Origin of the sequence: Pseudomonas sp. SWI36 (assembly GCF_002948105.1) — a bacterium.
Classification (GTDB): domain Bacteria; phylum Pseudomonadota; class Gammaproteobacteria; order Pseudomonadales; family Pseudomonadaceae; genus Aquipseudomonas; species Aquipseudomonas alloputida.
The window spans coordinates 5,879,580-5,935,687 of record NZ_CP026675.1; the positions used below are offsets into that span (position 1 = coordinate 5,879,580).

The 56,108-nt window shown below is 63.3% G+C and carries 49 protein-coding genes, 1 pseudogene and 1 riboswitch; of the genes and pseudogenes, 28 read left to right on the forward strand and 22 right to left on the reverse strand.

Translation table 11 applies throughout. From position 1 onward, the window contains the following. Nucleotide 1: 1 nt before the first annotated feature. Nucleotides 2-694 carry a tRNA (adenine(22)-N(1))-methyltransferase TrmK gene (locus C4Q27_RS27920; protein WP_104887735.1) on the reverse strand — a complete coding sequence of 231 codons (693 nt, stop codon included), beginning with the start codon at nucleotides 692-694 and terminating at the stop codon, nucleotides 2-4. Nucleotides 695-830: 136 nt separating this feature from the next. Here C4Q27_RS27920 and C4Q27_RS27925 point away from each other — a divergent pair, with 136 nt between their 5' ends. Both C4Q27_RS27925 and C4Q27_RS27930 read left to right on the forward strand, forming a co-directional pair. Further along, a complete protein-coding gene (locus C4Q27_RS27925) occupies nucleotides 831-1,211 on the forward strand; it encodes a RidA family protein (RefSeq protein ID WP_004577524.1) in 381 nt (126 codons plus the stop codon). Between the two features lie 214 nt (nucleotides 1,212-1,425). Beyond that, a complete protein-coding gene (locus C4Q27_RS27930; protein WP_003247926.1) occupies nucleotides 1,426-3,426 on the forward strand; it encodes a U32 family peptidase in 2,001 nt (666 codons plus the stop codon). A 290-nt stretch (nucleotides 3,427-3,716) separates the two neighbouring features. Here C4Q27_RS27930 and C4Q27_RS27935 read toward each other — a convergent pair whose 3' ends face one another. Further along, on the reverse strand, nucleotides 3,717-5,042 hold the full coding sequence (locus C4Q27_RS27935) for a sigma-54 dependent transcriptional regulator (protein ID WP_020193587.1): 1,326 nt from the start codon (nucleotides 5,040-5,042) through the stop codon (nucleotides 3,717-3,719). 341 nt (nucleotides 5,043-5,383) lie between these two features. Between C4Q27_RS27935 and C4Q27_RS27940 the strand changes: the two genes are divergently transcribed. After that, on the forward strand, nucleotides 5,384-5,650 hold the full coding sequence (locus tag C4Q27_RS27940; RefSeq protein WP_003247923.1) for a hypothetical protein: 267 nt from the start codon (nucleotides 5,384-5,386) through the stop codon (nucleotides 5,648-5,650). 106 nt (nucleotides 5,651-5,756) lie between these two features. On the opposite strand, the gene C4Q27_RS27945 is transcribed toward C4Q27_RS27940, so the two are convergent. The 4 genes from C4Q27_RS27945 to cobW form a co-directional block, all read right to left on the reverse strand. Beyond that, complete coding sequence (locus C4Q27_RS27945; RefSeq protein WP_010954364.1) at nucleotides 5,757-6,347, reverse strand: VWA domain-containing protein; 591 nt, start codon at nucleotides 6,345-6,347, stop codon at nucleotides 5,757-5,759. Between the two features lie 77 nt (nucleotides 6,348-6,424). After that, nucleotides 6,425-7,438, reverse strand: coding sequence for an ATP-binding protein (locus C4Q27_RS27950; RefSeq protein WP_104887736.1), 1,014 nt, complete (start codon nucleotides 7,436-7,438; stop codon nucleotides 6,425-6,427). A gap of 1 nt (nucleotide 7,439) precedes the next feature. Continuing rightward, nucleotides 7,440-11,201, reverse strand: a complete 3,762-nt coding sequence (gene cobN, locus C4Q27_RS27955; RefSeq protein WP_104887737.1) for a cobaltochelatase subunit CobN — start codon at nucleotides 11,199-11,201, stop codon at nucleotides 7,440-7,442. A 3-nt stretch (nucleotides 11,202-11,204) separates the two neighbouring features. Next, a complete protein-coding gene (cobW, locus tag C4Q27_RS27960; protein ID WP_003247913.1) occupies nucleotides 11,205-12,272 on the reverse strand; it encodes a cobalamin biosynthesis protein CobW in 1,068 nt (355 codons plus the stop codon). Between the two features lie 99 nt (nucleotides 12,273-12,371). Further along, nucleotides 12,372-12,589, reverse strand: a riboswitch (cobalamin riboswitch). Nucleotides 12,590-12,689: 100 nt separating this feature from the next. Between cobW and C4Q27_RS27965 the strand changes: the two genes are divergently transcribed. The 4 genes and pseudogenes from C4Q27_RS27965 to C4Q27_RS27980 all read left to right on the forward strand — a co-directional run bounded on the left by C4Q27_RS27965 (nucleotide 12,690) and on the right by C4Q27_RS27980 (nucleotide 16,331). Then, entirely contained in the window at nucleotides 12,690-13,067 is a 378-nt protein-coding gene (locus tag C4Q27_RS27965; protein WP_010954367.1) for a glyoxalase superfamily protein, read from the forward strand. Further along, nucleotides 13,064-13,426 (forward strand): hypothetical protein, encoded by a 363-nt coding sequence (locus C4Q27_RS27970; protein WP_104887738.1) that lies wholly within the window; start codon nucleotides 13,064-13,066, stop codon nucleotides 13,424-13,426. Before C4Q27_RS27965 ends, C4Q27_RS27970 begins: the two co-directional genes overlap by 4 nt. 171 nt (nucleotides 13,427-13,597) lie before the next feature. Then, nucleotides 13,598-15,175, forward strand: a pseudogene (locus C4Q27_RS27975) (ATP-binding cassette domain-containing protein). A gap of 136 nt (nucleotides 15,176-15,311) precedes the next feature. Beyond that, nucleotides 15,312-16,331 (forward strand): branched-chain amino acid aminotransferase, encoded by a 1,020-nt coding sequence (locus tag C4Q27_RS27980; protein ID WP_003247906.1) that lies wholly within the window; start codon nucleotides 15,312-15,314, stop codon nucleotides 16,329-16,331. A gap of 537 nt (nucleotides 16,332-16,868) precedes the next feature. Here C4Q27_RS27980 and C4Q27_RS27995 read toward each other — a convergent pair. Further along, on the reverse strand, nucleotides 16,869-17,297 hold the full coding sequence (locus tag C4Q27_RS27995; protein WP_064493384.1) for a multidrug/biocide efflux PACE transporter: 429 nt from the start codon (nucleotides 17,295-17,297) through the stop codon (nucleotides 16,869-16,871). Nucleotides 17,298-17,389: 92 nt separating this feature from the next. Between C4Q27_RS27995 and C4Q27_RS28000 the strand changes: the two genes are divergently transcribed. The 4 genes from C4Q27_RS28000 to C4Q27_RS28015 all read left to right on the forward strand — a co-directional run bounded on the left by C4Q27_RS28000 (nucleotide 17,390) and on the right by C4Q27_RS28015 (nucleotide 23,347). Next, nucleotides 17,390-18,244 (forward strand): LysR family transcriptional regulator, encoded by an 855-nt coding sequence (locus tag C4Q27_RS28000; protein ID WP_104887739.1) that lies wholly within the window; start codon nucleotides 17,390-17,392, stop codon nucleotides 18,242-18,244. Between the two features lie 220 nt (nucleotides 18,245-18,464). Then, entirely contained in the window at nucleotides 18,465-20,144 is a 1,680-nt protein-coding gene (locus C4Q27_RS28005) for a hydantoinase B/oxoprolinase family protein (RefSeq protein ID WP_014860992.1), read from the forward strand. 13 nt (nucleotides 20,145-20,157) lie between these two features. Further along, nucleotides 20,158-22,242: a hydantoinase/oxoprolinase family protein gene (locus tag C4Q27_RS28010; RefSeq protein ID WP_104887740.1), complete on the forward strand. Its 2,085-nt coding sequence runs from the start codon at nucleotides 20,158-20,160 to the stop codon at nucleotides 22,240-22,242. A gap of 148 nt (nucleotides 22,243-22,390) precedes the next feature. Beyond that, nucleotides 22,391-23,347 carry a helix-turn-helix domain-containing protein gene (locus C4Q27_RS28015; RefSeq protein WP_003247896.1) on the forward strand — a complete coding sequence of 319 codons (957 nt, stop codon included), beginning with the start codon at nucleotides 22,391-22,393 and terminating at the stop codon, nucleotides 23,345-23,347. Between the two features lie 59 nt (nucleotides 23,348-23,406). On the opposite strand, the gene C4Q27_RS28020 is transcribed toward C4Q27_RS28015, so the two are convergent. Both C4Q27_RS28020 and C4Q27_RS28025 read right to left on the reverse strand, forming a co-directional pair. Next, nucleotides 23,407-24,300, reverse strand: a complete 894-nt coding sequence (locus C4Q27_RS28020; RefSeq protein ID WP_104887741.1) for a DUF2950 domain-containing protein — start codon at nucleotides 24,298-24,300, stop codon at nucleotides 23,407-23,409. After that, nucleotides 24,297-25,757 carry a DUF3300 domain-containing protein gene (locus tag C4Q27_RS28025; protein ID WP_104887742.1) on the reverse strand — a complete coding sequence of 487 codons (1,461 nt, stop codon included), beginning with the start codon at nucleotides 25,755-25,757 and terminating at the stop codon, nucleotides 24,297-24,299. The genes C4Q27_RS28020 and C4Q27_RS28025 overlap by 4 nt, the downstream gene beginning before the upstream one ends. Before the next feature lie 245 nt (nucleotides 25,758-26,002). On the opposite strand from C4Q27_RS28025, the gene C4Q27_RS28030 reads away from it, so the two are divergent. Both C4Q27_RS28030 and C4Q27_RS28035 read left to right on the forward strand, forming a co-directional pair. Beyond that, nucleotides 26,003-26,254, forward strand: a complete 252-nt coding sequence (locus tag C4Q27_RS28030) for a hypothetical protein (RefSeq protein WP_104887743.1) — start codon at nucleotides 26,003-26,005, stop codon at nucleotides 26,252-26,254. An 81-nt stretch (nucleotides 26,255-26,335) separates the two neighbouring features. Continuing rightward, entirely contained in the window at nucleotides 26,336-27,055 is a 720-nt protein-coding gene (locus tag C4Q27_RS28035) for a TorF family putative porin (RefSeq protein ID WP_003247889.1), read from the forward strand. Here C4Q27_RS28035 and C4Q27_RS28040 read toward each other — a convergent pair. From C4Q27_RS28040 to C4Q27_RS28050, 3 genes are all read right to left on the reverse strand, one after another. Beyond that, nucleotides 27,052-27,924, reverse strand: a complete 873-nt coding sequence (locus C4Q27_RS28040) for a DMT family transporter (RefSeq protein WP_064493376.1) — start codon at nucleotides 27,922-27,924, stop codon at nucleotides 27,052-27,054. The genes C4Q27_RS28035 and C4Q27_RS28040 overlap by 4 nt on opposite strands. Nucleotides 27,925-28,258: 334 nt before the next feature. Further along, nucleotides 28,259-29,293 carry an RHS repeat-associated core domain-containing protein gene (locus tag C4Q27_RS28045; protein ID WP_104887744.1) on the reverse strand — a complete coding sequence of 345 codons (1,035 nt, stop codon included), beginning with the start codon at nucleotides 29,291-29,293 and terminating at the stop codon, nucleotides 28,259-28,261. Nucleotides 29,294-29,437: 144 nt separating this feature from the next. Further along, a complete protein-coding gene (locus C4Q27_RS28050; protein ID WP_064493375.1) occupies nucleotides 29,438-29,860 on the reverse strand; it encodes a RidA family protein in 423 nt (140 codons plus the stop codon). Between the two features lie 506 nt (nucleotides 29,861-30,366). Here C4Q27_RS28050 and C4Q27_RS28055 point away from each other — a divergent pair. Then, entirely contained in the window at nucleotides 30,367-30,693 is a 327-nt protein-coding gene (locus C4Q27_RS28055) for a hypothetical protein (protein WP_003247879.1), read from the forward strand. Between the two features lie 44 nt (nucleotides 30,694-30,737). Here the strand turns inward: C4Q27_RS28055 and C4Q27_RS28060 are convergent, their stop codons facing one another. Both C4Q27_RS28060 and C4Q27_RS28065 read right to left on the reverse strand, forming a co-directional pair. After that, complete coding sequence (locus C4Q27_RS28060) at nucleotides 30,738-30,950, reverse strand: PLDc N-terminal domain-containing protein (protein ID WP_003247877.1); 213 nt, start codon at nucleotides 30,948-30,950, stop codon at nucleotides 30,738-30,740. 103 nt (nucleotides 30,951-31,053) lie between these two features. Next, nucleotides 31,054-31,524 carry a hypothetical protein gene (locus C4Q27_RS28065; RefSeq protein WP_004577024.1) on the reverse strand — a complete coding sequence of 157 codons (471 nt, stop codon included), beginning with the start codon at nucleotides 31,522-31,524 and terminating at the stop codon, nucleotides 31,054-31,056. Between the two features lie 161 nt (nucleotides 31,525-31,685). Here C4Q27_RS28065 and C4Q27_RS28070 point away from each other — a divergent pair, with 161 nt between their 5' ends. Continuing rightward, nucleotides 31,686-32,693, forward strand: a complete 1,008-nt coding sequence (locus tag C4Q27_RS28070) for a GlxA family transcriptional regulator (RefSeq protein ID WP_003247873.1) — start codon at nucleotides 31,686-31,688, stop codon at nucleotides 32,691-32,693. 38 nt (nucleotides 32,694-32,731) lie between these two features. Here the strand turns inward: C4Q27_RS28070 and C4Q27_RS28075 are convergent, their stop codons facing one another. Together C4Q27_RS28075 and C4Q27_RS28080 are read right to left on the reverse strand one after the other, a co-directional pair. Continuing rightward, complete coding sequence (locus C4Q27_RS28075; protein WP_004577026.1) at nucleotides 32,732-33,415, reverse strand: TetR/AcrR family transcriptional regulator; 684 nt, start codon at nucleotides 33,413-33,415, stop codon at nucleotides 32,732-32,734. A 148-nt stretch (nucleotides 33,416-33,563) separates the two neighbouring features. Further along, a complete protein-coding gene (locus tag C4Q27_RS28080) occupies nucleotides 33,564-34,448 on the reverse strand; it encodes a hypothetical protein (RefSeq protein WP_104887745.1) in 885 nt (294 codons plus the stop codon). Nucleotides 34,449-34,708: 260 nt separating this feature from the next. On the opposite strand from C4Q27_RS28080, the gene C4Q27_RS28085 reads away from it, so the two are divergent. From C4Q27_RS28085 to C4Q27_RS28100, 4 genes are all read left to right on the forward strand, one after another. Continuing rightward, a complete protein-coding gene (locus tag C4Q27_RS28085; protein WP_003247868.1) occupies nucleotides 34,709-35,689 on the forward strand; it encodes an aliphatic sulfonate ABC transporter substrate-binding protein in 981 nt (326 codons plus the stop codon). A 16-nt stretch (nucleotides 35,690-35,705) separates the two neighbouring features. Next, complete coding sequence (locus tag C4Q27_RS28090; protein ID WP_003247867.1) at nucleotides 35,706-37,097, forward strand: LLM class flavin-dependent oxidoreductase; 1,392 nt, start codon at nucleotides 35,706-35,708, stop codon at nucleotides 37,095-37,097. A gap of 106 nt (nucleotides 37,098-37,203) precedes the next feature. Next, nucleotides 37,204-38,040, forward strand: coding sequence for a bifunctional allantoicase/(S)-ureidoglycine aminohydrolase (locus C4Q27_RS28095; protein ID WP_003247865.1), 837 nt, complete (start codon nucleotides 37,204-37,206; stop codon nucleotides 38,038-38,040). Nucleotides 38,041-38,129: 89 nt separating this feature from the next. Next, the gene (locus C4Q27_RS28100) at nucleotides 38,130-38,729 is read left to right on the forward strand and encodes an START domain-containing protein (RefSeq protein WP_060538468.1); all 600 of its coding nucleotides are present in this window, start codon (nucleotides 38,130-38,132) and stop codon (nucleotides 38,727-38,729) included. A 74-nt stretch (nucleotides 38,730-38,803) separates the two neighbouring features. Here the strand turns inward: C4Q27_RS28100 and C4Q27_RS28105 are convergent, their stop codons facing one another. Next, nucleotides 38,804-39,226, reverse strand: coding sequence for an Lrp/AsnC family transcriptional regulator (locus C4Q27_RS28105; protein WP_003247861.1), 423 nt, complete (start codon nucleotides 39,224-39,226; stop codon nucleotides 38,804-38,806). 187 nt (nucleotides 39,227-39,413) lie between these two features. Here C4Q27_RS28105 and C4Q27_RS28110 point away from each other — a divergent pair, with 187 nt between their 5' ends. Beyond that, nucleotides 39,414-40,466, forward strand: a complete 1,053-nt coding sequence (locus tag C4Q27_RS28110) for an ornithine cyclodeaminase (RefSeq protein WP_104887746.1) — start codon at nucleotides 39,414-39,416, stop codon at nucleotides 40,464-40,466. Between the two features lie 69 nt (nucleotides 40,467-40,535). Here C4Q27_RS28110 and C4Q27_RS28115 read toward each other — a convergent pair whose 3' ends face one another. From C4Q27_RS28115 to pobA, 3 genes are all read right to left on the reverse strand, one after another. Next, entirely contained in the window at nucleotides 40,536-41,417 is an 882-nt protein-coding gene (locus tag C4Q27_RS28115) for a LysR substrate-binding domain-containing protein (protein WP_003247855.1), read from the reverse strand. A gap of 44 nt (nucleotides 41,418-41,461) precedes the next feature. Beyond that, nucleotides 41,462-43,252, reverse strand: a complete 1,791-nt coding sequence (gene ggt / locus C4Q27_RS28120; protein WP_104887747.1) for a gamma-glutamyltransferase — start codon at nucleotides 43,250-43,252, stop codon at nucleotides 41,462-41,464. 150 nt (nucleotides 43,253-43,402) lie between these two features. Next, a complete protein-coding gene (pobA, locus tag C4Q27_RS28125; RefSeq protein WP_064493370.1) occupies nucleotides 43,403-44,590 on the reverse strand; it encodes a 4-hydroxybenzoate 3-monooxygenase in 1,188 nt (395 codons plus the stop codon). A gap of 172 nt (nucleotides 44,591-44,762) precedes the next feature. On the opposite strand from pobA, the gene C4Q27_RS28130 reads away from it, so the two are divergent. The 3 genes from C4Q27_RS28130 (at nucleotide 44,763) to C4Q27_RS28140 (ending at nucleotide 47,034) form a co-directional block, all read left to right on the forward strand. Next, nucleotides 44,763-45,641 carry a helix-turn-helix domain-containing protein gene (locus C4Q27_RS28130; protein WP_020191381.1) on the forward strand — a complete coding sequence of 293 codons (879 nt, stop codon included), beginning with the start codon at nucleotides 44,763-44,765 and terminating at the stop codon, nucleotides 45,639-45,641. A gap of 75 nt (nucleotides 45,642-45,716) precedes the next feature. Continuing rightward, entirely contained in the window at nucleotides 45,717-46,115 is a 399-nt protein-coding gene (locus C4Q27_RS28135) for a MerR family DNA-binding transcriptional regulator (protein WP_003247847.1), read from the forward strand. 19 nt (nucleotides 46,116-46,134) lie between these two features. Then, the gene (locus C4Q27_RS28140; protein WP_104887748.1) at nucleotides 46,135-47,034 is read left to right on the forward strand and encodes a hydroxymethylglutaryl-CoA lyase; all 900 of its coding nucleotides are present in this window, start codon (nucleotides 46,135-46,137) and stop codon (nucleotides 47,032-47,034) included. A 532-nt stretch (nucleotides 47,035-47,566) separates the two neighbouring features. Here the strand turns inward: C4Q27_RS28140 and C4Q27_RS28145 are convergent. Continuing rightward, a complete protein-coding gene (locus C4Q27_RS28145) occupies nucleotides 47,567-48,085 on the reverse strand; it encodes an MgtC/SapB family protein (RefSeq protein ID WP_012052114.1) in 519 nt (172 codons plus the stop codon). A 169-nt stretch (nucleotides 48,086-48,254) separates the two neighbouring features. On the opposite strand from C4Q27_RS28145, the gene C4Q27_RS28150 reads away from it, so the two are divergent. The 5 genes from C4Q27_RS28150 to C4Q27_RS28170 all read left to right on the forward strand — a co-directional run bounded on the left by C4Q27_RS28150 (nucleotide 48,255) and on the right by C4Q27_RS28170 (nucleotide 55,327). Continuing rightward, entirely contained in the window at nucleotides 48,255-48,494 is a 240-nt protein-coding gene (locus tag C4Q27_RS28150) for a DUF3203 family protein (protein ID WP_003247835.1), read from the forward strand. 121 nt (nucleotides 48,495-48,615) lie between these two features. After that, on the forward strand, nucleotides 48,616-50,019 hold the full coding sequence (gene ccoG, locus C4Q27_RS28155) for a cytochrome c oxidase accessory protein CcoG (protein WP_104887749.1): 1,404 nt from the start codon (nucleotides 48,616-48,618) through the stop codon (nucleotides 50,017-50,019). Between the two features lie 50 nt (nucleotides 50,020-50,069). Further along, nucleotides 50,070-51,479: a GntR family transcriptional regulator MpaR gene (gene mapR / locus C4Q27_RS28160; RefSeq protein WP_003247831.1), complete on the forward strand. Its 1,410-nt coding sequence runs from the start codon at nucleotides 50,070-50,072 to the stop codon at nucleotides 51,477-51,479. 57 nt (nucleotides 51,480-51,536) lie between these two features. Next, a complete protein-coding gene (locus C4Q27_RS28165; protein ID WP_104887750.1) occupies nucleotides 51,537-53,198 on the forward strand; it encodes a PAS domain-containing sensor histidine kinase in 1,662 nt (553 codons plus the stop codon). Nucleotides 53,199-53,260: 62 nt separating this feature from the next. Then, nucleotides 53,261-55,327 carry a PAS domain-containing protein gene (locus tag C4Q27_RS28170; protein ID WP_104887751.1) on the forward strand — a complete coding sequence of 689 codons (2,067 nt, stop codon included), beginning with the start codon at nucleotides 53,261-53,263 and terminating at the stop codon, nucleotides 55,325-55,327. A gap of 7 nt (nucleotides 55,328-55,334) precedes the next feature. Here the strand turns inward: C4Q27_RS28170 and C4Q27_RS28175 are convergent, their stop codons facing one another. Further along, a complete protein-coding gene (locus C4Q27_RS28175; RefSeq protein ID WP_104887752.1) occupies nucleotides 55,335-56,081 on the reverse strand; it encodes an SDR family oxidoreductase in 747 nt (248 codons plus the stop codon). Nucleotides 56,082-56,108: the final 27 nt, after the last annotated feature.

Here is a 56,108-nt window from a genome sequence, read left to right on the forward strand (position 1 = left end):
GTCAGGCCAGCACCTGGGTGATCCAGCCCACCTGCTGATTGAAATCGTCGATCTTCGCCTGAGGCACCGCATCGCGGGCCCGCTGGAAATTGGCCAGGGTCTGCTGCTTCTGCCGCAGCATGCGCCGCCACTTGACCACAAACGCCTCGCTTTTCTCCTGCATCAACACGGGGCCGAAGTACAGCTGTTCAGCGCTATACACCCCCCTGCCCGGCTCGGCGACGATGATCTCGTAATCGAAGCGGTTTTCCCGCAGCAGCTCCTCGCTGACGATCTGGTAACCATTGCCCGCCAGCCACTGGCGCAGTTCGCGCTCACCGCCATTGGGTTGCAGTACCAGGCGCGTGACGCCGCCAAGGCGATGCTTGCCGGCCTCGAGGATCTCGCACATGGTGTCGCCGCCCATCCCGCAGATGCTCACCACCGAGATACGGTCTTGCGGCTCGACCGCTGCCAGCCCATCGGCCAGGCGCACGGTTACCTGCTCTTGCAGGCCGTTTCTGCGCACATTGCGCTGGGCCGAGGCGAACGGCGTCTGCGCCACTTCACCCGCTACAGCGGCCTCGAGCACGCCACGCAGCATCAAGGCGACCGGCAGGTAGCCGTGGTCCGAGCCAATGTCGGCCAGGCGCGCCCCCTGCGGTACATGGGCGGCCACGCGCTCCAGGCGTCTGGACAAAGTCTGTTCGTTCAACGTAAACCTCTGGTTTTGCAATCGCCTGCGATTCTGACGGCGAACGCCGCGCATTTCAAACGCCGAGGCACCCTCGACCGGGCTGGTGCGCTCGCGTAGGCTTGCCGTTTTCCTTCCGTTGCAAGGCAGACACACCATGGCACATGCAGACATCATCTACACCCCGGACCCGGACGCCGAGTCGATTTCCTCGGACGTTGCTGAGTACAACGGCGTGCTGGTCACCACGCAAATCCCGACCCACGCCGACGGCAGCCTGGAGCTGGGCGGCATCGTCGAGCAGAGCGAATGCACCCTGCAGGCGCTGAAAGTGGCCCTGGAAAAGGCCGGTAGCGGTATGGACCGCGTGCTGCACCTGACCATCTACCTGACCGACATGGCCGACCGCGCGGCGTTCAACGAGGTGTACCAGCGCTTCTTCAGCAAGCCCTGGCCGGTGCGTGCGGCGGTGGGTGTGGCTTCACTGGCCTTTGAAGGCATGCGCGTGGAAGTGACGGCGATGGCTGCCAAGCGCTGAGCTGCGCTTGTCGGGGTGCGCAGCGCCCCCGACATCGTTGATTGGCCGCAAAATCGCCGGGGCCGCTCTGCGGCCCTTTCGCGACGCAAGGCCGCTCCCACAGTTGCGCGTACCCGCAGCCAATCCCGCACCTCTCGGCACCCCAATGATGCCGCCAGCCCGTTTCACCGCTACAATGCCCGCCTAAACCGTGACAGCCCGAAAATATAACGACATGTCCCTTCCAAAGAATCACCTGGAACTGCTCAGCCCTGCCCGTGACGTGGCCATCGCCCGTGAAGCGATCCTGCACGGCGCTGACGCCATCTATATCGGCGGCCCGAGCTTCGGCGCGCGCCATAACGCCTGCAACGAAGTCAGCGATATCGCCGAGCTGGTCGAGTTCGCCCATCGCTACCATGCACGCGTGTTCACCACCATCAACACCATCCTGCACGACAACGAGCTGGAACCGGCGCGCAAGCTGATTCACCAGCTGTACGATGCCGGCGTTGACGCGCTGATCGTGCAGGACCTTGGGGTGATGGAGCTGGACATCCCGCCGATCGAGCTGCATGCCAGCACCCAGACCGACATCCGCACCCTGGAACGGGCCAAGTTCCTCGACCAGGCTGGCTTCTCGCAACTGGTACTGGCGCGCGAGCTGAACCTGCAGCAAATCCGCGCCATCGCCGCCGAAACCGATGCCGCCATCGAGTTCTTCATCCACGGCGCGCTGTGCGTGGCGTTCTCTGGCCAATGCAACATTTCCCATGCGCAGACCGGCCGCAGCGCCAACCGTGGTGATTGCTCGCAAGCCTGCCGCCTGCCCTACACGCTGAAAGATGACCAGGGCCGCGTGGTTGCGTTCGAGAAACACCTGCTGTCGATGAAGGACAACAACCAGACCGCCAACCTGGCTGACCTGGTCGATGCCGGCGTGCGCTCGTTCAAGATCGAGGGCCGCTACAAGGACATGGGCTATGTGAAGAACATCACCGCCCATTACCGCAAAGAGCTCGATGCCATCCTTGAAGACCGCCCTCAGTACGCCCGCGCGTCCAGCGGCCGTACCGAACACTTCTTCCTGCCCGACCCGGATAAAACCTTCCACCGCGGCAGCACCGACTACTTCGTGACCGACCGCAAGGTCGATATCGGCGCCTTCGACTCGCCAACCTTCACCGGCCTGCCGGTGGGCGTAGTCGAAAAGGTCGGCAAGCGTGACATGCAAGTGGTCACCGACGTACCGCTGACCAACGGCGACGGCCTCAATGTGCTGGTCAAGCGCGAAGTGGTGGGCTTCCGCGCCAACATCGCCGAACCGCGTGGCGAGTTCGAAGAAGACGGCCAGAAGCGCTACCGCTATCGCGTCGAGCCCAACGAAATGCCCGAAGGCCTGCACAAGCTGCGGCCAAACCACCCGCTGTCGCGCAACCTCGACCACAACTGGCAACAGGCCCTGCAACGCACCTCCTCCGAACGCCGGGTCGGCGTGGAGTGGCACGCGGTTCTGCGCGAGCAGCGCTTGATGCTTACCCTGAGCAGTGAAGAAGGCGTGAGCGTGCAGGTGGCCCTGGACGGCCCATTCGGCGTAGCCAACAAGCCGCAGCAGGCACTGGAGCAGTTGCACGACCTGCTCGGCCAGCTGGGCACCACCCTGTACCACGCCGACCGCATCGAACTGGATGCCCCGCAGGCGTACTTCATTCCCAACTCGCAGCTCAAGGCCCTGCGCCGCGAAGCCATCGAGGCACTGACTGCAGCACGCGTGCAGGCGCATCCGCGTGGCGGGCGCAAGGCCGAGACCACGCCACCGCCGGTGTACCCCGAGTCGCACCTGTCGTTCCTGGCCAACGTATACAACCAGAAGGCCCGCGACTTCTACCACCGCCACGGTGTGCAACTGATCGATGCGGCCTATGAAGCCCATGAAGAACACGGCGAAGTGCCGGTGATGATCACCAAGCACTGCCTGCGCTTCTCCTTCAACCTGTGCCCCAAGCAGGCCAAGGGCGTGACCGGTGTGCGTACCAAGGTGGCACCGATGCAGCTGATTCAGGGTGACGAAGTGCTGACCCTGAAGTTCGACTGCAAGCCGTGCGAGATGCATGTGATCGGCAAGATGAAGAGCCACATCATCGACCTGCCGACTCCGGGCAGCGCGGTGGCCCAGGTGGTGGGGCATATCAGCCCGGAAGACTTGCTCAAGACCATCCCGCGCGGACCGCACTGAGTTCGCCTGGCAGGGCCTCTTCGCCGCTAAACCGATGTGTGTCCACCCCCGGTGTAGGAGCGGGTTTACCCGCGAATACGGTAGCCGCGACAACGGTGAACGGCGGGTGGTAATTGGCCAGCAGGCCCGGTCCTTTCGCGGGTGAACCCGCGAATACGGTAGCTGCGACAATGGTGAACGGCGGGTGGAAATTGGCCAGCAGGCCCGGCCCTTTCGCGGGTAAACCCGCTCCTACACGGGCTTGTGTAGGAGCGGCTTCAAAGAACGGCGCAAGCGTACCCCAGCGCCGCTCAACGTATCTGGTGCTTGTGCAACAACCGATAGAACGTCGGCCGTGAAATGCCCAGCACCTTGGCCGCCACGCTCAGGTTGTCGCTGTGCCGGTTGAGCACATCGCACAGCGCCTGGCGCTCGGCGCGCTGTTTGTATTCTTCCAGCGTGCCCAGCGGCTGTTGTTCCGGGTCGAGCAGCTGCAACCCCAGGTCCTGCGCCTCGATCTGCCGCCCTTCAGCCAACACCAACCCGCGGCGCACGCGGTTGGCCAGCTCGCGCACATTGCCCGGCCAGTCATGCCGCCCCATCGCCGCCAGGGCATGGTCGCTGAACGACCGTGGCCGACGCCCGGTCTCCACGCTGTAGAAATGGGCAAAATGGTTGGCCAGCATCGACAGGTCACCATGCCGGTCGCGCAACGGCGCGGTCACCACCTGCAAGACGTTCAGGCGGTAATACAGGTCTTCGCGGAAACGCCCTTGCTCAATGGCCCGCTCGAGGTCAACATGGGTGGCCGCCAACACCCGTACATCCACCGGTATGGGCTGGCTGCCCCCCACCCGCTCGATGTGCTTCTCCTGCAAAAAACGCAGCAAGTTGGCCTGCAACTCCAACGGCAAGTCGCCGATTTCATCGAGGAACAACGTGCCGCCGTCGGCCGCTTCGATACGCCCGGCCTTGCGCTGGTGAGCCCCGGTAAAGGCGCCCTTCTCATGGCCGAACAGTTCGGACTGGATCAAGTGCTCGGGGATCGCCCCGCAGTTGATCGCGATGAACGGCTGCTCGCTGCGTTGCGACTGGCGGTGCAGGGTGCGCGCCACCAGTTCTTTGCCGGTGCCGCTCTCACCGCGGATCAGCACCGGCGATTCAGTGGGTGCCAGTTTACCCAGCAACTTGCGCAACTCGCGGATAGGCCGGCTTTCGCCGAGCAACTCATGGGTCGTCTCATCGACCTTGACGGCCCCCTTGCCGCGCAGGCGCGCCATGCCGAACGCCCGGCCCAGGGTTACCTGCACGCGGGAGACGTCGAACGGCAGGGTATGGAAGTCGAAGAACCACTCACACACAAAATCACCGAACGCTGGCATGCGCAGCTGGTCGGCGCTGAGCACGGCAATCCATTCGGTGTTGCTGCGCTTGATCATGTCCTTGACCGCGTCCGGGTGCCTCAGGTGCGAAGCCTGCAAACGCAATAACCCGACATCGCACGTGTGGTCCAACGCGGCCCCGAGCATACAGCTGTCCACATCCCATCCTGCGTTGCGCAGGCCAGGTAGCAAGCGGTGACAATCGTCGCAGGGGTCGACGATAAGCAAACGGCGTTGAGCGGCAGGCTGCTGCATGACCGATCCTTGGCGCCAGTTTTTGGTTTTTTGAAGTAAAACAGCAAGTTGTGGCGCCCGTTTAACAGTAGCAACGAAGTTGACGGTTCCCAGTACCGTCTGTCTGCCGAATCATTTTTTTACAAACCGCCACGGGAATTTTCGCACTTTATCGACATCACATGGCGGCGCAGGCAAGAACAGCGTCGACCCTGAAAAAAAATTTACAGCCAATGTGTGACTTACCCACGAACAACGAGCATCAGTAGACATAACCCCGCGCTGCACTTCGCGATCAATGAGGCGACTTTGAAGCAACGCGGACTTCACTTCGATGTTTGGGACCATAGAGAGACCGAACCATGAATGCCCCGCTCCGTGTCAACGAAGCACTGCTGATTGCCGACCACGCCTTCGAACCTTTCCAGTGCGTAGCCTGGGATGCACCCAACGGTACTGGTGAACTGAGCCTGGCAGTGATCGACCGGACCAGCACCCGCATCGGCGCCAAGCAAGTGTCGTCGCGCATCTACTCCGACCCGGCCCAGTGGGCCAGCCTGATCGAAGAAGTGCGCGCCGAATTGTGTGAAAAGGGCTACGACCTGCAACCGTGGTCGATGCCGAAGTAATATTGGCCAGCACAACAAGTGCGTGCATGGTCACGCACTTGTACAACTTCTCTGTTGCTGTTGTGGCAACTTTCCCAATTGCGACAAAGTGTCGCAACCTGCCAGTTCAATCCATCACCCTGAATTGTTGCAAGTGCTGGTAATCAGCCTGTAATTGTTCTGCCAGACGCTGCGCGCGTCCCAGGCGCACGGGCGCCAGTTCCATATCGACCAACAACGTGGCGCATGGCATCGGCTGCACGGTATTGCTGTGCTGCAGGCGACCGTCGGTGAACACCAGGCAACGCAAGGCCTCTTGCGGGTGGGCTCGCTGCCGCGCCTGCAGCCAGTGCCGCGCCTGTTCCAGGGCGGCGATCAGCGGCGTGCCCCCACCTGCTCCCAAGGCCTGCAGCCAGGGTTGCAAGGCAGCGGATGCCTTCAGCCCGTGGCGCTGCCACTGTGGTGTGCGCCCGCTGGCAGTCAGCAGGGCCAGGCGGGCGCGCTGGCGGTAGGCCTGGTCGAACAATGCCGCCAGCAGCCCTTTGGTCTGTGCCAGCGCCTGATGGCGCCGGGTTGAAGCCGAGGCATCGACGATCACCAGCCACAATTCTGCCGGCCTGCCTTGGCGCTGCTGCCAGCACAGGTCCTGTCGCTGGCGTGGCCGCCCTTTGAGCAAGGTCGGCAGCCAGGCTACCCGGCCGGCCGCCGCATTTCGCACGAGGCCACGGCGGGTACCGTTCTGCTTGCCTATGCCCGTTCTGGCATCCGCCCCGTTGGCTGGTGGCTGGGGGATGCTCAGGGCTTTTTTGCCCAGTTCGGCACCTCGCGGCGGGCGCCGCTGGCTACCGGCTGTGCCGGTAATGCCCCCCAGTCGCCCTGGCCACCCTGTTCGCCCGGGTTGCCGGCGCCAGACTGCTGGTCAGGCGGCTGTGGCGCCGACGGCGGGCTGGCCTGGGGCGTCATACGGCGGCGATGGCGCAAGGCGAATTCGGCCACCGCCTCGACATCCACTTCTTCGATAGCTGCAGCCCCCCGCCAGGCACAGTGGGCGCGCGCAGCGCGCAGCCACACCAGGTCGGCGCGCAGGCCGTCCACGCCGGCGGCGTAGCAGCGCTCGGTAATCCAGGCCAGCGCCTGGTCATCCAGGGCAATGTCGGCCAGGGCCTGGCGCGCCGCCTGGCAGCGCTCGCGCAGTTGCGCCTGGGCCTGGGCCCAGTGTGCGCAGAACGCCTGAGGGTCACTGTCGAAGGCCAGGCGGCGGCGAATGATCTGCTGCCGGGCCTCGGGCTCCGGCAAGCCCTCCAGCGCCACGTTCAGGCCAAACCGGTCGAGCAACTGCGGGCGCAGTTCGCCCTCTTCCGGGTTCATGGTGCCGATCAGTACGAAGCGGGCGCTGTGTCGGTGCGAGATACCGTCACGCTCGACGCGGTTTGTGCCGCTGGCAGCCACGTCAAGCAACAGATCGACCAAGGTGTCGGGCAGCAGGTTGACCTCATCGACATACAGCACACCGCCGTCGGCCTGGGCCAGCACGCCCGGGGAAAACTGCGCCTTGCCCTGCCCCAGCGCGGCATCCAGGTCGAGGGTGCCGACCAGCCGCTCTTCACTGGCGCCCAATGGCAAAGTGACGAACGGGCCTTCGCCAAGCAGGTCGGCCAGGCCACGGGCCAGGGTGCTCTTGGCCATGCCACGCGGCCCTTCGATCAACACACCACCGATCCTGGGGTCGATGGCGGTCAGGCACAGCGCCAGCTTGAGGTCGTCTGCACCGACCACGGCCGCCAGCGGAAATTGTACGGGTTCACTCATTTCAAGCCTGTTCCTCGCCATCGAGCAGTTGTTCCTCAAGGGCTTCGCGGTAGTCGCCCGGCGCCTGCCACAAGCCGCGCTGCTGGGCCTCCAGCAGGCGCTCGGTGAGGTCGCGAAGGGCCTCGGGGTTGTGCTCGCGCATGAAATCGCGGGTCGCCGGGTCGAGCACATAGGCATCGGCCAGCCCCTGGTAATGATGGTCGTCGATCAGGTGCGTGGTGGCGTCGAAGGCGAACAGGTTGTCGACTGTCGCGGCCATCTCGAAGGCACCCTTGTAGCCGTGACGCTTGACCCCGTCGATCCACTTGGGGTTGAGCGCACGGGCACGGATCACCCGGTTCAGCTCTTCCTTGAGGGTACGGATGCGCGGTCGGTCGGCCTGGCTGTGGTCGCCATGGTAGCTGGCCACCACCGCCCCGGACAGGGTTTCCGAGGCCGCCAGCATGCCGCCCTGGAACTGGTAGTAATCGTTGGAATCGAGCAGGTCGTGCTCGTGGTTGTCCTGGTTCTGCAGCACCGCCTGCACCTTGGCCAGGCGCTGGGCGAACTGGGTGCGGGCCGGGGTGCCGTCGTCGCTGCCGCCGTAGGCATAGCCGCCGTGGTTGAGGTAGACCTCTGCCAGGTCGTCGCGGCTGTGCCACAAACGCCCGTCGATGGCGTTCTGCACCCCGGCACCGTAAGCGCCGGGTTTGGCACCGAACACCCGCCAGCCAGCCTGACGTGCAGCCTGCTCGGCATCAACGCCTTGAGCCTGCAGCGCGGCCCGCTCGCTGCGCACACGGGCGGCCAGGGGGTTGAGGTCTTCCGGCTCGTCCAGCGCGGCCACGGCCTGCACGGCGGCGTCGAACAGGCGGATCAGGTTACCGAAGGCATCGCGGAAGAAGCCGGAAACGCGCAAGGTCACATCCACCCGGGGGCGGTCGAGCAGGCTCAACGGCAAGATTTCGAAGTCGTCGACGCGCTGGCTGCCGGTGGCCCAGACAGGCCGCACGCCCATCAGCGCCATGGCCTGCGCGATGTCGTCGCCGCCGGTGCGCATGGTCGCCGTGCCCCACACCGACAGGCCGAGCTGACGCAAGTGATCGCCGTGGTCCTGCAGATGGCGCTCGAGGATCAGGCTGGCCGAGGCGAAGCCCAGGCGCCAGGCTGTGGTGGTGGGCAGGTTGCGCACGTCCACGGTATAGAAGTTGCGGCCGGTGGGCAGCACATCGAGGCGCCCTCGGCTAGGCGCACCACTGGGGCCGGCGGGCACGAAGCGCCCGGCCAGTGCCGCCAGCAGGCCATGCATTTCCGCCGTGCCGCAGGCGTCCAGGCTGGGTGCGACCGCTTCACGCAGGGCCTGCACTACAGCGTGCACCGGTTGCCACTCACTCAGGTCGGGTAACTGTGCTGTGCCTTCCAGCGCCTGCCCGATCACCTGCAGTGCCAGCAGCTCAAGGCGCTCGCGGGTGTCGCCACAGGTGCGCCAAGGTTCATTGCTCATGGCCTGCAGCTGTTCAGGGCGTATGCCCTGCCACGGCTGCCCAAGGTCGCAATCGAGCGGATCCCAGCCCGGTATCAGTGCCTTGGCCAAAGCTCGCAGCAAGCTGGCATTGCCGCCACGGCCGTCGCCACGCTCGACCCGCAACAACGCCAGCAGCGTATCCAGGCGTAGCCGCCCTTCAGGTGACTGACCAAACACGTGCAGGCCATCGCGAATTTGCGACTCCTTCAGGTCGCACAGGTAGGTATCCAGGCGCGGCAGCCATAGCGCCGCATCGTCCAGTTGCCCTTCCAGTTGCAACTCACGGTCGATGTGGTTGGCCTTGACCAGCTCGAGGATGTCACGCTGCAACTCGCGGGCACGCCGTGGGTCGAGCAACTGCGCTTCATAGAACTCGTCGGCCAGTTGTTCCAGGTGGCGTAGCGGGCCATAGGTTTCGGCACGGGTCAGCGGCGGCATCAGGTGGTCAATGATCACCGCCTGGGTGCGGCGCTTGGCCTGGGCACCCTCGCCCGGGTCATTGACGATAAACGGGTAGATGTTCGGCAGCGGACCCAGCAGCGCGTCCGGCCAGCACTGCGCCGACAGCCCGACGCCTTTGCCGGGCAGCCATTCGAGGTTGCCATGCTTGCCAACGTGGATCACCGCATCGGCGGCAAATGCGTGACGCAGCCAGAAATGAAATGCCAGGTAGCCATGCGGTGGCACCAGGTCAGGGTCGTGATACACCGCGCTAGGGTCGACCTGGTAGCCCCGCGCCGGCTGGATACCGACGAAGGTCAAGCCAAAGCGCAGGCCGGCAACCATCAGCCGGCCGCTGCGGAACATCGGGTCCTGTTCGGGTGGCCCCCAGCGTTCCAGTACTGCCTGGCGGTTGGCCTGCGGCAGGCGCTCGAAGGCCACCTGGTAATCGGCCAGGCTCAGGCTCTGGGCACAGGGACGCTGGTCGAGATGGTCGAGGTCGTTGGTCACGCCACCGAGCAGCTGGTGGATCAGTTGCGTACCGCTGCCCGGCAACTCGGCCAGCGGATAGCCTTCGGCCTGCAGCGCCTTGAGGATGTTGAGTGCGGCGGCGGGCGTGTCCAGGCCGACGCCATTACCAATGCGGCCATCCCGGGTCGGGTAGTTGGCCAGCACCAATGCCACACGCTTCTGGGCATTGGGCAGGCGGGCCAGCTCGACCCAGCGGCGGGCCAGCTCGGCGACAAAGTCCATGCGCTCGGGGTGGGCGCGGTAGCAGACAACGTCGGACTGGCTGCGCTCGCTGCGCCAGGCCATGTCCTTGAAGCTGACCGGGCGCGTGATGATGCGCCCGTCCAGCTCCGGCAATGCAATGTGCATGGCCAGGTCGCGCGCGCCCAGGCCCTGCTCGCTGGCTTCCCAGCCTGGCTGGTTGTCCTGCGCGCAGATTGCCTGAAGCACCGGGATGTCGCGGCGAAACGGGCGCAGGTTGGGGCGCTCGGGGCTGGACAAGGCGAAACCGGTGGTATTGACCAGCACTTCGGCGCCGACCTCGTCCAGCCAGGCTTCGACCTGTTCCAGGCAGGCGCTTTCCTTGAGGCTGGCCACGGCGATCGGCAACGGGTTCAGGCCGGCAGCCTGCAGGCGCTGGCAGAACACGTCGATGAACGCGGTATTGGCCGCTTGCAGGTGCGAACGGTAGAACAGCAGCGGCGCCACTGGCTGCTCGGGGTGCCAGTGCGGGTACCAGTCTTCGAGTGTCGCGCTGCCCTTGGCGGGGTGATAGACCGCCGTGCGCGGCAAAGGCTGCGGCTCGTCCCAGGCATAGTCGCGGCCCAGCCATTGGCTGGCCAGGCAGTTGAACAGGTTGATGGCGTTGGCCTTGCCGCCCTGGCGCAGGTAATGCCAAAGCCGCTCGGCCTGCTCACCGCGGACGTTGCCCAGGCTGGTCAGCTCCGGGTCCGGGCGGTCATCGCCCGGCACCAGAATCAGCTGGACGCCACGGGCGGCCAGCTCGACCAGTTGTTCGACGCCGTAGCGCCAGTAGCCAACGCCACCGTGCAGCGACACCAGGATGACCTTGGCGTGGCGCAGCACCTGGTCGACATACAGGTCGACCGAGGCATGGTTCTGCACCTGCATCGGGTTGGCCAGGCGCAGGCTGGGAAAGTCTTCGGGCAATTGCTCGGCGGTGTCGGCGAGCAATGCCAGGTGTGAATCGCCGCTGCAGAGAATCACCAGCTCGGCGGGTGTCTGGCCGAGGTCGGCAATGCTGTCATCCGGTACGAAACCACCGGGCTGGGTCCGCAGCAGGTGCATGGGTCAGGCGCCCAGCGCCTGGCGCAGGCGCGCTTCCAGCTGGGCAGCATCGAGGTCCTGGCCGATCAGCACCAGGCGGGTGATGCGCGGCTCGTCGGCGCGCCAGGCGCGGTCGAAGTGCTTGTCGAAACGGGTGCCCACGCCTTGTACCAGCAGGCGCATCGGCTTGCCCGGGATGGCGGCGAAGCCTTTGGCGCGCAGGATACCGAACTCCACCACCAACTGGGTCAATGCATCGAGCAGCAGGCTTTCGTCGGCTTCAGGCAGGTCGATGGAGATGGAGTCGAAGGCGTCGTGGTCATGATCGTCATGATCGTCGCCATCGTGGTGCGAATCGTGGTGGGTTCGGCGGCCATCGATATGCGCCTCGGACTCGGCACCCACGCCCAGCAGCACCTCCAGTGGCAGCTTGCCGCTGCTGGCCTCGATCACTTTCACCGCCGGCGGCAGTTCTTCGGCCACCTCGGCACGCACCTTGGCCAGGCCTTCGGCGTCGATCAGGTCGGCCTTGTTCAACACCACCAGGTCGGCGCTGGCCAGTTGGTCAGCGAACAGCTCGTGCAGGGGCGATTCATGGTCCAGGTTAGGGTCGAGCTTGCGCTGGGCATCGACCTGGTCCGGGTAGGCGGCAAAGGTACCAGCGGCCACGGCCGGGCTGTCGACCACGGTGATGACCGCATCGACGGTGCAGGCGTTGCGGATTTCCGGCCACTGGAACGCTTGTACCAATGGCTTGGGCAGGGCCAGCCCGCTGGTTTCGATGAGGATGTGGTCGAGGTCGCCACGGCGGGCTACCAGCTCGCGCATCACCGGGAAGAATTCTTCCTGCACGGTGCAGCACAGGCAGCCGTTGGCCAGCTCGTAGACGCGGCCGCTGGCTTCTTCCTCGGTGCAACCGATGCTGCACTGCTTGAGGATTTCACCATCGATGCCCAGTTCGCCGAATTCGTTGACGATGACCGCAATGCGGCGCCCCTGGGCGTTGTCGAGCATGTGGCGCAGCAAGGTGGTCTTGCCCGATCCGAGGAAGCCGGTGACGATGGTGACGGGGAGCTTGGCCAGTGTTTTCATGTCGCATTGCCCTTGGCAGTGTGGCGCGGGCATGCAGGACGACAGCCGCAGGCCAGGCCGGCCGGGCTTGTTCGCCACCGGATCACCCCGCCCGGTTGAAAGTCGAAAACGTGACGAGGCAGGTCTCCTGGCTTGCACCGTTCCATGTCCCCGTTCAGTCGAACAGCGGGCTGGCGGGATGACGCCTTCCCGCGCGCTGGCGCAGTGGCTGTGTCGATCCGTTGTCGGTGCTTACAGTTGCGGGGGCAGCCGCGGCTTGTACCGCGTTCCCGTCTTAGCTTCGGCAAGGCCGAAGAACCTCGAAGTGGCAAGGCTACGCAGTGGCTGGCGGGTGGTCAACCATTGCTGCGGGGCCGGTCGACAACGCTGGGCGCAAGTGCGCTACAGTGGCGCCTTATCCACGGTCAAGGACGCACCATGCCCCTCGCCCCCGCCATACCTGTACTGCGCATATTCTCGATCGACAAGGCCAAGGAGTTCTACCTCGATTTCCTGGGTTTCAGCCTGGACTGGGAGCACCGCTTCAGCCCGGACTTGCCGTTGTACATGCAGATCCACCGTGATGGCCTGATCCTGCACCTTTCAGAGCACCATGGCGATGCCTGCCCTGGCTCGACCGTGTTCGCCCGCCTCGACGACCTGCACGCGCTGGAGCGTGAATTGCAGGGTAAACAGTACGGTTTCGCCCGGCCCGAGGCCGAGCGCCTGGATTGGGGCCTGCAGATGCAGGTGTGGGACCCGTTCGGCAACCGCCTGCGCTTTTGCCAGCAGATCGATGACGAGGCCAACCCGTGAAGGCATTGGGCAAACGCGAAATGGGTCGCCTGGAGCGGGAGTTGGTCGCGTGCCTGACCGATGCCTGCGAAACCGCCAAGGCGGAGATTGTCGGCTTCAGTTGGCTTACCCATCGCCTCGACCCCGAGGACTTTCCGGGCAGCCTGCGTATTACCTGGGTATTCGAGCAAGAGGCTGACAAGGCAGCCGCCGTGGTCGGTGATACGAAGGCGCGCATGCTGGCACTTACCGCTCTGGCGCTGGAGCAAGCCGGCATTGAGCTGGACCATCCGGCCTGGCATGTACGATTCGACAGTGAAGAAGCCTGCGCGCACGGCCACGGCGGAGACTGGGCCAAGCGCTTGCAGACGCAGCGCTGAGCCCCAACCGGCAGCCGGTGCTTTACCCGGCCCCAGACGGTCCGTTAGGCTACGCATTCTCTAAATGACGAGGTGTTCGTCCAATGCGCCATTGATGCCGCCGTCCGTTCGACGGCCAGTCTTCAGCCTCCGGTTCGTTCCGGAGATGTCGCGGCATTTGTGGAGTTGTGCATGACGAACACGTCGATTCTGACGCTGGACAGCGTCTCCTTGGCCTTGCCTGATGGCAGGCCGCTGTTTAGCAACCTCAACGAAACCTTCGACCAACGCCGCACCGGCCTGGTCGGGCGCAATGGCGTGGGCAAAAGCCTGCTAGGGCAGATTCTTGCCGGCCGGCGTGAACCGAGCAGCGGCCATTGTCGGCGCCTCGGGCCTGTCCATTTGCTGGACCAGCAAGTCATCGCGCGCAGCGCCACGCTGGCCGACCTGGCCCAAGTGGGGCCGGTGATTGCGGCGCTGGAGCGCATCGAGCAAGGCAGCATCAAGCCCCAGGATTTCGACACCGTTGGCGAGCGCTGGGATATGCGCGAGCAATTGCAGCTACAGCTTCAGGGCAATGGCCTGGGTCAACTCGACTGGCGCCAGCCCGCACGAACCCTGAGCGGTGGCCAAGCCATGCGCGTGGCATTGATTGGCGCGTGGCTCAGCGATGCCGATTACCTGATCCTCGACGAGCCAAGCAATCACCTGGACAGCAACGCCCGAGCCCAGCTGCTGAGCATGATCGAAGCCTGGGACCGTGGCTTGCTGGTGATCAGCCACGACCGCAGCCTACTGGCGCACATGGCACGCATTGTCGAATTATCCAGCCTGGGCTTGCAGGCCTATGGTGGCAACTACAGCCTCTATAGTGCGCAAAAAGCCAACCAGACGGCGCAGGCCCAGCAGCAACTTGCCCGGCTGAAGCAGGAGCAGCAACGCCAGGCCCGTGAACTGCAGCGCCAACGCGAAGACCTGGAGCGCCATCAAGCCCGAGCCGGGCGCCAAGCCAAGCACGCCAACCAGGCCAAGATTCTGGTCGACCGCAAGCAGGAGCGCAGCCAGGCCACTGCTGGCAAGCAGCGCCGCGACCATCGCGAAGCTCGGCAAACGCTAGTGGGCAAAGTACGTGACGCCGCCCGCGAGGTGGAGCAAGACAGCGCTATTACCTTGCAAGCGCCCACACCTCAGCGTCATCCGGGCCGTGAAGTGTTGGCCTTGCAGGCACTTTGCTTGCCGCATGGCACCCGCAAAGCGCTTGACCTGCGCTTGTGCCTGGGCCAACGCGTAGGGCTGATCGGCGCCAATGGCAGTGGCAAGTCCACCCTGCTCAGGCTGCTGAATGGGGAATTGCCAGCATCGCCCGACAATGTGCGCCTCAGTGGCGAGACCGCCCTACTCGACCAGCACTGCAGCACACTGGCAGGCAACCGCAGCGTGCTCGAACACCTGCGCTAAGCCAACCCGACGCTGGCCCAGGGAAAATTGCGCAGCCGCCTGGCGCAACTGGGCCTGGATGCGGCCCGTATCGAACTGCCCAGTAGCCTGCTGAGCGGCGGCGAGCGTATGAAGGCGGCGCTGGCCGCCGTGCTGTACCGCGAACGGCCGCTCGATCTGTTGCTGCTGGACGAACCCGGCAACCACCTTGACCTGCCATCGCTGACGGCGCTGGAAGGTATGCTTGGGCAGTTTCGCGGGGCGCTGATAGTGGCGTCCCATGATGCGGTATTGCTGGAAAACCTGGCGCTGGATGAGTACTTGCTGTTGTAGACACCGAAAAAAAAGCATCGCAGCCTATCAATTCGTGACTGGCCGTTCCCGATCCGCCAAGGATGGTTTAAGGTGGCATGGTGCGCATATAACAGCAGCCCGAGCGATCGGGCACTTGCAAGACAATGAGGGTGTCATGAGCAACGAAAGCATTAATTGGGACAAGCTGGGTTTCGACTACATCAAGACCGACAAACGCTACCTGTCCGTATGGCGCAATGGCGAGTGGGACAAGGGCACCCTGACCGAAGACAACGTACTGCACATCAGTGAAGGCTCCACGGCCCTGCACTACGGCCAGCAGTGCTTCGAAGGCCTGAAGGCCTACCGTTGCAAGGACGGCTCGATCAACCTGTTCCGCCCGGACCAGAACGCGGCCCGCATGCAGCGCAGCTGCGCACGCCTGCTGATGCCGCACGTGCCGACCGATGTGTTCATCGAAGCGTGCAAGCAAGTGGTCAAGGCGAATGAAAAGTTCGTGCCACCGCACGGCAAAGGCGCCCTGTACCTGCGCCCGTTCGTGATCGGCACCGGCGACAACATTGGCGTGCGCACCGCCCCCGAGTTCATCTTCTCGGTGTTCGCCATCCCGGTTGGTTCGTACTTCAAGGGCGGCATGAAGCCGCACAACTTCCAGATTTCCAGCTTCGACCGTGCTGCCCCACAGGGCACCGGCGCGGCCAAGGTCGGTGGCAACTACGCTGCCAGCCTGCAGCCGGGTGCTGAAGCGAAGAAGGCCAACTTCGCCGACGCCATCTACCTCGACCCGCTGACCCACACCAAGATCGAGGAAGTCGGTTCGGCCAACTTCTTCGGCATCACCGCCAACAACGAGTTCGTCACCCCGAAATCGGCCTCGGTACTGCCAGGCATCACCCGCCTCTCGCTGATGGAACTGGCGCAATCGCGTCTGGGCCTGACCGTGATCGAAGGCGATGTCGAGATCAGCAAGCTGGACCGCTTCGTCGAAGCCGGTGCCTGCGGCACCGCAGCCGTGATCACCCCGATCGGCGGCATCGAGTACAACGGCAAGCTGCACGTGTTCCACGATCTGGAAAAGGTCGGCCCGGTTACCCAGAAGCTCTACAACGAGCTGACCGGTATCCAGAGCGGCGATGTAGAGGCACCGGCAGGCTGGATCGTCAAGGTCGCCTGAGACGCATCAGCTGTATGAAAACGGGGCATGCCAGCAATGGCATGCCCCGTTTTTCTTGGGTTTTCGCAGCCACCTTGAGGTGCGGGTTTACCCGCGAATACGGTGGCGTCGGCAACGGTGAACGGCGGGTGGAAATTGGCCAGCAGGGCCGGCCCTTTCGCGGGTGAACCCGCTCCTACGACGGCCTGTGCATAACCCACGATGTGTGTTCACCACCGTGGTAGGAGCGGGTTTACCCGCGAATACGGTAGCGGCGGCAACGGTGAACGGCTGGTGAAATTGGCCAGCAGGGCCGGCCCTTTCGCGGGTGAACCCGCTCCTACACGACGGCCTGCGCCCAATCCCCGACGTGTGACCACCACCGTGGTAGGAGCGGGTTTACCCGCGAATACGGTAGTGGCGGCAACGGTGAACTGCGGGTGGAAATTGGCCAGCAGGGCCGGCCCTTTCGCGGGTGAACCCGCTCCTACACGACGGCCTGTGCTCAACCACCGACCTGTGTCCCCCCTGATCAATGAACCGCGCCGGGTGGCCGAATCATGCCAGGCGCCGCTGTACCAGCAGGTGCCGGGCTTTGTCGAACGCCCAGTTGTACACCACGGTGTAGGGCAGGATGATCACGAAGAAGCCCAGCTCCACCATGAACGCCTGCAGCAGCGAAACCTCCAGCATCCAAGCCGCCACCGGCAGGCACCACACCACCAGGCCGGCTTCGAAGCCAAGACCGTGCACGAAACGCGTACTGGCCTTCCAGTTGATGCGTTCGGTTTGCACCCAGCGATCGACCAGTGCGTTGTAGACCATGTTCCACAGCATGGCGATCACCGACAGGGTCACCGCCAGCGCGCCCGCCGTTGCCAACGACTTGCCCATGATCCAGGACAGCAGCGGCGCACACAGCAGTACCGCAAAAACTTCATAGCCAACGGCGTGGACCAGGCGTTCGGTGAAAGACACGTTTTTCATTGCAAATCCCATCCATTGCGTGAGTCGTGCTTCCCATTCTCTTTGATAGAACTGATACTCGCGATATAGCTACCATCGGTTTTATCAATACCATGCGTTACTCTCCCGAAGCTCTGGTCGCCTTTACCGAAGCCGCCTCGCTAGGTTCGTTTTCTGCGGCGGCGCGCAAGCTGCGCAAAAGCCAGTCCACTGTCAGCATCGCCATCGCCAATTTCGAGGCCGATATTGGCTGTCCGCTATTTGACCGCAATGGCCGCCACCCCACGCTCAATGAAGCAGGCAGGCAGGTGCTGAGCCATGTCGAGGCGATTCTCGATGCCAGCGCCCAGCTCGATGCGCTGGCAGTGCGACTGGCGCAAAATGTAGAGGCGCTGGTATCTGTGGTGATGTCGGACAGCTACAGCGTAACGTTCCAAGGGGCGGTGATGACTCGTTTCGCCCAGCACTACCCCCATACCGAGCTACGCTGCGGCCCGGCGGAGGACGCTGATGTGATCGAGATGGTCCAGCAGGGCCTGGCCCATGTCGGCATCCTTGCCACACAGCCCGGCTACCCCGCCGACGTGGCCGTGGCGCGCTTGCCGGAGCAGGCAGAGTTCGGCGTATATGTCGCCAGCGAGCATCCGCTGGCGAGCCTGGCGCAGGTACAGGCGCAGCATCTGGAGAACGCCCGACAGCTGTATATCAAGACCTATGCCCCCAGCCTGCACCATGGCCGTGGCCAAGCGTGGTCGGCACCGGATTACCTGACCCTGCTGGAGTTCGCCGTGCGCGGGTTTGGCTGGGCCGAACTGCCCAGGGCACTGGTTAAACGGTTTGGCAACGAGCTGGTGGAGTTGCAGATAGCGGGTTACCCCCGGCGGGTGGATATGGATGTGGCCTGGTCGAGCCGGCGTGCCTTGGGGCCGGCCGGGCAATGGCTGGTGCGACAGATGTTGGGGCAATAGTTGTGTCGCCTGCCCGAACTTGAAGTGCGCCCAGACACAACAACCGGTACACCCAGCGACAAGCCTTCCCCCCACCCCGCCCCTTAGCCTGTCACCACGCGCCGCCCCGCTGCGGCACGCACCCAAAAAGCACAAGAACAAACGTTGGTGACCTATGCAGACAGTAGATCCGATCACCCTTGCGGTTGTCCGGGGTGCGCTGGAGACAGCGCAACGCGAAATGACCCTGACCCTGGAAAAGACCGGGCGCTCCAGTGTGTTCAACCTGGCCCACGACTATTCCAACTCGCTGTTCGACCACTTGCCGGAAATGATCCTGCAGGGCCAGGACATTCCCATCCACCTGGGCTCGCTGATCCCGGCCATGAAGTGCGTGGCCGAGTTCTTCGGCGACGACATCGCCGAAGGCGACGTGATCTACCACAACGACCCCGCCTACAAGGGCAGCCATATTCTCGACTGCTGCATGTACAAACCGGTGTATTACCAAGGCGAACTGGTGTTCTGGACCGTTTGCAAGGGCCACCTGACCGACATCGGCGGCCCGGTGCCGGCGGGCTACAACCCCGATGCCAAGGAGATCTACGCCGAGGGCCTGCGCATTCCACCGGTCAAGCTGTGGGAAAAGGGCAAGCGTCGTGAGGACGTGATCAACTTCATGCTCACCAACATGCGCGCCCGCCCCTATCAGGAAGGTGACCTCAATGCCCAGTATGGCGCCTGCAAGGTCGGCGAGCGGCACTTGCTGGAGCTGCTGGACAAATACGGCGTGGCACAGGTGCGTGCCTGCATCGCCGAGCTGAAGAACATGGCCGACCGACACATGCGGGCGCTGTTGCGCGATGTGCCGGATGGTGACTACAGCGGCACCGCCGTGCTCGAAGATGCCGGCCACGGCCTGGGTGAACTGGCCATCACCGCCCATGTGCAGATCCGTGGCGACCAGGCCCATGTACGCATCGAAAGCCCGCCGCAGGTGCCGTACTTCATCAATTCCTATGAGGGCAACTCGGTATCCGGGGTGTACCTGGGGCTGATGATGTTCGCCCAGGTGGCGCCGCCTTACAACGAAGGCCTGTATCGCTGCGTAACGGTCGATGTCGGCCCCAGGGGTACGCTGTGCAATGCCGAGGAACCCGCGCCCCACGTCAATTGCACCACCACGCCGATGGAAACCCTCGCCGATGCCGTGCGCACTGCGCTGGAACAGGCCTCGCCACAGCGGGTTACGGCCTCCTGGGGGCATACCAGCGGCATCAACATTGCCGGCCGCGACCCGCGCAACGGCAATAGCGAGTACGTGACGATGGTGCTGGCCTCGATCATTTCCGGAGCCGGTGCCAACAAGGTGATGGATGGCTGGCACGCCTGCGGCCCGCTGTGCTGCTTCGGGGCCCTGATGAGCGGTGACATCGAGCTGCTCGAACACGCGTATCCGGTGCTGATCCACCGCTACAGCCTGATGGCCGACAGTGGTGGCGCCGGTGAATTGCGCGGTGGTTCGGGCACCCGCCTGGAGATCGAACCGCTGGACCACGCCATGACCGTGGTCGGCTTCGGCGAGGGCCGCCAGTTGCCCACCGCCGGTGCCGCCGGGGCTCGCAATGCCCTGCTCGAGCCCAAACTGGGCCGGCTGATCCATCGCCACGCCGATGGCCGCGAAGACCACTACACACAGAACCCCATGCTCACCCTGCAGCCCGGCGAACGCATCATCAACATCAACCCAGGGGGTGGTGGCTACGGCGACCCGCTGCGCCGTCGGGTCGCAGCAGTACTGGAGGACGTGCGCAACGGCCTGGTCTCGCCACAAGGCGCAGCCCTGGAATATGGCGTGGTCCTCGATGCCGATGGCCAACTGGACGAAACAGCCACCCGCCTTGCCCGCGCCCCGCGCTAACCGGAGAACACGCATGCGTAACCAATATCGCCTGGGCGTAGACGCCGGCGGCACTTTCACCGATTTCATCCTGGCCGATCGCGACGGCGGCGTGCAGCTGTTCAAGGCCCCGTCCACGCCCCAGGACGGCACCCTGGCCATTCGCGCCGGCCTGGCACAGATCGCCGACGCCACCGGGCGCAGCCCGGCCGAACTGATCGCCAACTGTGACCTGTGCATCAACGGCACCACCGTGGCCCTCAACGCGCTGATCGAGCGCACCGGGGTCAAGGTGGGCCTGCTGTGCACCGAGGGGCACGAGGACAGCCTGGAAATCCGCCTGGGCCACAAGGAAGAAGGCCACCGCTACGACGCCCACTACCCGCCGGCACACATGCTTGCCCCACGCCACCTGCGCCGCCCGATCGGTGGCCGAATCCTTGGCGATGGCCGTGAGCACAGCCCGCTGGACGAAGCCGCCATCCATGCCGCCATCGACTACTTCCGTGCCGAAGGCGTGCAGGCCGTGGCCATTTCCTTCCTGTGGTCGGTACGCAACCCCAGCCACGAACAGCGGGCCGCCGAACTGGTAAGGGCTGCCCTGCCCGAGGTATTCGTCTGCACCGGCTGCGAGGTGTTCCCGCAGATCCGCGAATACACCCGCACCTCCACCACCGTGGTCAACGCCTACCTCAGCCCGGTAATGGCACGTTACGTGGCGCGCATCGACAGCCTGTTCCAGGAGCTTGGCGCACAGCAGCCAGTACGCTACTTCCAGTCCAACGGCGGGTTGGCGCCCGGGCACCTGATGCGTGAGCGCGCCGTCAACGCGATCAACTCCGGTCCGGCCTCGGCACCACAAGCCGGGTTGGCGGTAGCGAGGCCGTTCGGTATCGACAACGTCATTACCGTGGACATGGGCGGCACCTCGTTCGACATCACCCTGACCAACGCCGGACGCACCAACTTCAGCAAGGACGTGGACTTCCTGCGCCAGCGCATCGGCGTGCCGATGATCCAGGTGGAGACCCTGGGTGCCGGCGGTGGCTCCATCGCCCACCTGGACGAGTTTGGCATGCTCCAGGTCGGACCGCGCAGCGCCGGCGCCATGCCTGGGCCGGTGTGCTACGGCAAGGGTGGCCACGAACCCACGGTCACCGACGCCAACCTGGCACTTGGCTACCTGCCCGACGGCGCACTGCTGGGCGGCAGTATCCGCCTGAACCGCCAGGCCGCGCTGGACGCCATCCGGAGCACGATCGCCGAACCGTTGGGCATCAGTGTGGAACGCGCGGCATTCGGCATCACCACCCTGGTCAACCTGAACATGGTCAACGGCATCCGCCGCGTATCGATCGAGCGCGGTCACGACCCGCGTGACTTCGCCCTGATCGGCGCAGGCGGCGCAGCGGGCATGCACGTGGTGCGCCTGGCCGAAGAAATCGGCATGCACACCGTGCTGATCCCCAAGGTGGCCTCGGGCTTGTGTGCGTTCGGCCAGATCCTGTCCGACGTGCGCTACGACCAGCTCACCAGCCTGTCGATGCGCCTGGACGCCGGGCACGTCGACCTGGCGCAACTCAACCAGACCCTCACCGAACTGCGTGAGCAAGGCCTGGCCAACCTGCGCGAAGACGGTTTTGGCGACCAGGCCAGCAGCTGCCACTACACCCTGGAGATGCGCTACCTGGGGCAAATTCATGAGTGCAGTGTGGACCTGCAGCAGCACAGCCTGGACGAGGCAGGGCTGACCGCGCTGGTCAGCCGCTTCCACAGCCGCCACCAGACCCTGTACTCGTACAGCGAACCCGACAGCCCGGTGGAGCTGGTGAACCTGGAGTGCTCGGTGATCGGCCACCTGCCACGCCCGCCGCAACCCGAGCTGCAGGGGCCGGCCGAGCCCCCCGCCCCCGCCGCGCAATCCGTCCGCCCGATGCTGTTCAGTGCCGACGGTGAATGGCAGCCCACACCGGTGTTCAACGGCAACCACCTGTTGCCAGGGCAGACCGTGCATGGCCCCTGTGTGATCGAGGAAGACACCACCAACATTGTCCTGCCACCCGGCTGGCAAGCTCGCCTGGAGCCTTCGGCCACCTACCGAGTGACACGCGGGGGTTGATCTTGCGGTCGGCGCGCGCCGATCATGGGCCTGACAACCGCCCGGCAGTTTTGCGCTGCCGGGCGGTTTTTACAATAACAAGAGCTGCTTGAGTAGCTTGCCTGCAGTTCCTTTTTTCAATGCTGCCCTCTTTGAAAAAGGACCCACCATGCCCACAGAACTCTCGACCCACGGCTGGCCACAGCCTGAACGCCAGGCACGCTGGGCCGAAGCCATCAGTGACACCTATTTCCCACTGAGCCTTGAATTTGCTGCCGGACAGCCATTCGATGGCCACCTGCAGCGCTGGAGTACGCCGAGCACGCCGCTCAGCCTGTCGCGCCTGCGGTCCAGCCAGCTGGGTTACTCGCGCAGCAACGCGCATATCGGCCAGGACCATGAAGCGTTCTACCTGGTGACCGTACCGCATGGCAGCGAGGTGCACTTCGAACAGGACGGCCACCAGATCAGTTGCAGCCCGGGCGGTTTCATCGTCGAGCGCGGCGATGCACCCTACCGCTTCCACTACGGCACGCAGAACGACTTGTGGGTGCTCAAGCTGCCCGAGCGTGCGCTCAAAGCCAACCTGCTGGGGCACAAGCGCTATACCCGGCATTGCTTCGATGCCCGTCAGGGCCTGGGGCGCATCTTCGTCGAGCAACTCGACCTGTGTGCCCGCCATTTCGACACCAGCCCCCCGGCAGCCCGGCATCTACTGCTGGAACAGGCCTCCGCCACCCTGCTGCTGGCCTTGCAACAGGATGAGCGCGTGCTGGGCAGCGAAGGCAGCAACCTCAGCACCCTGCACCTGACGCGGGTCGAGCAGTACGTGCAGCAAAACCTGGGTGACCCCGAGCTGTCGCCACAAACCATCGCCAGCGCCTGTGGGCTGTCGCTGCGTTATCTGCACAAGTTGTTCGCGATCACGCCCTACACCCTTGGCGAGTGGGTACGCCGTCAACGCCTGGAGGCCGTGCACCGGCAACTGCTTGACCCGCATTGCCACCTGGCGATCGGCGAACTGGCATTTCGCTGGGGCTTTGCCGATCAGGCGCAGTTCACCCGGGCATTTCGCCAGCAGTATGGGTGCACGGCGAGCGAGGTGCGGGCTACGCGTGCGCACTGATCACAACAACGGAAAATGGCCCGCTTCCACAGGGGCACCGTCGCGTTGGCTTGGCGGGCTCAATCCCCCGCCACCACATCCACCACTTTCCAGCTGTCGTCCGGGTCAAAGCGTTTCATCTCCTTCGCCAGCCTGTCGCCATGCGGCCCGAGGTCTTTCTCGAACACTTGGCCGTCATGGCTGATCATGAAGCTCATCACCCCGGTGTCGTCGTACCTGGCCGGCCAGGCGACCATGGCGAAGCCACGGCTCATCTGGTTGCCGATCAGGTAGCTGTAGGCACCGCCCGGGGCGGATGGGCCCTGTGCGTCCAGGATGCGGAAGTGGTAGCCATACCAGGCGTCACCGACCACATCCTGGCCGAACAGCGGGCCCAACGGGCTGACGTCACCGTCGCCATCGTCATCCCAATACAGCCCGTCATGCTTGCCCGGCTCGCTGAAAATCTTCTGTGCGTACTCCAGCGCACCATTGCCGTTATGGTCCTGGGTGGCGTAGTCCATTTGCGCATCGTGATAGGCCAGCAGCGACTGCAGAACACCCAGCTCGTTGCGCCCGATACGACGGGCGCGGATTTCGGCACTGCCCGCCTTGAGGTCGAAGCGCCAGCCCTGGCTGGTTCTGGTCAGCGGTATGGGCAAGGTCCAGTGGCCGGTGCCCACTGCCAGGATGGCCTTGCCCTCGCCTGACATGTCGATGCTGTGCTGTGCGCGATACTGCTCGAGAAAGGTATCCACATCGCTGCGTTGCACACCACCGCGCGGTATGTAGGTGCGCCAGTCATCGCCCAGCAACTGGGCCAGGCGGGCTTCATCAGGTTTTTCCTGGCCCAGCGCCGCGACAAAGGCTTCCACGGCCTTCTCCGGCGTTGGGAAGGCTTGCTGGGCAGCGGCCATGAACGACCAGGCCAGACCTGCCGTCAGCAGCAATGCAGCGAGTGTCGGGCGCTTCATCGACGGCCTCCTGCGCCGCGACGCGCGGGCGCACTGGGCCGGGAGATCGGGTGCCCGGCGGCACGCGACGCACCAGGCCGCTGAGCGAACGACTGGCTGGTACGGCCGCGGTTGGCCTGCGCGCTGGTGCGCGACGGTGAGCGCACGCCGTCGAAAGCATTGTTGCGGGCACGGCCTGCCGTATTGGCAGGACGGCTCTGCGCCAGCGGCCGCGCCTGGCCGTCGCCCTGCCGCCGTTGATTGGCCAGGTTGCCGTTCTGCTGGCGGCCTTGGACGTTGCGGGTTTCCTGCCGACGGTCAGTCGCCCGCGCGCCATCATCACGGGACGGCATGCGGTTGCCGTCAGGATTGCCTGCCTTGGCCTCGCGCATTTGCTCGCGGGCCTGACGGTTACTGGTAGCCGGCCGTTCGATACCTGCGCGGTCCATCGATGCCCTGGCTTTGTCTCGGGCCTGGGCCCGTTGGGCGTCGTCGCCGCGGAACGCGGTGCGCTGAGTGGCACCGTCCAGCTGGCGGCCGTACTGCTGACGGCTGCGAGAATCGCGGTATGGCACCCCGTCGCGGTTGGCGGCATTGTGCTGCCATTTGTTCTGGTTGTTGGTGATGCGGTTGTTGACGTTGAGGTTGTTGTAGCGGTTGACGTCAATGTCGATGTCATTGTTGTCCCAGTCGCAATCGCCCCACAGCGAGGCGACAATTGCCACGCCGGTACCGAAGGCCAGGCCGGCCACCAGCGCGGAACCGGGGTAGTACATGGGCGGCGGCGGGTAATACACCGGGGGCGAGGCAGGGTAGGCCCAGGTGCCATAGGTGGTGGTCGGGTTATAGCTAGGCACATACACCACTTGCGGGTCGGCCGGCTCGATGACGATGGTGGTGGGCGGGCTGCTGGCCGCTGCCCCTTGGGTGCTACTGCCGCTGGCGGCTGGCGCAGGTGCGGTCTGCACGGTTACGTTCTGGTACTGGCTGCTCTGCAGATTGCCGGCAGCCTGCGCCTGGTGGCGCAAACGCTGCACGCTGCCCATGACATCATCGGACTGAGCGAGGAAAGCATCGCCCAGGCGCTGCACCCAGACCGGGTCCTGGCCAAGCGTTGCCAGCACCTGCGGGAAGGCCACCAGTGCCTGTACGCTAGGGTCCCAGGGCTGCTTGGCCACTTGCCTGACTGCATCGTCACCGGTGGCCTTGGGGTTGGCCTTGGACCAGGTCACGGCCTCATTGACCTGCCCCGGGTAGGTTGACGCCATCAGCACCTGAGCCAGCAACTGATCAGGGTACAAGGCAATGGGGGCCAGCATCTGGTCCAGTTGCTCCTGGGAGAACACCGGGTCCTTGGCCACGGGCGTGGCAGCGGATGGCGCCGGATCCGGCGCGGGCACGTCTTCGGCCAGCACCAGGCCCGGGGCAGCGCTCAGGCAAAGCAGTGCCGACAGGACAGCAAACAATGGCATGCGCATCGCTTATCCCCACAAGGTCAGACCGCGTGGGTTAAGGGTAGCAATGGCGGTGCTTTTGACCAGACGAGGCGACGCAAACTTTTCGCGCTTCAACGGTGGGATGGTTGATGCGTTCGAGTCTATAGGTGGGCTTCGCCGGAACCGTCGATAGTCACTATCGAGCAGGGCAATTTCTACCGAACACTGTGGCCGCATAACCTAGCGCCATCCCCACGCTGCTTCCTAGACTGCCCTGGAGCTAACCGATGAATACCTTGGCCCGCCAGCTGTCCGCCACCCTTGTCGCTTTTGCCATCGCCGTGATCAGCGGCTGTGCCAGCCACCCTGAACTGCGCCCGTACACCGCCGAGGAAACCCGCCAGTTGCAACTGGAAGCCTTACAGCGCCGCGGCCTGTCGCTGGACAATTACGAGCAGCAACGGCGGGTCATCCTGCGTGCCGGTAACCTGCCTGCCGTGACCGAAGCTGCCGACGCTGAACCTTCAACCAAAGGCTGAACGGGCTAGCCGGCGGTTCCCTCCCTCCACTTGCGCAGGTATCCTCTACCGCTCAACCGCAAGCCTTCCAGGACGGAGACCATGATCAGGCCCCTTCTGTTGCTGAGTGCTGCACTGCTTTTAAGCCCCGCGTCGCAAGCCCAGCAGATGAAACGCCAACTGGGCGATTTCGACTTCACACTCGGCACCACCCCCTCACGCAGCATGGCGCAAGGGCTTATCTCACCCAGTGCCGTTGGCGCATTCCATGGCGGGCTCGACCTCAGCCACCCCAATGGCTGGTACCTGGGCCAGTACGCCCCAAGCATGGGCGTCACCCCCGACTCGACCCTGCGCCTGGACAGCTACCTGGGCTACAAGCACCATTTCGACAGCAGCCTGGGCTATGAGGTAGGGTTGATCCATTACAGTCAGCCCAATATCGCAGGCCCCGACAGCTACGCCCTGTATGGGGGGATTTCGGTGCTGGGCAGCCGCTTCGGCGGGGCGCTGCGCGACAACCCCGACAACCGCACGGGCACGCTATTCGCCGACTTCGGCCATCTGCCGATGTTCGACGTCGACTTCACCGTCAAGCTCGCCCACCACCGCCTGGGCACGCCGTTCACCATTGGCGATGGCAGCCAGGTGAATACCTTTTCCGATTGGTCACTGGAGCTGTCGCGGCCCTGGCTGGGCATCGACCTGAACCTGATCTACAGCAACTCCAGCCTGAGCGGCGCGAGCTGCGATGCCTACTCGGGCATCAATACCTATTGCGACAGCGTGGTCACACTCAAGGCCCAGCGCAGCTTTTTTTAACGGCGCGGCGCCAGCGCCAGGGCAATACCGCCCAACACCACCACACAGGCGATCAACAAACGCAACGACACCGGTTCGCCAATCAGGGCAACCCCGCCCAGGGCGGCAATCACCGGCACACTCAGTTGCAGGGTAGCCGCCTGTTGCGCACTGATCTGCCTGACCACGCCATACCAAACGGCATAGCCTGCGCCAGAAGCCAGCACACCGGAACCCAAGGCATACAACAAGCCAAGTGGCGTGAGGTGCGGGCCGGCACCCAGCAACAGCATCGGTAGCAGCAGCACCAGGCACGGCAAGCTGCGGGCAAAATTGCCGGCAGTGTCGGCCAGCGGCCTGGGCGAGCCTTTGCCCAGTAGCGTATACACCCCCCAGGCCACACCGGACAGGGCCATCAGCAAGGCACTGGCCAACGGCGGCGCGGACACGCCGGGCAACAGCAGCACCAGCAGGCCGGCAAAGGCAATCAGCATGCCCAGCAGCATGCGTACAGTGATCTGTTCGCCCCTGTACCACGCGAAGCCGAACATGGTGATCTGCACGGCACCGAACAGCAACAACGCCCCTGCACCTGCGCCCAGTTGCAGGTACGCCGCAGAAAACAGGAACGCGTACAGGAACAGGGCCAGGCCGCCCCACCAACTGCCACCCATGGCCTGCACCGGCTTGCGCAGGCGAATCAGCAACAGCAGAAACAGCGCGCCACTGGCCAGGCGTACCATGGTGAAGGATACCGGGTCGATGGCCCCGTCTTTCAGCGCCAGCCGGCAGAACACCGAGTTGGCGGCAAACGCCACCAGGCTGAAAAGGGCAGGCCAAAGCCAGGCGCTGGTCTTGCGGTCAGTAAGCGTGGTCGTGCCTGTACTCATGGTGTGGTCACCTCTGAGTGGGATTGTTGTTATAGCGGCATTTAGTCAGGACCGGCACCGATATACAAGGAAGAATCCACCGTGGAGGATGGCACCGGCTACGCCGGTGTTCGCGGGTAAAGCCGGTCCTACGGGCGACCGCGCTGGCTTTTCAGGTTTTGAGCAAGACAGTTGCTTCCACCGGTACAGCGCGTACCTAAAACTTTCGCGATCCTATGCATGGCCCCGCCCACACACCAATTCGCTCTGCGGGCTGTCTGAAACCTGACTAAACGTAGACATACGCCCCCCTACTGCTGCAATAGAGTAATCAGACACGCAGACCACTACGACATTAATCAGAGCGCCAACTGGTAGACTCCCTCTTACTACGAATTCTTTTGAGAGCATGTGAAACAGTATCTGCAACCCTAACAACAGCTGAATGCGTCGGCTGAATTTTACTATCCTTAAGCGCTCTCCGCACATTAATCCCTGCAGCCATAGCATCGATCGTAATGGTTCGCAGCTCACGAGACTTCTCTAGATCCAAACCCAAAAAAACATGCCTACTCTCAGCATTGAAGCTCCTAAGTTCTTCAATATCGGTGTTATCAAGCTTCTGGCGCCTATAGATCCAGGAGTCCGAAGCCACCGTGCCTTTTCCTGCTCTCATACCAGCCATCGAGGATGACTTTACCTGACCAGAGCTTGATGCCTGACCACGCTGCAGGCTGCCTTGTACGGGTGCGCCTGAGGTGTTCCAACCCGGCTGCCCATTCAATATGTCTTGCACTGTTTCATCCATGAGCGATGACGACATGTAATAGCCTTCGCTACTACGTCTTGGCCTTTTTTCAACCCTCCCCGACACAATGCGATTCATCTTCGCCTCTGACTTGAGCCCGGGCAGGCTGTTTGACCTCAATCTTGGTGAATGCCCATCGGGGTCACTGAAGTTGACCGGGTCGTCCATACAGTAGGCATAACAGTTCAATCCACCTGCGCCAAAGGGGCTGAAACTGTCCGGACTGTGAAAACGCATCAAGGCAGGGTTATAGCTGCGATAGCCATTACCGAGTAAATACTGGCTGTTCACCAGCAAGTGACCATTGAATGCTGGCCGGTGCGGAGGAATGTCATGGGGGGTGTGATAGCCATAAGCATTGTAGGCAACCGACTCCCCCTGCGCCTGAGACTTGACCACGACCACGGTCTGCACTCCGTCTGTAGCCAATAACGCCGTGCGTGTAGATTCTTGCTCTAGCCGCGTTTCGGCTACTATCTCTGGTTGCGCTCTAACGCACACCATGGCTGATGTACCCGATAAAGCTGTATGAACTTTACCCTGTTGCAAGAAAAAGTGCGTAGTTTTGTCAGAGTCGACCATCTGTTAGCTCCCGCATGTCGCTCTGAATCTTAGGCGCTGATGGAGATAAAACAACTGGTAAAACTAACAGGGCACTGCCTTATGGCACCGGCTACGCCGGTGTTCGCGGGTAAACCCGCACCTACGGGCGACCGCGCCGGCTTTTCAGGTTTTGAGCAAGACGGCGGCTACTGCTTCGATCTCCACCAGCATGCCGTCCAGCGCCAGCCGGGGCACCGGTATCAGCGTGCAGGTCGGTTTCATGTGCGCCCCCCAGGCCCTGTCGGCCTCGGCCACCCATTGGTGCAGGCGCGCTTCGGAGTGCTCGACAATCAGCAGGGTCAGCTTGAACACCTGGGCCAGGCTGGCACCTTTCGACGCCAGGGCCCGCTCCAGGTTGGCCAGCGCCTGCCGGGCCTGTTCGGCGAACACGGGTGACAACTGGCCCTGGCTATCCTCCCCACCCTGACCGGCGATGAACAGCAGACGGCTGTCAGCGCGCACTTCGGCGACATGGGAGTAGGCGTTGCCACTGGGGTCGTAGAGGCCTTCGGGGTTGCTTAGCTGGAATGCGCTTGATGAGGTCACGACAAGCCCTTGCTCGGTTGGAAGAGCGCCGGAGTATCAGACCTTAAGCTAACTCGAGGTCAAGCACGAAGTAGGGCATTTCGTACAAAACACCGTCATGTCGGAACCACGCGTGTGTTTGCGCAGTGGCTGTCAGGCCGTAGGCTCTGTACGAAAAGTCTTGAGACGCAGGTCAGGCAAGGCGAAAACAGCCGAGGAACGGCCGGGGTCGCGCCCGACTGTACTGGAGTACATGAGCATTCCGAGGCTGTTTTCAACGCAGCATGAACAAGTATCAAGGCTTTTCGTACAGAGCCTAGTGTGGTGTTTTGCAAATACGGCCAATAACTCGCGAGCGATTTTTGCGCTCAGGCAAGGCGTCGCGACGAGTCGTAGCCCAGCTACGGCGAGGAGCGACAACGCCGCATGAGCGCAAAAAGCGCCGCGAGTTATGGTCGTTATTTGTGAAACACCACACTAGATTGCAAAGCCAGGCATGGAGGCCTTTAACCAACAAGGAAAAACCGATGAGCAAATTTGATTTTCAGCTGGCCTATACCATCAAGCCGCACAGCGCTCCACGCGATGAAACCGATGCGGCACAGGCACGTCTGCACCTGCGGGAAAAGCTCGGCCTGGACACCGTCGAGCACATTGAAACCACGCTGCTTGGCATGATCACGCTCAATGGCACCACCCTCGCTGACCGCAAGCGGGAAGCTGAAAAGCTGGTCCGCGATTACATCCATGACGCGCTCAAGGAACTGCGCGTACTGTCCACCGTGAAGTTCTACGGCTGCCTGATGGTGGACGGGCTGGGGCCAGCCATGCGTTTCGACATCCTGCCCAAATGACCCTCGACGGCCTCGGGCGCCCCCGCGCCCGAGGCCGCAAACCGTCATTTTTCCTGCAGCACCGCCCTGCCCTTCACCGCCCGCGGCCCGCGCCAGGCCCAGAACAGCAAACCGGGGAAGGGTGCGTAGACCACGAAGACGATCCACAGCATCTTGCGCTCGGCGCGCCGTTCACTGCCGATGATGTGCCAGATGGCCCAGATCTCCAGCAGAATGACCAAGGCTGCGATGATGATCCAGATCGTACCGATTTCCATGAGCGCTCTCCCAATGGCATGTATTGGGTTGGGTTGCTGCAAGCGCTGAGGGTTCAGATTGATTTGACTCACCGCGCCTCTTTGCAGGCGCGGCGAAAAGGCCTTATTGCCGTGGTGCATTCTCCAGCGCAGCCTTCAACGCCGCTGCATCGGTGAACGCCCGCTGGCTGACCAGCACGCCCTGCTGCAGTTGTAACCACTGCACCTGGCCCTCCTGCCCGGGGTAACGGCTGGCCACTCGCCCATCACGGTCGAGCAGCACCCGGTAGCTGTAATCGCGCATGGCCGGGACAGCGAAGAGTTTGCTGATCAGCGCAGGCATGCGCTGAATGTCGGCCACGAATACAGCGGCGCGTGCTTCCAGGTAGCCCTTGGGCTGCTCGGCCAGTGCCGCCTTGACCAGCTTGGCACCGTCCATATCGCGCGCCACCAGCAGTATCTGCGTGTCGGCAGCAAGGCTGTAGGCCTGGTCGTACTGGTCGAGCAGTGTGAACGGGGCAAGCTTGTCGCCCTGCTCCAGGGCGTTGGCCAGCAACGGCAACAGGCTGAGCATCACTACAGCGGCATATCTCATCAGGGGCATCCTCAATGACGGGAGGTCAGCATAGCGGTAAAGCGCCAGGACAGGCAGGTTTGCCTGAACACGACCTGTAATACGACACAGCCACCGGGGAGATTGTCTTTCCTCCGGGCACCGTCCACACTCTGCGGGCCAGCCAGGAAGCGGAGTTCAGAGTGCCCACGCCACGCCAGTTCAGCCAAAAGACCAGCACCAGCAACATGCTACGGCTCAAAACAAGCAGCGCCAATGCCCAGGCGCCCTATCGGGTCGACTTCATCCTGCTCGAACACTTCTCGATGGCCAGTTTCACGGTGGCCATGGACGTACTGGTCACGGCCAACCTGCTACGTGCCGACAGCTTCCAGTTCACCCCACTGTCGCTGGACGGCGACCGGGTGCTCAGCGACCTGGGGCTGGAACTGGTGGCCACCGAGCTGTCCGCCGCGGCGCTGAAGGAGCTGGACCTGTTGGTGGTCTGTGGCGGCTTGCGCACCCCCCTGAAGTACCCGGAACTCGATCGCCTGCTGGACGATTGCGCGGCCCACGGCATGGCCTTGGGCGGCTTGTGGAACGGCGCCTGGTTCCTTGGCCGTGCCGGGGTGCTGGACGACTACGGTTGCAGCATCCACCCCGAGCAACGTGCCAGCCTGTCGGAGCGCAGCCCGCAAACCCGCATCACCCCGGCCAGCTTTACCCTCGACCGTGACCGCCTCAGCGCCGCCAGCCCCAATGGCGCCATGGAGCTGATGCTGGGCCTGGTACGCCGGCTGTATGGTGATGGCCTGGCCGAAGGTGTCGAGGAAATCCTGTCATTCTCCGGTGCGCGCTACCGCCAGGTGGGTCCTGGGGCGAAGAAGTCCATGAGCCTGCACCTGCGCACCATTGTCGAGCTGATGGAGAACAACCTGGAGGAAACCCTCAGCCTCGACCAGCTGGCCGCCTACAGCGGGCGCTCGCGGCGGCAGATCGACCGCCTGTTCCAGGCCCAGCTGGGCACGTCGCCACGGCGCTATTACATGGAGCTGCGCATCACCAAGAGCCGCCGGCTGCTGCAGTATTCCGACCTGTCGGTGATGGAAGTGGCAGTGGCCTGCGGGTTTGTCTCGGTGTCGCACTTCAGCAAGTGCTATGCGGCGTATTTCGGCTACCCGCCGTCGCGCGAGCAACGGCTGGGCGAGTGACCGAGGCCCTTTGAGCCAGCCCAGGCGCTCGAGCAATCTCAGGTACGAGGCTCGAGCTGGATATACCGCAACACCGCATCACAGATCATGGCTTTGTGGCGCAGCTTTATTTGCTCATCAGACAGGTCGATCTGGAAGATCTCGCCAAACGTATGGCGGTTCGACACCCGGTAGAAGCAGAACGAGCTCATCAGCATGTGCAGGTCGATGACCTCGATGCCGGCGCGGAACACGCCTTCCTGAACGCCACGGCGCAGGGTGTTGCCCAGGGCCTCCAGCACCAGGCTGCTCATTTCGCGAATGGCCGGCGACTGCTTGACGTACTCGCCATAGTGGATGTTTTCGGTGCAGATGATGCGCACGAAATCGACGTTGCGGTCATGGTGATCGAAGGTGAACTCCACCAGCCGGCGGATCGCCTGCTCAGCCGGTAACGACTCCAGGTCCAGGCTCTGTTCGGTCTTGCGGATATCCCCGTACAACTTCACCAGGCACTCGCAATACAGCTGCTCCTTGCTGCCGAAGTAGTAGTAGATCATTCGCTTGGAAGTGGCGGTGCGTTCGGCGATGGCGTCGACGCGGGCGCCGGCCAGCCCTTGCTGAACGAACTCGTTGATGGCGGCCTGGAGGATGTCCTCGCGTGTTTTCTCAGGGTTGTTCTTGCGCGTTTTGCGCACCCCTTCGGTTTCAGGCTGGCCGAGGCCGACTACGGAATCACTCATACCCACTCACAGGCTGTTTATTGGAATGCCGGGATTATCCGTTAGCGCGGCCATGCAGGGAAGCACGCTGTTGGTCGGGTAGCCATGATGCCTTGGGCTCGAGCAGCGCGGTCAGCCTGCAGGCACTGATCATCAGCCAGGCGCACAGTCAGTTACGCTGGGCAGTCGCGGGCGCCGGCGCGGGCGTCAGGCGCAGCACGCGGTTACGCCCACCTTCAGCGAGCAGATAACCCCCGATACCATCGGCGATGATCGCCTGCGGAGCCTTGAGGAAAGTCAGCACCGTTTGCTGGCTGCCATCGGCATCGATGCGCAGCAGGCGCGCACGGTGTGTGTTGTCCTCGCTGATCCATAAGCCACGTTGATCACAATACAAGAATGTAGGGTTACGCAGACCGTCGACCACCACCGGGTCGCTGCCATCGTCGGACAGGGAGCGGACCCTGCCATTGGCCTTTTCGGTGTACAGCAGGCGGCCGTCGCTGCAGCGGGTCAGGCCTTCGGTTTCGGTCAGGCCGGACCGCAGTACATCCAGCTGCCCGCTGCTCCAGTCATAGCGCATCAGGCGACCATTGCCCTTGCGGTCTTCGATGGCATAAAGATAGTTGCCTTCGTTCCAGAGGCCTTGCACGCTCTCGCCGTCGAACAGCTGGGTGACCTGGCCATCGCGGGACAGGCTGACAGGTGCCAGGCCACCTTCCTGGCTGAACACCCAGCCGCCCTGCGCCGCGACCATACCGTCGGGCTTGGACAGGTTATCGATCAGCACGACGCGGTCGCCCGTAGCCGTGATCTTGAGGATGCTGCCCCGGCCGTCATCCAGTTCACGGCTGACCAGCAGGCTGCCATCCGTTTGCGGTAACAGCGAGGCGGCTTTGGTTACGTCGCGATGCAACACCTCAACATCCCAGCCGGTAGCGGCCTGAACCGGGTAGAAACTTTGCCACGCGAAGAAGCCCAAGGTGGCCGCGAGCAGGCCGGAGGTGGCAGTCAAGGCGATGCGGGCGCTGCGCTTGCGCAGGATGTGCGGCATGAAGGGGGCTCCTCGGAATCGTTGCGGATCCTAGCAAGCGAATGTGAAAAAAATGTCGAAAGCTGCACAAACGGGTGCTGCAGGACCCGCCGATCTCAGCCCATGGCGCCTCCAACAACGATAGGCACCCCGCTACTAAAAACAAAAGGATATAAAAATAACTAAACAATCTAACAAACTGGAATATATAAATTGAAAGCCAAACGCCACCTCCTTAGTCTGGGCAGATCGCCTCTCACCCGATTCAAGGAGCAATGCCTATGCCCAAACATGCCTTCTCCCCATTACGCCGTCTGCTGATCGGCGGTTTACTGGCCAGCGTCGCCAGCGCCCTGCTGCCCTGGTCCGAAGCCATTGCCGACGACGCCAGGACACTGCGCATCGGCTACCAGAAATTCAACAGCATCAACATCCTCAAAGGCAGCGGCGCCCTGGAGAAGGCCCTGGCACCGCAAGGTGTGAAGGTCAGCTGGCATGAGTTCGCCGCAGGCCCCCAGCTACTGGAGGCACTGAGCACCGGCGCCATCGACCTCGGCCACGCAGCCGATGCCCCCTCGGTGTTCGCCCAGGCCGCCGGCAAGCCTGTGGTCTACCTGGCCGCCGAACAACCCTACCCACGCGGCATTGGCCTGGTCGTGCGCGAGCAGGACCACCTGGCCAGTGTGCAGGACCTGAAAGGCAAGCGCGTGGCCACCGGCCGCGGCTGGAATGCCCAATACCTGCTGGCCGTAGCCCTGCAGCAGGCTGGCCTCAGTTACAAGGACATTACCCCCGCCTACGTCAACAATGCCGCCGATGCCGTGGCCGCCCTGCAATCGGGCAGTGTGCAGGCCGTGACCCTGTGGGACCCGTTCCTCGCCGCCGCAGAAAGCCAGCCAGGGTTGAAAAACCTGCGCGACGGCAGCGGCCTGTCCAACAACCGCACCTTCTACCTGTCCACAGCCCGCTATGCCGACGAGCACCGTGCACTGCTGAAAACCTTCTTTGCCGAGCTGAGCAAGGTCAGCCAGTGGGCCAACGCCAAGCCCGCCGAAGTGGCCGCGCTGCTGGCACCGCAGCTGGGGATCAGCACCCAGGTGCTGGAAGTGGCCAGCGAACGGCGCAACTACAACGCCGTCGCTATCACCCCGCAGATCGTTGCCGAACAACAGAAGCTGGCGGACACCTTCCAGGGCCTGGGCCTGATTCCACGCAAGCTACAGGTGGCCGAAGCGGTCTACCCGGCTTCCGTGTTGCCTTGAACGGAGCGCGCTGACCATGCCTCGCCCGATCCGCTTCAACGCCTTCAGCATGAACGCTGCCAGCCACCAGTCCCCTGGGCTGTGGCGCCATCCGCGCAACACCAGTGTGGCGTTCAACCGCCTGAGTTACTGGACCGACCTGGCCCGCCTGCTCGAGCGCGGCCTGTTCGACGCCCTGTTCATCGCCGATGTGCTGGGTATCTACGACGTCTATCAAGGCAGCCCGCAAGCCGCCCTGCGCGGTGGCGTGCAGGTGCCGGTCAATGATCCGCTGCTGCTGGTGCCGGCAATGGCCGGGGTGACCGAGCACCTGGGTTTCGGTGTCACCTTTTCGCTGACCTACGAACACCCCTACCCCTTCGCCCGGCGCATGTCCACGCTCGACCACCTGAGCAATGGCCGGGTCGGCTGGAACATCGTCACCGGGTATCTGGACAGCGCTGCGCGCAACCTCGGCCTGGCGCGTCAACTGGGCCACGACCAACGCTACGACCTGGCCGAGGAATACCTGCAAGTGCTGTACAAACTGTGGGAGAAAAGCTGGGACGACGACGCCGTGCTGCTGGAGCGTGAAAGCGGGCGCTATATCGAACCCTCGCGGGTACACCCGATCAACCATGTGGGCGAGCACTTCCAGGTGCCCGGCATGCACCTGTGCCAGCCGTCGCCGCAACGCACCCCGGTGTTGTTCCAGGCCGGTGCGTCGGCACGCGGCCAGCAGTTTGCCGCACGGCATGCCGAATGCGTGTTCATCAGCGGGCCAACGCCGACGGTGTTGCGCCGCTACGCCGACGGCATCCGCCAGGCCTGCGAAGCGGCCGGGCGTGGCCGTGACGAAGTGCTGATCTACGCCCAGGCGCTGTTGATTGTCGCCCCCACGCGGGAAGAAGCCGAGGCCCGCTTTAACGACTATCGCCGCTATGTCGACCTGGACGCTGCCCTGGCGCTGCTGTCAGGCTGGACCGGCATCGACTTCGCCGGCCTCGACCCCGATGCACCGATCGAGTACGTCGAGAACGATGCTGGCCGTGCCGCCCTGGCAGCCTTTACCGCCGCCGACCCCACTCGCCGCTGGACCGTACGCGAAGCCGCCGAGTTCGTTGGCCTGGGCGGTCGCGGCCCCGTGCTGATCGGCGCTGCCAGCGAGGTGGCCGACCAGCTGGAAACCTGGCTGGACCATACCGGCATCGACGGTTTCAACCTGACCTACGCCGTGCAACCGGACGACCTGGCCAATGTGGTCGACCTGCTGGTGCCCGAGCTGCAACGGCGCGGCCGCTACCCGCTGAGCTACACCGAGGGCCCCCTGCGCCACAAGCTGTTCGGCCGCGGCGGCCAGCTGCCCGAACGGCACGTTGGGCGCCAGGTCAGCATTCAGCGATCAAATACCGGGTATTCCAACATTTAATTTGTGGATGCCACGCACTCGACCCTATTCTGTGGCCACATCCCCTGCGCCGCACCGGCCGGTGCGGTTCAAGGCATGGGGAGAGAACAACAAGTCGAGATCGTCCATGTCGAACCATTCGTACTTCGCCCCCCACGGTGGGCACCCGGCTCAAACCGAGCTGCTGACTGACCGTGCCATGTTCACCGAAGCCTATGCCGTCATCCCTAAAGGCGTGATGCGTGACATCGTCACCAGCCACCTGCCCTTTTGGGACAAGATGCGCATGTGGGTCATCGCCCGCCCGCTGACCGGTTTTGCCGAAACGTTCTCCCAGTACATCGTCGAACTGGCCCCGGAAGGCGGCAGCGAGCGCCCTGAGCTGGACGCCGATGCGGAAGCCGTGGTGTTCATCGTCGAAGGCGAACTGGACATCACCGTCGAAGGCAAACACCACACCCTGGTTCCTGGCGGCTACGCCTTCCTGGCCCCGGGCGCCGAGTGGAGCCTGCGCAACAACAGCAAGTCCAACGTCACCTTCCACTGGCTGCGCAAGCACTACCAGAAGGTTGAAGGCCTGGACGTACCGGAATCCTTCGTCACCCACCGCGACAACGCCACCGTCATCGAGATGCCGGGCACCGAAGGCCGCTGGAAAACCACCCGCTTTGTCGACATGGCCGACATGCGCCACGACATGCACGTGAACATCGTCACCTTCCAGCCCGGCGGTGTGATTCCGTTCGCAGAAACCCACGTGATGGAACACGGCCTGTACGTGCTGGAAGGCAAGGCAGTTTACCGCCTGAACCAGGACTGGGTCGAAGTGGAAGCCGGCGACTTCATGTGGCTGCGTGCCTTCTGCCCGCAAGCCTGCTACGCCGGCGGCCCAGGCAACTTCAGCTACCTGCTGTACAAGGACGTGAACCGTCACGTACACCTGACGCTGAACCCTAAGCGCTAAGCCCAGGCTGATGCCCGCAAGCCCGCCAACCTGGCGGGCTTTCTGTTTGCCGCGCATACTGAAATACCCACCCCTGCAGGGTACCGGCCATGAACCGCTGCCTGCTGCTCGCGGCCTTGCTGCTGTGCGCCTCTGCCCTGGCCACCGATGACTGGCACCTGGCCTACGACCGCGAAGGCATTCGCGTGTACCTGAAAGATGCAGGCGACTCGCCCTACCAGCAGTTTCGTGGTGTCAGCACCATGAAAGCCAGCGTGCGTACGCTCACTGACCTGCAGGATAACCTGCGGGTGGCCTGCAAGTGGCTGTACGCCTGTGATCAGATGCGCCTGCTGGAGGTAGAGGGTGACAACACCTGGGTGTACCTGACCACCCAGCTGCCTTGGCCGGCGAGGCCACGGGACATCGTGCTGAAAGTGACCAGCGAACGCCTGGTCGACGGTACCCTGGTGCGCCACCTGCGCGCCGATCCCGACAGGATCCCCAAGGTTGACGGCCTGATCCGGGTAGAGCACCTGAGTGGTGTGTGGCAGATGAAACCGCTGGGTGACCGGGTGACCGAGGTGACCTACCAGTTGCAAGCCGCCCCTGCCGGGGATGTGCCAGGGTGGCTGGCCAACCGGTTTGTGGTGGATACGCCGGTGGTGACGTTGCGTACGTTGCGAGCGGTGGCTGAGCGCCAACCTTGAAGTGCCGGCAGGCCATAGGCCGACTGCAGCAGGGCCAGCAGCTTTTTATGCAATACCCCTCTCTGGCTCAGCGGTCACATCTTGTAGGTCGACAGCAGGATGCTGGTCTCGGTGTTCTCGATATGCGGGATCGAGCGGATGGTGTTCAGCGCCCGGTCGAACGCTTCGAGGGTGTCGGCGCGCAGCTCTGCCATCAAGTCCCAGCGGCCATTGGTGGTGTGGATGGCCACCACATTGGGATGCCCGCGCAGCGCGTGCTTGACCTCTGCGGCATGGTGGCCGCTGATGCCGATGCTGGTGATTGCCCGCACCCCCTGGTCCAGCGCATCGGAGCGCAAACGTACCGTGTAACCGATGATCACACCCTGCTCTTCAAGCCGGGTGATGCGGTTATGCACCGTTGCCCTGGCCACCTTCAGCTTTTTTGCCAGGGTCAGCACAGGGGTACGTGCGTTGTCCCGCAACAGTGCAATCAGTTCCCGATCGATCGTGTCCATAAGCCTGCCAAATAATCAGATTGCTACGTTGGGTTGGCAGATTGTCCAGAAGCCTGATGAAACTGACAACCTGTATGCTTCCGATTGGCGCAACCTGTCATCAAAATATTCATGCGGCTTCACTTCGATAATCTCAAGCGCTTACCCCGCACTGCTGGGCAAGCGCACAATAACAAGGTGCAAGAGCATGACGTATTTCATTGATGTTCCAACCATGTCGGACTTGGTGCATGACATTGGCGTAGCGCCGTTTATTGGCGAGCTTGCCGCTGCCCTGTGGGACGATTTCAAACGCTGGCAGGCGTTTGACAAGTCCGCGCGCGTTGCCAGCCACTCGGAAGTGGGCGTGATCGAACTGATGCCGGTCGCCGACAAAAGCCGCTATGCCTTCAAATACGTCAACGGCCACCCGGCCAATACTGCACGCAACCTGCATACGGTGATGGCCTTCGGTGTACTGGCCGATGTCGACTCCGGTTACCCGGTGCTGCTGTCCGAACTGACCATCGCCACCGCCCTGCGCACCGCAGCGACTTCGCTGATGGCAGCCCAGGCACTGGCCCGCCCGAACGCGCGCAAGATGGCGCTGATCGGCAACGGCGCGCAAAGCGAATTCCAGGCCCTGGCCTTCCACAAGCACCTGGGCATCGAAGAAATCGTCGCCTACGACACCGACCCGCTGGCCACCGCCAAGCTTATCGCCAACCTCAAGGAATACAGCGGCTTGACCATCCGCCGAGCCAGTTCGGTTGCCGAGGCGCTGAAAGGCGTGGACATCATCACCACGGTGACGGCCGACAAGGCCTACGCCACCATCATTACCCCCGACATGCTGGAGCCCGGTATGCACCTGAACGCCGTGGGTGGTGACTGCCCTGGCAAAACCGAGCTGCACGCCGATGTGCTGCGCAACGCGCGGGTGTTCGTCGAGTACGAGCCACAAACCCGTATCGAAGGTGAGATCCAGCAGCTGCCGGCGGACTTTCCGGTGGTCGACCTGTGGCGCGTGCTGCGCGGAGAAACCGAGGGCCGCCAAAGCGACAGCCAGGTCACTGTATTCGATTCGGTGGGCTTCGCCCTCGAAGACTACACCGTACTACGGTACGTACTACAGCAAGCCGAAAAGCGCGGGATGGGCACCAAGATCGACCTGGTGCCGTGGGTGGAGGACGACCCGAAAGACCTGTTCAGCCACACCCGAGGCCGCGCTGGCAAAAGGCGTATCCGACGGGTTGCCTGACATTGAATCGGGTTGGTCGAAAGTGTGTGTGGGCTTTGGGTCATGTACAAGCGCATCGACCACAGATCGTCAGATCCCACCGCCCGCCAGCAACTGCGTCATCACCTCAGCCAGCGCCTTGACCATCACATCCGCCGTCGGCCGGTGCACGATGACGATCTCATAGCTGTCGACCTCCGGCAGCCCTTGCCCGGCCCCCAACACCCTGTGCTCGCCGGTGGCCGCCCTGGGCGGCAGCAGGCTGATACCCATGCCATCGGCGACCGCAGCCTGGATGCCACTGAGGCTGGAACTGGTAAAGCTGATGCGCCAGCGCCGCCCCATGCCTTCGATGGCGTTGATCATGTCCTCGCGGTACAGGCCGCGTGGCGGAAAGGTGACCAACGGGATCGGGTCCAGCTCGAAGGCAGGCGTGTGTGCGCTGTCGATCCACTGCAGACGCTCTGGCCAACAGGCCACACCCTCACGGCTGTTGCGCCGCTGCTTGAGCAGCACCAGGTCAAGTTCGCCATTGTCATAGGCCTGGCTCAGGTCACGGCACAAGCCGCTGGTCACTTCGAGCTTCACCTGTGGGTGCAGCCGGCTGAATGCCGACAGCGCATTGGTGGTACGCCCGCCCACGAAGTCCTCGGGCACACCAAGCCGTACCGTGGTGCCCACCATCGCCCCGGCCAGGGCTTCAAGCATCTGATCGTTCAGGGCCAGCATGTGCCGGGCATAGCCGAGCAAGGTCTGCCCGGCGTCGGTCGGCAGCACATCACGGTTGCCTCGCACCAGCAGGCGGTGGCCGACCATGTCTTCCAGGCGGCGTACTTTCTGGCTGATCGTCGACTGGGTCGAATGCAGCCGCGCGGCAGCGGTGGTGAAGCTGCCGCAGTCGGCCACCACGACAATGGCGCGCAGCAGGTCGAGGTCGAACAGAGCTCTATTCGATTTCACGCTGATAGACATCTAGATATTCAACGACTGAATGGCAAGTCTGCGTTCTATCACGGCTAGTCACCGAGGGCCACTCCTTCCCGCCGAGGATCGGCACCGCCTGACCAACCCTCGCCGCTGCGCTGGATGATCTGCATGCCGCTGGTCATGGTCATCGGTGTCACCTCATGGCCCCAGGCTGCCAACTGGCGGATCAGCGCCGGGCTGCTCAGCCCTGCTTCCACTTCGGTGCCGGCATTGCGGCTGCCGAAGTTGGGCAGGCCCGCGGCCTGTTGCGGGTCGAGCTGCCAATCCAGCAGGCCGACCAGCGCCTTGTTCACGTAACCGATGATCTGCGAACCACCCGGCGAACCGAGGCTCGCGACAAACTCGCCCGTGGCACGCGAGAACACCAACGTCGGCGCCATGGCCGACAGCGGCCGTTTGCCCGGCTGCACCCGATTGGCCACAGGCTTGCCGTGCTCGTGGGGGATGAACGAGAAGTCGGTCAGCTGATTGTTGAGCAGGAAGCCCTTGACCATCAGGTGCGAGCCAAATGCGGCCTCCACCGAGGTGGTCATGGCCAGGGCCTGGCCGCTGTCATCCACCGCACTGAGGTGAGAGGTGGAGATGCGCAGTGGCGAGCGGTCGGGCGCAAGCGTCAGGTCCGCCCCTTGCGGCTGGCCCGGGCGGGCGCGCTTCATGCTGTGCTCGCCGATCAGCGCCGCGCGGCTGGCCAGATAAGCAGAATCGGTCAGGGCCTTGACCGGGACGGGCACGTAGTCGCTGTCGGCCAGGTACTGAGCGCGGTCGGCGTAGGCCAGGCGTTCGGCCTCGGCAATCAGGTGCACGGCCAACGGCGGGGCTTCCAGGCGGGCCGGGGACGAGGTGGCCAGCGGTCGCAGCGCTGCCAGGTCGCGTTGCGGCGCGGTGCGCTGCACGGCTTCGAGCAGGCCCAAGGTTTGCAGGACGGTCACCCCACCCGATGAGGGCGGCGGCATGCCGCAGATCTGCCAGGCCTTGTAGGGACCGCACAACGGCTCGCGCTCCTTGGCCTGGTACCGCTGCAAGTCCTGCAACGACAGATACCCGGCATTGGCATGGCCACGCACCTTGGCGACGATGGCTTCGGCAATTTCACCGCTGTAGAACACCTCGGGCCCCTGTGCGGCGATCTGCTCGAAGGTCTGTGCCAACTCAGGGTTGCGCAGAATTGTACCCACGGCCAGCGGCCTGCCCTGTTCATCCAGGAAGTAACGAGCCATTGCGGGTGAGCGGGCAATGTAGGGGTCCCCGGCCAGTAGCGTGTGCAGGCGCTCGGAAACCGCGAAGCCGTTGCGTGCCAAGGCGATGGCCGGGGCGAACAGGTCGTGCCAGGGCAACTTGCCGTGCTGCTCGTGGGCCAGTTTCAGGGCACGCAGCACCCCGGGCACGCCCACCGAACGCCCACCGATCTGCGCCACCCGGAACGGCATGGGTGTGCCATCGGCTTGCAGGAACAGTTTTTCCGTCACCGCCGCAGGTGCTGCCTCACGCCCGTCGAATGCCTGCACGCGCTTGCCATCCCAGTACAGGATGAACGCTCCGCCACCGATCCCACTGGACTGCGGCTCGACCAGTGTCAGCACCATTTGCATGGCGATGGCGGCGTCAATCGCACTGCCGCCGGCACGCAACATCGCCCGCCCCGCTTCACTGGCCAGCGGGCTGGCTGCGGCGACCATGTGCCGGCTGGCGTGCACCGGCTGCAAACCGCTACGGTAGCCGGAGGCCAGTTCCGGTGGCGCGGGCAATACCTGGTCGGCGCCGGCCCAGTTACTGGTAGCCAGCAGGCACAGAGCGCCGATCAGCGGGGTGGGATATTTCATCGTCATGCATCCTGCCATCACCTATTCAGCGAAGCACTGTCGGTCATACGCAGTCTCGACTTCAAGCCTTGGTGTAATTACCGGCAAGCCATTCGCTGACCAATGCAGCCCTTGCTCCCTGCATGAGTGCCAGGTTTGCGCAATGACGGATCAGGTCACTTCTTCGAACGGCAGCCCCACATAGTTCTCGGCAATGTTCACCAGCCCCGCCGGCGAGGTCAGGAAGTACTCGCGGTCAGCTTCCTGCATCTTCTGGTCCCAGGCATCCTTGTGGCTACCGAAGTCATGCAGCAGTTGGGTCATGAACCAGCTGAAGCGCTCGCCCTTCCACACGCGGCGCAGTGCCAGTGGCGAGTATTGCGCAAGCAGGTCGACGCGCCCTTCGTGGTACACCTTGACCAGAATGCGGTACAGGTAGTTGACGTCCGAGGCCGCCAGGTTAAGACCTTTGGCACCCGTAGGGGGGACGATGTGCGCCGCGTCACCCACCAGGAACAGGTGACCATACTGCATGGGTTCGACCACCAGGCTACGCAGTGGCGCAATACTTTTTTCCAACGCGGGGCCTGTGACCAGGTCCGCCGCCACCTCGGCGGGCAAACGGGCTTTCAGTTCGTCCCAGAAACGCTCGTCAGACCACTCCTCGACCCGATCCTGCAAAGGTACCTGCAGGTAGTAGCGGCTGCGTGTTTGCGAGCGTTGGCTACACAACGCGAAACCGCGCTCATGGTGGGCGTAGATCAGCTCGTGATTGACCGGCGGTGTGTCCGACAGCAGGCCCAGCCAGCCAAACGGGTAAACCCGCTCATACTGTTTCAGCACGCCCTCCGGGATGCTCTGCCGCGAGATACCGTGGAAGCCATCGCAGCCGGCGATATAGTCGCAGTCAATCCGCTGCACCCGGCCATCCTTTTCGAACGTCAGGTAGGGCTTCTCGCCTTTCAATTCATGCGGCTGAACGTTGGCGGCTGAATAAATGATCGGCGCACCACTGGCTTCGCGGGCCTGCATCAGGTCACGGGTGACTTCGGTCTGGCCGTAGACCATCACCGTCTTGCCGCCGGTCAGGGCTTTGAGATCCAGACGCTGGCGACGCCCGCCAACCAGCAGTTCGACCCCCTCGTGCACCAGGCCTTCACGGTCCATGCGCTCGGCCACGCCGGCCTCGCGCAGCAGGTCGACCGTGCCTTGCTCCAGCACGCCGGCGCGGATGCGGCCTAGTACGTACTCGGCGGTCTGGCGTTCGACGATGATGTTATCGATACCGGCCTTGTGCAGCAGCTGGCCCAGCAGCAGGCCAGACGGACCTGCACCAATAATTGCAACCTGAGTTTTCATTGTTGTTGTCTCTGTTCGGACGATACCGGCCCGGGACTGGCAGCGGGGCGGCATCTACTGTTAGGGTTTGCCATTGCATTTTTACTGGCAGAAAACGCCGTTTAAGTGTGCTATTCCATAAAAAACCTGCACTTTTACGAAAAGCGTTCGATTAACGGACAGGCCAACCCAGATGAAATCCACCCTCCCCGGCGTCCCGTTGTTCAAGCTGTATGGCGAAAATCAGGCCTGGCCCGGCACCGACCTGCTGCACTGCGAGTCGATCCCGGCACGCAGCCGCCTGCATCACTGGGAGATCAAGCCGCACCAGCATGCCGAGCTGTTCCAGCTGCTGTATGTACAGCGTGGCCAGGCCCAGGTGGAGATCGAGGGGGTGCGCAGTGCCATCGGCGAAGCGGCGATCCAGGTCGTGCCACCGATGACCGTGCATGGCTTTCGCTTCAGCGCCGATATCCAGGGCTATGTCCTGACCTTTGGTACTGCTCTTGTAGCGAACCTGGAACAGCGCCTGGGCGCGCCACTGACGGTGCTGGCACAACCTGCGTGCTATCCGTTGGGCCATGACCGCGTGCACCTGCGCAGCCTGGTCGACACCTTGCAGCGGGAGTACCAGGGCAGTGCCCCGGCTCGTGCAGCGATGCTCGAAGCATTGGTGACCGCGCTGATGGTGTGGATCAGCCGCCGTCAGCAGCAAGGGCAGGCACCGCGTAACCGTGATGAACGTGACCGGCTGTTGCTGGGGCAATACTTGCGCCTGGTCGAAGCGCATTACCGCGAGCATCTGTCGGTTGAAGCGTTTGCCGCGCGGCTGAATGTTCCGAGCTTGCAACTGAACCAGCTGTGCCGGGCGCTGAGTGGCCAGACAGCGTTGCAGGTGGTGCACCAGCGGTTGTTGCTGGAGGCGCGACGCAACCTGATCTACACGCGGATGAGCATCGGGCAGTTGTCGGACAGCCTGGGGTTTACCGACCCGACCTACTTCGCCCGGTGGTTCAAGCGCTTGAGTGGGCAAACGCCCAATGCGTATCGCAGATCAGGGTTGTCGGAATAATCCTTGGCGGCCTCTTCTTGACGTATACGTCAACCTGCCCTCAGGATATCCGCATACCCCACGCCGAGCCCGAGCATGAGCACTCAGACCTACAGCATCTCCGACCTGTCCCGCGAGCTGGACATCACCACCCGCGCTATCCGCTTCTACGAAGAACAGGGCCTGCTCAGCCCTGAGCGACGTGGTCTGGAACGCATCTACTCACCGCGCGACAAGGTCAGCCTGAAGCTCATCCTGCGCGGCAAGCGCATCGGCTTTTCCCTGGCCGAGTGCCGCGAGCTGATCGAACTGTACGACCCCACCAGCGGCAACCTCAAACAGCTCAACAGCATGCTGGCGAAGATCGCCGAGCGCCGCGCGCAACTGGAGCAGCAGATGCTGGACATTCACCAGATGCAACTGGAACTGGACACCGCCCAGGAACGCTGCGAACAAGCCCTGGCCGCCACCCTGAACAACAAAGACAACCGCTGAACGCCACAGGAAACCCGCCATGTCCTTGCCCAAACACGTCCGCCTGGTCGAAGTCGGCCCCCGCGACGGCCTGCAGAACGAAGCCCAGCCCATCAGCGTCGCCGACAAGGTACGCCTGGTCAACGACCTTACCGAAGCGGGCCTGGCCTATATAGAAGTGGGCAGTTTCGTGTCCCCCAGGTGGGTGCCACAGATGGCCGGCTCTGCCGAGGTATTCGCCGGCATCCAGCAGCGCCCCGGTGTGACGTATGCCGCGCTGGCGCCGAACCTGCGCGGTTTCGAGGACGCCCTGGCTGCCGGGGTCAAGGAAGTAGCGGTGTTCGCTGCCGCCTCCGAAGCGTTCTCGCAGCGCAACATCAATTGCTCGATCAGCGAAAGCCTCAAGCGCTTCGAACCCATCATGGACGCTGCGCGCAGCCACGGCGTGCGCGTGCGCGGGTATGTGTCGTGTGTGCTTGGCTGCCCTTACGAGGGCAAGGTCAGCGCCGAGCAGGTGGCCCCGGTAGCCCGCGCCCTGCACGACATGGGCTGCTACGAGGTCTCGCTGGGTGACACCATCGGCACCGGTACCGCAGGCGACACCCGACGCCTGTTCGAGGTGGTGTCGGCCCAGGTACCGCGCGAGCAGTTGGCCGGACACTTCCATGACACTTACGGCCAGGCCTTGGCCAACGTCTATGCCAGCCTGCTCGAAGGCATCAGCGTATTCGACAGCTCGGTAGCCGGGCTGGGCGGCTGCCCTTACGCCAAGGGTGCTACCGGCAATATCGCCAGCGAAGACGTTGTGTACCTGCTGCAGGGGCTTGGCATTGAAACCGGCATCGACCTGGGCCGGCTGATAGCCGCCGGCCAGCGCATCAGCGACGTGCTGGGCCGCGACAACGGGTCGCGGGTAGCACGGGCGTGCAGCGCACGATAGGTCACACGGGTGTCACATTGGTGTGGGTGAAGTGTTACCTCCCGCACATTTCACAGCAAAAAATCGGGTAACAGGGAAACAAATCGGCAGAATTTCAGGCTGGGTGGTGTCGACCAATATTCTTAACTCATTGATTTTAAAGGGTTTCCAAAAGTTGGCACGCACCCTGCTATATCTCTGGTACAACAACAAAAAAAACGCGATACCCAATAAAAACAACAGGTAACGGCTCTGACATAACAAGAACAACACGGCAGAGGCGTAGCAAGCAGATTTTTTTGGAGTCGACACGCTTTTCAGGGGTTCGCCCCGCGGTCTGGCACAGAACAATAAAACTACCTCAAGGTAGCGGCAGCCAGGTTCGGATCAGCAATGATGAAAGCAGGTCAGCGCTCAAAAAAATACGTTTGCTCTTGACCCCGCATGGGGGTCGCCCGCAACACCAGGACAAGCCGACAAAAACAACAAAAGGCCGGTCCCAATAATAAAAAAAGAGCAGGCAACAACGCTTTGAGGGGAGCTTCGGCTCCCCTCAGTGCTTCCTGCCCTCTTCCTCCTTCTGCTTCTCCTCATTCTGCCCTTCGACCTTCTCCACCAGCAACGGCATCGTGCCCAGTACCAGCAGGGCCAGTACCGTGCTGATCAGCGCCGTGGCTTCGCGCCCCATGCCAGCCGCCGTGCCAATGGCAGCCGTCATCCATAGCCCGGCAGCGGTCGTCAGGCCCTTCACATGGCTGGTGTCCTGGCCGTTACCCTTCAGAATGGTACCCGCACCGAGAAAACCGATACCGGCAACGATGCCCTGGATCACCCGACTGAGTGCCTGTTCATCGGCCCCCGCCATACTGGGCGCCAGCACGAACAGGGCGGCCCCCAGCGACACCAGCATGTGGGTACGCACTCCGGCAGACTTGCCCTTGTGTTCGCGCTCGAAGCCCAGTACTGCGCCAAGCACAGCAGCCATCAGCAAGCGCACAAGGATTTGCGTCACCTCGCGCTCATCGGTGACATCGGCGAATTCCGCCTGGATTGCTTGCCAGATGACGTCCATCGCAGTTGTTTCCCCTGCTTGAGCTTTATGAATCCGCCTGCCACGTCAGCAGGCCTGCCCTATGCAAGGTTGACCGTCACACGTACTGCAAAGTGCCGCTCAGCTTGCTGATGCAGCAACTGGCCCCTGACCGTGGTCCACCCTGTAATCACCCCGGGAGGACCCCACCATGCCCATTGAAATCGACGAAACCACCCGCCGCTGCACACTGATCGGCGAAGGCCTGCGCATCGAGGGCGAAGGCCCGGATATCGAGATCATCACCGACGAGCAGTTGCGCATGTCGGTGGCCATACTGGCCGGCCAACGCGTGCCCATTACCGAAACCGAGGCCGATGCACTGACCGTGGCGGGTGCGGTGGATAGCCGCAGGCATCTGAAGGCCAGCGCGCCAGGCTCGGTGATATGAGGCCTGCCGGGGCTATGCGGCAAATCTGATATGGTTTTTATCGTAAAATCTGAACCTGTGCTGATAACAGCTTCAGCGCCATAGTGCTCATGCCTGATCGAGGCCTGATGAGCACCGAACCATGAACGATAGAATCCCTTTTACAGAGATCGCCACCGCCCCAGCCAGCATCCAAGCGCGACGCACCGACAGCGGCATCCAGACCCGCAGCTTTACCGGGCTTTACCGTAACCTGCGCATCGGCTTTGCCGGCGCCCTGTTCGTGCTGTTCTTCGGCACGGCCTGGCTGAACTGGAACGGCCGCCAGGCCGTACTGTGGGACCTGGGAAACAGCAAGTTCCACATCTTCGGCGCCACCTTCTGGCCCCAGGACTTCATCCTGCTGTCGGCGCTGCTGATCATCTGTGCCTTTGGCCTGTTCGCCATCACCGTCTACGCCGGGCGCGTCTGGTGCGGTTACAGTTGCCCGCAAAGCACCTGGACCTGGCTATTCATGTGGTGCGAAAAGGTTACCGAGGGGGACCGCAACCAGCGCATCAAGCTGGCCGCGGCGCCCTGGAGCCTGAACAAACTGGCCCGTCGCACGCTCAAGCACAGCCTGTGGTTGGCCATTGGCGTGCTCACGGGGCTGACCTTCGTCGGCTACTTCACCCCGATCCGGCCACTGGCCGCAGAATTGCTCACCTTGCAACTGGGCGGTGTGGCACTGTTCTGGGTGCTGTTCTTCACGGCCGCTACCTACATCAATGCCGGCCTGCTGCGTGAAGCGGTGTGCCTGCACATGTGCCCGTATGCGCGCTTCCAGAGCGTGATGTTCGACAAGGACACCCTGGCGGTCGCTTACGACCCGCGTCGTGGCGAAGCCCGTGGTCCGCGCAAGAAAGGCAGTGACGTCGGTGCCCAGGGACTGGGCGACTGCATCGATTGCACCCTATGCGTGCAGGTGTGCCCCACCGGCATCGACATCCGTGATGGCTTGCAGATGGCTTGCATCGGCTGTGCCGCGTGCATCGACGCCTGTGACGGGGTAATGGACAAGATGGGTTACGCCCGCGGCCTGATTGGCTACAAGTCCGAGCACAGCCTGCAAGGCGGTACCACGCACTGGCTGCGCCCGCGCCTGTTGGGCTACGCTGCCGCACTGCTGGTCATGATCGGGGCACTGGTGGTGGCCCTGCAGATGCGCCCGATGGTATCGCTGGATGTGATCAAGGACCGCGGCCTGTTCCGCGAAAACGCCCAAGGCCAGATCGAGAACATTTACCTGCTCAAAGTCATCAACAAGACCGAACGTACCCAGCACTATCAATTGCGCCTGCTGGACGCTGACGGTTTCACCCTGCAGGGCAATAGCGCACTGGTCATCCCTGCTGGCGAAATGAGCGAACTGCCGGTGTCGGTGGCGATGCTCGCCGAGCGCCCGAGCAGCAGCTCGCAGACGCTGAGCTTTGAAATCAGCGAGCGAGACGACCCCACTATTCGCAGCGTGGCGCACAGTCGCTTCGTCGCCCCCATGAACCGCTGATCCTTTACACTCACGCCACCTTGCCTGCCAGGCTTGGACAGAAGGCCAGAATGAAACGCTACGAACGCTTCGCCGATGACATTGCCGAACTGATCCGCTCCGGGGTGCTGGGCCCCGGCCAGCGCGTGCCGTCCGTGCGCTACGCCAGCCAGACCCACGGGGTCAGCCCGTCTACCGTGTTCCAGGCCTATTACCTGCTGGAACGGCGCGGGCTGATCCGCGCCCGGCCGCGCTCCGGGTATTTCGTCAACGCCCACGTTCCGCGTCAGTTCAGCGAGCCGCAGGCGCTGCAACCGGTGAGCGAGTCTACCGATGTCGACGTCAGCGCCTTGGTATTTTCGATCCTCGACTCGATCAAGGACCCCAACACCATTGCCTTCGGCTCAGCCTTTCCCAGCCCTGAACTGTTCCCGCTGCAACGCCTGTCCCGCTCACTGGCCAGTGCCAGCCGCAGCATGGACCCGCGCATGGTGGTGACCGATCTGTCCCCCGGCAACCCGCAGCTGCGCCGGCAGATCGCCCTGCGTTACATGGTCGGTGGGCTGATGCTGCCGATGGAAGAGCTGCTGATCACCAACGGCGCACTGGAGGCCCTGAACCTGTGCCTGCAGGCCGTGACCCAGCCGGGCGACCTGGTCGCCATCGAGGCCCCGGCCTTCTATGCCTGCCTGCAGGTGCTGGAGCGGCTCAAGCTCAAGGCCGTGGAAATCCCCGTGCACCCGCGCGAGGGCATGGACCTGGGGGTGCTGGCGCAGACCCTGGAAAAGCACCCGGTTAAGGCCGTGTGGTGCATGACCAATTTCCAGAACCCGGTGGGTGCAAGCATGCCGGAGGCCAAGAAACAGGCCCTGGTGGAGTTGCTGGCGCGCCACCAGGTGCCGTTGATCGAAGACGACGTCTACGCCGAGCTGTACTACTCGCAACAGGCGCCCAAACCCGCCAAAGCCTTCGACACCCAAGGCCTGGTCATGCACTGCGGCTCGTTCGCCAAAAGCCTGGCACCGGGCTATCGCATTGGCTGGGTGGCCGCCGGGCGCTTTGCGCAGAAGATCGAGCGGTTGAAACTGATGACCTCCCTTTGTGCCTCCATGCCGGCCCAGGCGGCCATCGCCGACTACCTGCAACACGGCGGCTACGACCGCCACCTGCGCAAGCTGCGCTACGCGCTGGAGGGCCAGCAGGCCAACATGCTGGCAGCCATCGCCCGCCACTTCCCGGCGCAGACACGGGTCAGCCAGCCCTCCGGCGGCTACTTCCTGTGGCTGGAACTGCCCGAGCAGATGGACGCCCTCAAGCTGTTCCACATGGCCCTGGCCCAAGGCATCAGCATCGCGCCCGGGCCGATCTTTTCGCCCACCCGACGCTTCGGCAATTGCATCCGCCTGAACTACGGCAGCCCCTGGCATGACGGCGCCGAACAGGCCATGGAAACCCTCGGGCGGATCATTCGCTCGTTCTGATAGCGAGGGGCCCGAGGGGCAACTATAGTTGCTCGATCCGATCATCAGGCCTTCGTCATGCAGCCAGATACGCTTGCGTCCTTTGCACAATTGCAAGCGCGTGTCGCAGAACTGGAAGCACGCCTGGCAGAGCGCGAAGACAGCGTCCAGGCGCATGACAGGCTGCTTGGAGAACTGCTCGACAACAGCCCGGCCAACGTGTTTGCTGCCGACCGCAGGATGCGCCTGTTGGCCATCAACCGCACGGCGCGCGAAACCTTCGAGCGTTACCGAGGCTTCGTGCCGCAGATTGGCGACTACGTACCCCAGTTCCTGACCGGTCAACCCGACATCATGGGCCGCCTGGCCCCGATATGGCCGCGCATACTGGCAGGGGAAGCGTTCATCGACACCGTCACCTTCGGGCTGGACGACGCACCACGCCACTACGAAATTCGCTACCACCCGTGGCTCGATGCTCAGCAGCGAATTCAGGGCGGCTACCTGTTCGCCTATGACATCACGCAGCGCGTGACCGAACAGGAACGCCTGCAACAGGCCGAAGAAGCACTGCGCCAGGCGCAGAAAATGGAGGCGGTCGGCCAGTTGACCGGCGGGATTGCCCATGACTTCAACAACCTGCTGGCCAGCATCCTTGGCGCCCTGGAACTGGCCGGGCAACGTCTGGTGCAGCAACGCCTGGCGGACACCGCGCAGCTGCTTGAACTCAGCCGGCACAATGCCCAACGCGCCGCAGCCTTGGTGCAGCGCTTGCTGGCATTCTCACGGCAGCAGACGCTGGTCCCGCAACGGGTCGATGTGCAGCAACTGGTGGCCGGCATGCACGACCTGATCAGCAGCTCCACCGGCCCCTATGTCGACTACCACGACCAGACACATGCCGGACTATGGCCCATCCGAATAGACGCACAGCAACTGGAAAACGCGCTGCTCAACCTGTGCATCAACGCACGTGACGCCATGCCGCTTGGCGGCACCTTGAGCATCGGTTGCGCCAATGTCGAAGTGCAAGGCGCCGAAGCCAGACAGCTGGGCCTGGCCGCTGGCCAGTTTCTGCGTATCCGCGTTGAAGACACCGGCATGGGTATGTCCAAAGCAGTGATGCAGCGCGCCCTTGAGCCCTTCTTCACCACCAAGCCGCTCGGCCAGGGCACTGGCCTTGGGTTGTCCATGGTCTACGGCTTTGTGCGGCAATCCGGTGGCCAGTTGGTCATCGATAGCACGCCTGGCCAGGGTACCGCCATCAACCTGTATCTCCCCTGCGATGAAAGCGTCGCCGCCGCTTCACCCTGCCCCCACGTCGAGGGGACTGCACCTGCGGTCTCACTTCAGCAGCGCGTGTGCAAGGTGATGCTGGTGGAAGACGAGCCGGCCCTGCGCCTGGTCATGCTGGAGGTATTGCTGGACCAGGGCCATGAAGTTCAAGCATTCGAAGATGGCCGCCAGGCATACAAGGCCTTGCAGGAAGCCCCTGCGCCAGACTTGCTGATCACCGATGTCGGCCTGCCCGGGGGTATCGATGGCTACCAACTCGCGGACGCCTGTCGAAGTATTGCACCCCATGCAGCGGTGCTGCTGATCACAGGCTATGACCTTGCGCACAGTACGGCAAATGCGCGGCCCCACCGGCGCACCGAACTGCTGGCCAAGCCCTTCGATCTGCAAGCACTTGCCCAGGCGCTTGAACGGCTGCTGGGGAGCACCGCCCAGTCACCCTGAGTGGCTATTCGCCTGCAGGTGAACACGTTAAAGTCAGGACTTTTCATTGGCCGGACGCAGGCATGCCTTCTCGTGATCTGAACTCACTGCGCCAACAAGTCGAAGACCTCCAGCGACAGAACACACTGCTGGAGCAACGGCTTGCAAGCCACCAGGCGCACGACCAGGACTTCTATCGCTCACTGTTCGACACCATGGACGAAGGCTTCTGCATCATCGAGTTCTTCGATGGCCCTCATGGCCCCCTGAGTGACTACGTGCATGTGCTGGCCAACGCAGCCTATGCCAAACACGCCGGCATCCCCAACGTGGTCGGGCAAAAACTGCGCGAGATGGTGCCCGATGAGGCGGATGACTGGGTGGCCCGCTATGGCGCGGTGCTTCGCACCGGCGAACCGCTGCACTTCGAGCAGGAACTGATTGCCACGGGCCACGTGCTGTCGGTGACCACTTTTCGCATAGAACCTGCCGAGAAACGCCAGGTAGCGGTACTGTTCAAGGATGTCACCGAACGCCGGCGTGCAGAGCAGGCCCTGCAGCGCCTGAACGAAGAGCTCGAGCAACGGGTGAATGCCGCACTGGCGGAGCGCCGCTTGTTTGCCGAGCTGGTCGATCACAGTGTGGTCAATGTGCATGTGGTCGACAAGGACCTGCGCTGGCTGGCTGTCAATCGCCAGGCCAGGCATGACTTCCACCTGCTGTACGGGAGGACACCCGAAATCGGCGACTACCTGCCCGGGTTGTTCGAGGATGGCACCGCCGGCCAGACGCCTATTCTGCCGATGTGGCAGCGCGCCCTGGCAGGCGAGCAGTTCATCGAGATCGGCACCTTCGGCAAGCCCCCCGCGGTGCGTCATTATGAGTTGCGCTTCAACGCCTTGCGCGACCCCATAGGCGAGGTACAGGGCGCGTTTCTGTTCGCCTATGACATCAGTGAGCGAGTGCAGGAGCAGGAACGCTTGGCCAAGGCCGAAGCGGCGCTGCGCCAGGCACAGAAGATGGAGGCCGTAGGCCAGCTCAGTGGCGGCATTGCCCACGACTTCAACAATTTGCTGGGCGGCATCCTGGGCGCCCAGGAGTTGATGCGTCAACGCCTGGACCAGTCACGCTTCGACGCCCTGGCGCCCTTGCTGGAGCTGTCCAGCAGCGCGGCGCAGCGGGCCTCGTCGCTGGTGCACCGGCTGCTGGCGTTCTCCCGCCAGCAGACCCTGCAACCCTGCTCCACGCAAGTGGCCACCTTGGTGGCTGGCATGGAAGACCTGCTGCGCCGCACCATCGGCCCGGCGATTACCCTGAGCAGCCGCTTCGCCAGCCAGCTGTGGCCGACCTTCATCGACCCTCCCCAACTGGAAAGCGCCTTGCTCAACTTATGCATCAACGCGCGCGATGCCATGCCTGCCGGGGGTGTGATCGAGATCATCGGCGACAACCTGCTGCTTGACGACGAGCAGGCCGTGGCAATGGAACTGCCGGCCAGCGAGTTCGTGCGGCTGAGCATCGTCGACAACGGTAGCGGCATGTCGGCTGAAGTTGTCGAGCGCGCAGTCGAGCCGTTCTTCACCACCAAGCCGATGGGCCAGGGCACCGGCCTGGGTCTGTCCATGACCTATGGCTTCGTGCGCCAGTCGGGTGGGCAATTACGGGTGCTGTCGGCGCCTGGCGAGGGTACCCGCATCGAGCTGCTGTTACCCCGCCACCACGAGCAAGCCCAGGCGCCAGTCAGCAAACCTCCGCGCGCGCCCTTGCAAAGAAGCAGCGAGGCTGCAAAACGCATTCTGTTGGTTGAAGACCAGACGGCCTTGCGCCTGGTGATTGGCGAAGTGTTGGAAGAGCTGGGCTATCGGGTGGACGCCTTCGAGAACGGTCCGTCTGCCCTCACCCACCTGCAAAGCGGCGAACGGCCAGACTTGCTGCTGAGCGATGTCGGCCTGCCTGGCGGCCTGAATGGCCGCCAGGTAGCCGAACGCTGCCGTGAGCGCTACCCGGACCTCAAGGTGCTGTTGATCACCGGCTACGATGAGAGTGCGGCGTTCAGCGACGGCCAACCGCTGCAAGGTACGTTGGTGTTGACCAAGCCGTTCGAACTGGAAGCACTGGCAGAGCGGGTTCGCGAGCTGCTGGAACCTTGACGGGCGCTCAGCGCCCGCCGCCCAGGTCGATGAAGCTGCCGGTGGCATAGGAGGCTTTGTCCGAAAGCAACCAGAGGATGGCCTCGGCCACTTCCTCGGGACGCCCCCCTCGGCCCATGGGCAAGCCAGGTTCGAGCTTGCTGACGCGGTCCGGGTCACCCGAAAGCGCATGGAAACCGGTATGGATATAGCCTGGTCGTACGCCATTGACGCGCACGCCCTCGCCTGCCACTTCTTTGGCCAGGCCGATGGTGAAGGTGTCGAGCGCGCCCTTGGAGGCGGCATAGTCGACATATTCGTTGGGCGAACCCAGGCGTGCGGCTACCGATGATACGTTGACGATGGCCCCGCCTTGCCCACCATGCCGGCGCGCCATGCGCAGCAGGGCGTGCTTGGCGCAGAGCATGGGGCCGACGACGTTGGTCTTCATGACGTTCAGCAGCCGGAACTCGGACATGTCCTCGACCCTGCTCTGCTGGCCGATGGTGCCGGCGTTGTTGACCAGTGCGGTGACCGGGCCGAGCTCATCGTCGACGCGCAGGAACAGCTGGATGATTTCATCTTCGACGCTGACGTCGGCGCGCACCGCGATGGCTTCGGCGCCCAGGGCGCGGACCTGGCTGAGGATGGCTTCGGCGGCCTGGTCATCGGCGTGATAATTGATGCAGATGCGGTAGCCCTGGCGGGCGGCCAGCAGCGCAGTGGCAGCGCCGATACCGCGGCTGCCGCCGGTGATGACAATGACGTTCTCCATGGGTTTGCCAATGGTTTGGGGATGGGA

What these genes read in the sequence shown, in the direction of transcription:
- C4Q27_RS27980 (WP_003247906.1), top strand. Translation starts at nt 15,312, where the DNA reads ATGAGCAACGAAAGCATTAATTGGGACAAGCTGGGTTTCGACTACATC.
- C4Q27_RS28095 (WP_003247865.1), top strand. Translation starts at nt 37,204, where the DNA reads ATGTCGAACCATTCGTACTTCGCCCCCCACGGTGGGCACCCGGCTCAA.
- C4Q27_RS28005 (WP_014860992.1), top strand. Translation starts at nt 18,465, where the DNA reads ATGACCCTGACCCTGGAAAAGACCGGGCGCTCCAGTGTGTTCAACCTG.
- C4Q27_RS28130 (WP_020191381.1), top strand. Translation starts at nt 44,763, where the DNA reads ATGAAATCCACCCTCCCCGGCGTCCCGTTGTTCAAGCTGTATGGCGAA.
- C4Q27_RS28085 (WP_003247868.1), top strand. Translation starts at nt 34,709, where the DNA reads ATGCCCAAACATGCCTTCTCCCCATTACGCCGTCTGCTGATCGGCGGT.
- C4Q27_RS28090 (WP_003247867.1), top strand. Translation starts at nt 35,706, where the DNA reads ATGCCTCGCCCGATCCGCTTCAACGCCTTCAGCATGAACGCTGCCAGC.
- C4Q27_RS27995 (WP_064493384.1), bottom strand. Translation starts at nt 17,297, where the DNA reads ATGAAAAACGTGTCTTTCACCGAACGCCTGGTCCACGCCGTTGGCTAT.
- C4Q27_RS28105 (WP_003247861.1), bottom strand. Translation starts at nt 39,226, where the DNA reads ATGGACACGATCGATCGGGAACTGATTGCACTGTTGCGGGACAACGCA.
- C4Q27_RS28075 (WP_004577026.1), bottom strand. Translation starts at nt 33,415, where the DNA reads ATGAGTGATTCCGTAGTCGGCCTCGGCCAGCCTGAAACCGAAGGGGTG.
- mapR (WP_003247831.1), top strand. Translation starts at nt 50,070, where the DNA reads ATGAAACGCTACGAACGCTTCGCCGATGACATTGCCGAACTGATCCGC.
- C4Q27_RS28170 (WP_104887751.1), top strand. Translation starts at nt 53,261, where the DNA reads ATGCCTTCTCGTGATCTGAACTCACTGCGCCAACAAGTCGAAGACCTC.
- C4Q27_RS28035 (WP_003247889.1), top strand. Translation starts at nt 26,336, where the DNA reads ATGATCAGGCCCCTTCTGTTGCTGAGTGCTGCACTGCTTTTAAGCCCC.
- C4Q27_RS28150 (WP_003247835.1), top strand. Translation starts at nt 48,255, where the DNA reads ATGCCCATTGAAATCGACGAAACCACCCGCCGCTGCACACTGATCGGC.
- C4Q27_RS27935 (WP_020193587.1), bottom strand. Translation starts at nt 5,042, where the DNA reads ATGCAGCAGCCTGCCGCTCAACGCCGTTTGCTTATCGTCGACCCCTGC.
- C4Q27_RS28145 (WP_012052114.1), bottom strand. Translation starts at nt 48,085, where the DNA reads ATGGACGTCATCTGGCAAGCAATCCAGGCGGAATTCGCCGATGTCACC.
- C4Q27_RS28165 (WP_104887750.1), top strand. Translation starts at nt 51,537, where the DNA reads ATGCAGCCAGATACGCTTGCGTCCTTTGCACAATTGCAAGCGCGTGTC.
- C4Q27_RS28100 (WP_060538468.1), top strand. Translation starts at nt 38,130, where the DNA reads ATGAACCGCTGCCTGCTGCTCGCGGCCTTGCTGCTGTGCGCCTCTGCC.
- C4Q27_RS28025 (WP_104887742.1), bottom strand. Translation starts at nt 25,757, where the DNA reads ATGCGCATGCCATTGTTTGCTGTCCTGTCGGCACTGCTTTGCCTGAGC.
- C4Q27_RS28115 (WP_003247855.1), bottom strand. Translation starts at nt 41,417, where the DNA reads ATGTCTATCAGCGTGAAATCGAATAGAGCTCTGTTCGACCTCGACCTG.
- C4Q27_RS28030 (WP_104887743.1), top strand. Translation starts at nt 26,003, where the DNA reads ATGAATACCTTGGCCCGCCAGCTGTCCGCCACCCTTGTCGCTTTTGCC.
- C4Q27_RS28080 (WP_104887745.1), bottom strand. Translation starts at nt 34,448, where the DNA reads ATGCCGCACATCCTGCGCAAGCGCAGCGCCCGCATCGCCTTGACTGCC.
- C4Q27_RS27925 (WP_004577524.1), top strand. Translation starts at nt 831, where the DNA reads ATGGCACATGCAGACATCATCTACACCCCGGACCCGGACGCCGAGTCG.
- cobW (WP_003247913.1), bottom strand. Translation starts at nt 12,272, where the DNA reads ATGAAAACACTGGCCAAGCTCCCCGTCACCATCGTCACCGGCTTCCTC.
- ccoG (WP_104887749.1), top strand. Translation starts at nt 48,616, where the DNA reads ATGAACGATAGAATCCCTTTTACAGAGATCGCCACCGCCCCAGCCAGC.
- ggt (WP_104887747.1), bottom strand. Translation starts at nt 43,252, where the DNA reads ATGAAATATCCCACCCCGCTGATCGGCGCTCTGTGCCTGCTGGCTACC.
- C4Q27_RS28045 (WP_104887744.1), bottom strand. Translation starts at nt 29,293, where the DNA reads ATGGTCGACTCTGACAAAACTACGCACTTTTTCTTGCAACAGGGTAAA.
- C4Q27_RS27930 (WP_003247926.1), top strand. Translation starts at nt 1,426, where the DNA reads ATGTCCCTTCCAAAGAATCACCTGGAACTGCTCAGCCCTGCCCGTGAC.
- C4Q27_RS28060 (WP_003247877.1), bottom strand. Translation starts at nt 30,950, where the DNA reads ATGGAAATCGGTACGATCTGGATCATCATCGCAGCCTTGGTCATTCTG.
- C4Q27_RS28175 (WP_104887752.1), bottom strand. Translation starts at nt 56,081, where the DNA reads ATGGAGAACGTCATTGTCATCACCGGCGGCAGCCGCGGTATCGGCGCT.
- C4Q27_RS27965 (WP_010954367.1), top strand. Translation starts at nt 12,690, where the DNA reads ATGCCCCTCGCCCCCGCCATACCTGTACTGCGCATATTCTCGATCGAC.
- pobA (WP_064493370.1), bottom strand. Translation starts at nt 44,590, where the DNA reads ATGAAAACTCAGGTTGCAATTATTGGTGCAGGTCCGTCTGGCCTGCTG.
- C4Q27_RS28010 (WP_104887740.1), top strand. Translation starts at nt 20,158, where the DNA reads ATGCGTAACCAATATCGCCTGGGCGTAGACGCCGGCGGCACTTTCACC.
- C4Q27_RS28040 (WP_064493376.1), bottom strand. Translation starts at nt 27,924, where the DNA reads ATGAGTACAGGCACGACCACGCTTACTGACCGCAAGACCAGCGCCTGG.
- C4Q27_RS28000 (WP_104887739.1), top strand. Translation starts at nt 17,390, where the DNA reads ATGCGTTACTCTCCCGAAGCTCTGGTCGCCTTTACCGAAGCCGCCTCG.
- cobN (WP_104887737.1), bottom strand. Translation starts at nt 11,201, where the DNA reads ATGCACCTGCTGCGGACCCAGCCCGGTGGTTTCGTACCGGATGACAGC.
- C4Q27_RS28110 (WP_104887746.1), top strand. Translation starts at nt 39,414, where the DNA reads ATGACGTATTTCATTGATGTTCCAACCATGTCGGACTTGGTGCATGAC.
- C4Q27_RS28015 (WP_003247896.1), top strand. Translation starts at nt 22,391, where the DNA reads ATGCCCACAGAACTCTCGACCCACGGCTGGCCACAGCCTGAACGCCAG.
- C4Q27_RS28020 (WP_104887741.1), bottom strand. Translation starts at nt 24,300, where the DNA reads ATGAAGCGCCCGACACTCGCTGCATTGCTGCTGACGGCAGGTCTGGCC.
- C4Q27_RS27940 (WP_003247923.1), top strand. Translation starts at nt 5,384, where the DNA reads ATGAATGCCCCGCTCCGTGTCAACGAAGCACTGCTGATTGCCGACCAC.
- C4Q27_RS28135 (WP_003247847.1), top strand. Translation starts at nt 45,717, where the DNA reads ATGAGCACTCAGACCTACAGCATCTCCGACCTGTCCCGCGAGCTGGAC.
- C4Q27_RS28065 (WP_004577024.1), bottom strand. Translation starts at nt 31,524, where the DNA reads ATGAGATATGCCGCTGTAGTGATGCTCAGCCTGTTGCCGTTGCTGGCC.
- C4Q27_RS28055 (WP_003247879.1), top strand. Translation starts at nt 30,367, where the DNA reads ATGAGCAAATTTGATTTTCAGCTGGCCTATACCATCAAGCCGCACAGC.
- C4Q27_RS27950 (WP_104887736.1), bottom strand. Translation starts at nt 7,438, where the DNA reads ATGAGTGAACCCGTACAATTTCCGCTGGCGGCCGTGGTCGGTGCAGAC.
- C4Q27_RS28140 (WP_104887748.1), top strand. Translation starts at nt 46,135, where the DNA reads ATGTCCTTGCCCAAACACGTCCGCCTGGTCGAAGTCGGCCCCCGCGAC.